General features: G+C 49.5%; 52 protein-coding genes (1 of these 52 running past the window's edge). 42 read left to right on the forward strand and 10 right to left on the reverse strand.

Features of this window, described 5'->3' with window-relative positions:
* Positions 1-192 precede the first annotated feature (192 nt).
* Positions 193-486 carry a Dabb family protein gene (locus tag WFK81_RS05695; protein ID WP_336773101.1) on the reverse strand — a complete coding sequence of 98 codons (294 nt, stop codon included), beginning with the start codon at positions 484-486 and terminating at the stop codon, positions 193-195.
* A 93-nt stretch (positions 487-579) separates the two neighbouring features.
* On the reverse strand, positions 580-1,158 hold the full coding sequence (locus tag WFK81_RS05700; protein WP_336785496.1) for a hypothetical protein: 579 nt from the start codon (positions 1,156-1,158) through the stop codon (positions 580-582).
* Between the two features lie 367 nt (positions 1,159-1,525).
* Between WFK81_RS05700 and WFK81_RS05705 the strand changes: the two genes are divergently transcribed.
* The 5 genes from WFK81_RS05705 (at position 1,526) to WFK81_RS05725 (ending at position 6,112) form a co-directional block, all read left to right on the forward strand.
* Positions 1,526-2,290: an SDR family NAD(P)-dependent oxidoreductase gene (locus WFK81_RS05705; RefSeq protein ID WP_336785497.1), complete on the forward strand. Its 765-nt coding sequence runs from the start codon at positions 1,526-1,528 to the stop codon at positions 2,288-2,290.
* 143 nt (positions 2,291-2,433) lie between these two features.
* A complete protein-coding gene (locus WFK81_RS05710) occupies positions 2,434-2,904 on the forward strand; it encodes a pentapeptide repeat-containing protein (RefSeq protein WP_336785498.1) in 471 nt (156 codons plus the stop codon).
* Positions 2,905-2,935: 31 nt separating this feature from the next.
* Positions 2,936-3,394, forward strand: coding sequence for a VOC family protein (locus tag WFK81_RS05715; RefSeq protein ID WP_336785499.1), 459 nt, complete (start codon positions 2,936-2,938; stop codon positions 3,392-3,394).
* Between the two features lie 34 nt (positions 3,395-3,428).
* The gene (locus tag WFK81_RS05720) at positions 3,429-3,776 is read left to right on the forward strand and encodes a VOC family protein (RefSeq protein WP_336785500.1); all 348 of its coding nucleotides are present in this window, start codon (positions 3,429-3,431) and stop codon (positions 3,774-3,776) included.
* Between the two features lie 221 nt (positions 3,777-3,997).
* Positions 3,998-6,112: a WG repeat-containing protein gene (locus tag WFK81_RS05725; protein ID WP_336785501.1), complete on the forward strand. Its 2,115-nt coding sequence runs from the start codon at positions 3,998-4,000 to the stop codon at positions 6,110-6,112.
* On the opposite strand, the gene WFK81_RS05730 is transcribed toward WFK81_RS05725, so the two are convergent.
* Positions 6,103-6,435: a DUF5658 family protein gene (locus WFK81_RS05730; RefSeq protein ID WP_336785502.1), complete on the reverse strand. Its 333-nt coding sequence runs from the start codon at positions 6,433-6,435 to the stop codon at positions 6,103-6,105. The two genes, WFK81_RS05725 and WFK81_RS05730, sit on opposite strands and share 10 nt — an antisense overlap.
* 207 nt (positions 6,436-6,642) lie before the next feature.
* On the opposite strand from WFK81_RS05730, the gene WFK81_RS05735 reads away from it, so the two are divergent.
* From WFK81_RS05735 to WFK81_RS05750, 4 genes are all read left to right on the forward strand, one after another.
* Entirely contained in the window at positions 6,643-11,055 is a 4,413-nt protein-coding gene (locus WFK81_RS05735; protein WP_442956042.1) for a DEAD/DEAH box helicase, read from the forward strand.
* 34 nt (positions 11,056-11,089) lie between these two features.
* The gene (locus WFK81_RS05740) at positions 11,090-12,838 is read left to right on the forward strand and encodes an ABC transporter ATP-binding protein (RefSeq protein ID WP_336785504.1); all 1,749 of its coding nucleotides are present in this window, start codon (positions 11,090-11,092) and stop codon (positions 12,836-12,838) included.
* 52 nt (positions 12,839-12,890) lie between these two features.
* On the forward strand, positions 12,891-14,687 hold the full coding sequence (locus tag WFK81_RS05745; protein ID WP_336786421.1) for an ABC transporter ATP-binding protein: 1,797 nt from the start codon (positions 12,891-12,893) through the stop codon (positions 14,685-14,687).
* A 170-nt stretch (positions 14,688-14,857) separates the two neighbouring features.
* Positions 14,858-16,171, forward strand: a complete 1,314-nt coding sequence (locus tag WFK81_RS05750) for a stalk domain-containing protein (protein ID WP_336785505.1) — start codon at positions 14,858-14,860, stop codon at positions 16,169-16,171.
* Positions 16,172-16,243: 72 nt separating this feature from the next.
* Here the strand turns inward: WFK81_RS05750 and WFK81_RS05755 are convergent, their stop codons facing one another.
* Positions 16,244-16,447, reverse strand: a complete 204-nt coding sequence (locus WFK81_RS05755; RefSeq protein ID WP_336786422.1) for a hypothetical protein — start codon at positions 16,445-16,447, stop codon at positions 16,244-16,246.
* 100 nt (positions 16,448-16,547) lie between these two features.
* Here WFK81_RS05755 and WFK81_RS05760 point away from each other — a divergent pair, with 100 nt between their 5' ends.
* Entirely contained in the window at positions 16,548-17,426 is an 879-nt protein-coding gene (locus tag WFK81_RS05760) for a radical SAM/SPASM domain-containing protein (RefSeq protein ID WP_336785506.1), read from the forward strand.
* A 125-nt stretch (positions 17,427-17,551) separates the two neighbouring features.
* Here the strand turns inward: WFK81_RS05760 and WFK81_RS05765 are convergent, their stop codons facing one another.
* Positions 17,552-18,769, reverse strand: a complete 1,218-nt coding sequence (locus tag WFK81_RS05765; protein WP_336785507.1) for a chloride channel protein — start codon at positions 18,767-18,769, stop codon at positions 17,552-17,554.
* A 146-nt stretch (positions 18,770-18,915) separates the two neighbouring features.
* Between WFK81_RS05765 and WFK81_RS05770 the strand changes: the two genes are divergently transcribed.
* The 11 genes from WFK81_RS05770 to WFK81_RS05820 all read left to right on the forward strand — a co-directional run bounded on the left by WFK81_RS05770 (position 18,916) and on the right by WFK81_RS05820 (position 30,846).
* Positions 18,916-19,473 (forward strand): GNAT family N-acetyltransferase, encoded by a 558-nt coding sequence (locus tag WFK81_RS05770; protein ID WP_336785508.1) that lies wholly within the window; start codon positions 18,916-18,918, stop codon positions 19,471-19,473.
* A 17-nt stretch (positions 19,474-19,490) separates the two neighbouring features.
* The gene (locus WFK81_RS05775; protein WP_336785509.1) at positions 19,491-20,552 is read left to right on the forward strand and encodes a M42 family metallopeptidase; all 1,062 of its coding nucleotides are present in this window, start codon (positions 19,491-19,493) and stop codon (positions 20,550-20,552) included.
* 3 nt (positions 20,553-20,555) lie between these two features.
* Entirely contained in the window at positions 20,556-21,875 is a 1,320-nt protein-coding gene (locus tag WFK81_RS05780) for a sensor histidine kinase (RefSeq protein WP_336785510.1), read from the forward strand.
* A gap of 15 nt (positions 21,876-21,890) precedes the next feature.
* The gene (locus tag WFK81_RS05785) at positions 21,891-22,520 is read left to right on the forward strand and encodes a response regulator transcription factor (protein ID WP_336785511.1); all 630 of its coding nucleotides are present in this window, start codon (positions 21,891-21,893) and stop codon (positions 22,518-22,520) included.
* 134 nt (positions 22,521-22,654) lie between these two features.
* A complete protein-coding gene (locus WFK81_RS05790; RefSeq protein WP_336785512.1) occupies positions 22,655-23,527 on the forward strand; it encodes a DoxX-like family protein in 873 nt (290 codons plus the stop codon).
* Entirely contained in the window at positions 23,524-24,198 is a 675-nt protein-coding gene (locus WFK81_RS05795; RefSeq protein ID WP_336785513.1) for a DUF4166 domain-containing protein, read from the forward strand. The genes WFK81_RS05790 and WFK81_RS05795 overlap by 4 nt, the downstream gene beginning before the upstream one ends.
* Positions 24,199-24,321: 123 nt before the next feature.
* The gene (locus WFK81_RS05800) at positions 24,322-25,368 is read left to right on the forward strand and encodes an HD-GYP domain-containing protein (RefSeq protein WP_336785514.1); all 1,047 of its coding nucleotides are present in this window, start codon (positions 24,322-24,324) and stop codon (positions 25,366-25,368) included.
* A gap of 21 nt (positions 25,369-25,389) precedes the next feature.
* On the forward strand, positions 25,390-26,286 hold the full coding sequence (locus tag WFK81_RS05805; RefSeq protein ID WP_336785515.1) for a GGDEF domain-containing response regulator: 897 nt from the start codon (positions 25,390-25,392) through the stop codon (positions 26,284-26,286).
* Positions 26,287-26,308: 22 nt separating this feature from the next.
* A complete protein-coding gene (locus WFK81_RS05810) occupies positions 26,309-28,099 on the forward strand; it encodes a GAF domain-containing sensor histidine kinase (protein ID WP_336785516.1) in 1,791 nt (596 codons plus the stop codon).
* Between the two features lie 25 nt (positions 28,100-28,124).
* Positions 28,125-29,792 carry a thiamine pyrophosphate-binding protein gene (locus WFK81_RS05815; RefSeq protein WP_336785517.1) on the forward strand — a complete coding sequence of 556 codons (1,668 nt, stop codon included), beginning with the start codon at positions 28,125-28,127 and terminating at the stop codon, positions 29,790-29,792.
* A 118-nt stretch (positions 29,793-29,910) separates the two neighbouring features.
* A complete protein-coding gene (locus WFK81_RS05820) occupies positions 29,911-30,846 on the forward strand; it encodes a glycerophosphodiester phosphodiesterase (RefSeq protein ID WP_336785518.1) in 936 nt (311 codons plus the stop codon).
* Positions 30,847-30,857: 11 nt separating this feature from the next.
* Here the strand turns inward: WFK81_RS05820 and WFK81_RS05825 are convergent, their stop codons facing one another.
* Positions 30,858-31,019, reverse strand: a complete 162-nt coding sequence (locus WFK81_RS05825) for a hypothetical protein (protein ID WP_336785519.1) — start codon at positions 31,017-31,019, stop codon at positions 30,858-30,860.
* 185 nt (positions 31,020-31,204) lie between these two features.
* On the opposite strand from WFK81_RS05825, the gene WFK81_RS05830 reads away from it, so the two are divergent.
* From WFK81_RS05830 to WFK81_RS05850, 5 genes are read left to right on the forward strand one after another with little or no spacing between them, the layout of a single operon-like run.
* Entirely contained in the window at positions 31,205-32,428 is a 1,224-nt protein-coding gene (locus tag WFK81_RS05830; protein ID WP_336785520.1) for an MFS transporter, read from the forward strand.
* Between the two features lie 27 nt (positions 32,429-32,455).
* Positions 32,456-33,901 carry a spore germination protein gene (locus WFK81_RS05835; RefSeq protein WP_336785521.1) on the forward strand — a complete coding sequence of 482 codons (1,446 nt, stop codon included), beginning with the start codon at positions 32,456-32,458 and terminating at the stop codon, positions 33,899-33,901.
* On the forward strand, positions 33,898-35,106 hold the full coding sequence (locus WFK81_RS05840) for a Ger(x)C family spore germination protein (RefSeq protein WP_336785522.1): 1,209 nt from the start codon (positions 33,898-33,900) through the stop codon (positions 35,104-35,106). Before WFK81_RS05835 ends, WFK81_RS05840 begins: the two co-directional genes overlap by 4 nt.
* A 37-nt stretch (positions 35,107-35,143) precedes the next feature.
* Entirely contained in the window at positions 35,144-35,374 is a 231-nt protein-coding gene (locus tag WFK81_RS05845) for a hypothetical protein (protein ID WP_336785523.1), read from the forward strand.
* A gap of 34 nt (positions 35,375-35,408) precedes the next feature.
* Positions 35,409-36,500, forward strand: a complete 1,092-nt coding sequence (locus tag WFK81_RS05850; RefSeq protein ID WP_336785524.1) for a GerAB/ArcD/ProY family transporter — start codon at positions 35,409-35,411, stop codon at positions 36,498-36,500.
* Here the strand turns inward: WFK81_RS05850 and WFK81_RS05855 are convergent.
* The gene (locus tag WFK81_RS05855; RefSeq protein WP_336785525.1) at positions 36,497-37,531 is read right to left on the reverse strand and encodes a ParB/RepB/Spo0J family partition protein; all 1,035 of its coding nucleotides are present in this window, start codon (positions 37,529-37,531) and stop codon (positions 36,497-36,499) included. The genes WFK81_RS05850 and WFK81_RS05855 overlap by 4 nt on opposite strands.
* A gap of 152 nt (positions 37,532-37,683) precedes the next feature.
* On the opposite strand from WFK81_RS05855, the gene WFK81_RS05860 reads away from it, so the two are divergent.
* Entirely contained in the window at positions 37,684-38,682 is a 999-nt protein-coding gene (locus tag WFK81_RS05860) for an SDR family oxidoreductase (protein WP_336785526.1), read from the forward strand.
* A gap of 49 nt (positions 38,683-38,731) precedes the next feature.
* Here WFK81_RS05860 and WFK81_RS05865 read toward each other — a convergent pair whose 3' ends face one another.
* Positions 38,732-39,562 carry a sugar phosphate isomerase/epimerase family protein gene (locus tag WFK81_RS05865; protein WP_336785527.1) on the reverse strand — a complete coding sequence of 277 codons (831 nt, stop codon included), beginning with the start codon at positions 39,560-39,562 and terminating at the stop codon, positions 38,732-38,734.
* Positions 39,563-39,728: 166 nt separating this feature from the next.
* On the opposite strand from WFK81_RS05865, the gene WFK81_RS05870 reads away from it, so the two are divergent.
* From WFK81_RS05870 to WFK81_RS05885, 4 genes are all read left to right on the forward strand, one after another.
* Entirely contained in the window at positions 39,729-41,297 is a 1,569-nt protein-coding gene (locus WFK81_RS05870) for an MDR family MFS transporter (RefSeq protein WP_336785528.1), read from the forward strand.
* A 5-nt stretch (positions 41,298-41,302) separates the two neighbouring features.
* Positions 41,303-41,920: a PadR family transcriptional regulator gene (locus tag WFK81_RS05875; protein ID WP_336785529.1), complete on the forward strand. Its 618-nt coding sequence runs from the start codon at positions 41,303-41,305 to the stop codon at positions 41,918-41,920.
* 392 nt (positions 41,921-42,312) lie between these two features.
* A complete protein-coding gene (locus WFK81_RS05880) occupies positions 42,313-43,281 on the forward strand; it encodes a glucosaminidase domain-containing protein (RefSeq protein WP_336785530.1) in 969 nt (322 codons plus the stop codon).
* Positions 43,282-43,364: 83 nt separating this feature from the next.
* Entirely contained in the window at positions 43,365-43,862 is a 498-nt protein-coding gene (locus WFK81_RS05885) for a LysM peptidoglycan-binding domain-containing protein (RefSeq protein WP_336785531.1), read from the forward strand.
* Between the two features lie 76 nt (positions 43,863-43,938).
* On the opposite strand, the gene WFK81_RS05890 is transcribed toward WFK81_RS05885, so the two are convergent.
* The gene (locus WFK81_RS05890; protein WP_336785532.1) at positions 43,939-45,063 is read right to left on the reverse strand and encodes a hypothetical protein; all 1,125 of its coding nucleotides are present in this window, start codon (positions 45,061-45,063) and stop codon (positions 43,939-43,941) included.
* Positions 45,064-45,172: 109 nt separating this feature from the next.
* Between WFK81_RS05890 and WFK81_RS05895 the strand changes: the two genes are divergently transcribed.
* Complete coding sequence (locus tag WFK81_RS05895) at positions 45,173-46,153, forward strand: VanW family protein (RefSeq protein ID WP_336785533.1); 981 nt, start codon at positions 45,173-45,175, stop codon at positions 46,151-46,153.
* Entirely contained in the window at positions 46,150-47,397 is a 1,248-nt protein-coding gene (locus tag WFK81_RS05900) for a TolB family protein (protein WP_336785534.1), read from the forward strand. The genes WFK81_RS05895 and WFK81_RS05900 overlap by 4 nt, the downstream gene beginning before the upstream one ends.
* 94 nt (positions 47,398-47,491) lie before the next feature.
* On the opposite strand, the gene WFK81_RS05905 is transcribed toward WFK81_RS05900, so the two are convergent.
* A complete protein-coding gene (locus WFK81_RS05905; protein WP_165930719.1) occupies positions 47,492-47,638 on the reverse strand; it encodes a hypothetical protein in 147 nt (48 codons plus the stop codon).
* 214 nt (positions 47,639-47,852) lie between these two features.
* Here WFK81_RS05905 and WFK81_RS05910 point away from each other — a divergent pair, with 214 nt between their 5' ends.
* The 9 genes from WFK81_RS05910 to WFK81_RS05950 all read left to right on the forward strand — a co-directional run.
* A complete protein-coding gene (locus tag WFK81_RS05910) occupies positions 47,853-48,179 on the forward strand; it encodes an L-rhamnose mutarotase (protein ID WP_336785535.1) in 327 nt (108 codons plus the stop codon).
* 171 nt (positions 48,180-48,350) lie between these two features.
* A complete protein-coding gene (locus tag WFK81_RS05915; protein WP_015844352.1) occupies positions 48,351-48,656 on the forward strand; it encodes a DivIVA domain-containing protein in 306 nt (101 codons plus the stop codon).
* Between the two features lie 165 nt (positions 48,657-48,821).
* Positions 48,822-50,561 carry a sensor histidine kinase gene (locus WFK81_RS05920; RefSeq protein WP_336785536.1) on the forward strand — a complete coding sequence of 580 codons (1,740 nt, stop codon included), beginning with the start codon at positions 48,822-48,824 and terminating at the stop codon, positions 50,559-50,561.
* Positions 50,554-51,849: a response regulator gene (locus WFK81_RS05925; RefSeq protein WP_336785537.1), complete on the forward strand. Its 1,296-nt coding sequence runs from the start codon at positions 50,554-50,556 to the stop codon at positions 51,847-51,849. Before WFK81_RS05920 ends, WFK81_RS05925 begins: the two co-directional genes overlap by 8 nt.
* Positions 51,850-51,886: 37 nt before the next feature.
* Positions 51,887-53,248 (forward strand): extracellular solute-binding protein, encoded by a 1,362-nt coding sequence (locus WFK81_RS05930; protein ID WP_336785538.1) that lies wholly within the window; start codon positions 51,887-51,889, stop codon positions 53,246-53,248.
* 258 nt (positions 53,249-53,506) lie between these two features.
* Positions 53,507-55,345: an ABC transporter substrate-binding protein gene (locus WFK81_RS05935; protein ID WP_336785539.1), complete on the forward strand. Its 1,839-nt coding sequence runs from the start codon at positions 53,507-53,509 to the stop codon at positions 55,343-55,345.
* A gap of 77 nt (positions 55,346-55,422) precedes the next feature.
* Positions 55,423-56,433: an ABC transporter permease gene (locus WFK81_RS05940; RefSeq protein WP_336785540.1), complete on the forward strand. Its 1,011-nt coding sequence runs from the start codon at positions 55,423-55,425 to the stop codon at positions 56,431-56,433.
* 1 nt (position 56,434) lies between these two features.
* Entirely contained in the window at positions 56,435-57,271 is an 837-nt protein-coding gene (locus tag WFK81_RS05945) for an ABC transporter permease (protein WP_336785541.1), read from the forward strand.
* Positions 57,272-57,275: 4 nt separating this feature from the next.
* Positions 57,276-57,671, forward strand: the 5' end (the start) of a protein-coding gene (locus WFK81_RS05950; RefSeq protein ID WP_336785542.1) for an ABC transporter ATP-binding protein. Its footprint extends 660 nt past the window's final position; only the first 396 of its 1,056 coding nucleotides appear in the window; it begins with the start codon at positions 57,276-57,278; its stop codon lies off the right edge, out of view.

Here is a 57,671-nt window from a genome sequence, read left to right on the forward strand (position 1 = left end):
TTTACTTACTCGTTATTTAGAACTTTGTTAACCATTTGGAACCGCCGTATGCGGACCCGCATGTACGGTGGTGTGAGAGGACGGGGGCTAGGCGCCCCCTCCTACTCGATTGTATGTATTAAGTTATAAATGAGAAAAGACTAATGCTAAAAAACAGCGGACGCTTTTGTCAAGCGTGCCGCTGTTTTTATGTTACACTTCAATATTGGCTGCGATGCTATCCTCACGGCCATACTCGCGGATAAGCGCTGCTACAGCTTGGTGATGTGGGTTAGGGCCATAAGCCTCCAAGGCAGCTTTATCTTCGAATCTGACGCGAAGGACCAGCTGGTAACCTTTGTTGTTATCCGAGAAATTAATGCCGGCATTTACTTCGATAACACCAGTCAAATGTTCTTTCAGCGCCTTAAATCGATCTACGATCTCTTGGAGCTGTTCGTTGGTCGTTTGCTCGCCGAATTTTACTAGAATTGTACGGTCAATCATGTTGAAACCTCTCTTTTCTTCAGAATCTCTAGCCTTATGCAATATAGCATGAAATGGGAACGTATTTCTAGTTCTTTTCATTAATGAAGTTCTTTAAGCGGCAGCCGCAGACTTTGTTTTGAGCCGGGAAGCATACTCCTTCAGGCGATCTCGCGATACCACCATCTTTTTCACGGCTGAGCGATTGGGCTTAAGTGCAACTATCGGTCCTTCGAGCTGGTCAGGAATGTAATAGACAGATCCAATTTGCGGGTGGATATCCGATATTACTTGGAGCATATAACGATATACGTCTTGATCATCCGATGTGAGGGATGAGTTGAGCTGCAGTTGCTTATTCAGATACTCCGTTATCGTTGTTAGATCTCTTGCAATAGGTACCATCAGATTTGTTCCTTCTTTCTGATCAACAAGGTAAGAATAGGCGCTAATACGGATTAAATTCTCATTAATTTGATTTAATCGTTCTTGATTTATTTCTTCAGGCGGATATTTAGCAATCTCATTATAATTAGACCATAGTTGATAGATGGCGCTGCCAAGCATACCTTGCAAGCCAGATTTCATCTGTTTGGCCCTTTGATGCTCCTGATTCCAAAGTATGAAGCCTCCGATTAGAATAACAACGGCAATAAGCAAGGTTAATTTACTCGAATTTGTAATGGTGAACACTCCTTTTACTTCCAATTCGGGTATTACATAGAGTATACCATTATAGATTGACCAAACCTAATAGACTGAAGTTTTGCGTGCATGGTTCATAGACATATGATAATCTTGTTTTTACTGGAAAAATGTTGAAGGTGAAGTTGATTATCTCCCAAAGGAGGGGGATGGGGATGAAATGGAGAGGGCTACTAAGTATCTTGTTCATGGGAGCTTTTGTAATTTCTTTAATCACGTTGCTTTACCTTATAGAGGCGGATAAGAATAATGCTTATCTTAGCGGATTAATGTTCCTGACTATTGTTTTCTGTTTTCTGGGAGTAGGCAGTATGATTACCTATTATATGATTAAACTTAGGGAACTGAAAAGGAGATGATCATCATAGGTGGTCATGTATACATCATTACGGGAGTATCCAGCGGACTGGGCGCGGAGCTGGCTAAAAGGCTTCTAGAGGAAGGGAACACGGTTATTGGCTTATCCCGAACGGATAATGAGGAAATCGTCCGAAATACGACAGACGGAAATTACTTCTTTTACCCTGTTGATCTAATTGTAACGGCGAGTCTTACAGCAGTATTACAAGATCTTATTTCATCTATTGATCAATATGGCTTGAATTCTATAACCCTAATCAATAATGCGGCTTCGGTAACTCCGTTAAAAGATATTCAATATTGCACGGATGAGGATATATCGAGAAGTATACAGCTTAACATTACAGCCCCGATGCTGCTTACCTCGGCTTTTATTCGAATGACCTCGGAATGGCATGTTGTAAGAAAGATCGTAAATATTTCATCCGGATCCGGAAAGTACCCTGCACCAAGCATGAGTCTTTATTGCTCGGCAAAAGCGGCTATGAATATGTTCTCACGTTGTATAGGAATGGAACAAGAGCAGAGACAGTCGGCTAATGAAGTACAGGTATACGCGGTTGATCCGGGGATGATGGATACATCGATGCAGCAGATTGCCCGTGAGTCGGATATGGCGTTAGCGGGTTATTTTGCGGCACAGAAGACAGAAGGAAATTTAAAGGATCCAGCTCGCGTAGCAAGTCAAATTATTAAACTAATAAGTAATTCAGTCTCCATTAATGGCAGTCTATATAAGGTATGTGAATTGGAAGAGTGATCAGATGATCATATCACAATTTAAGTAAAATACAAACACTTGTTCTCCTTTTGTTTTCGTGATATGATTTGGATAATAAAGGGAAAATTTGATCCTATATCGAATTACCTGATTAAATACCTATTATTGGAGGAGATCTGAGGATGAGCTTAAAAGTTGGACCGTATGATCTGCAGCAGTCTGATATTTCAGGATCGAAATGGCAGGAGGTGCGCGCAGAAGAACTGGTAATCGATAATGTCAGCCTTGCGAGAACTTCGATTAATAACGTAAATATGAACGCCATGAAGTTGAACGATGTAAATATGAGCGGGATTCATATTACGGATGCAAACATGTCGGGGGTAAGCATTAGGCTTGCGAATGTCAGTCATGCCAGCATCGATCATGTCTATTTGATTGGCACCGAGTTTAAAAATGTCGTTCTGCCAAAGGAAGGCGAGCCTCAATACAAAGCTGACGGTCAATATGAACCAACAACTTTTAAGAACTGCAACCTCTCTAAATCTCAATTTAACAACTGTGATTTATCCAATGTTAATATCGATAACTGCAATATTGCCGGCCTCCGAATCAACGGGATTCTGATATCGGATCTGCTTAAGCTTCAGTAAATCTATTATTCTGAACGGGAGGTCAGAAATCATGAGCGAACAAATTCTTGAAGAAGAGAAGGGCAAATCCAGAGTTAAACTCGGCAAGACCATTCAAGTTCGATTAGTATCGGATCTGGCAAAGTCGCAAGCTTATTACCGTGATTGCTTAGGGTTCTCCATTGATGATTGGGGACATGCGGAGCGTGACGATGTCTGTTTTATCCTCCAGCAGGCTGTTGCCTGCGAGGATGTTAAACCGAATGCGGTCTCTGCCAAGCGTGGCAACTATCCAACGGAATGGGACGGGCCGGATTATGGCTGGGATACCTATATTCATATTGGCTGGGAAGAATTCGACGAATATGTGGAAGAGGTGCGTGGCAGAGGCGGAATTATCGGGATAGAAGCTTTTATTGGCGAGCATGGCGGCTGGGAATTTAAGAATGCCCATATTCATGATCTTGATCAGTACAATATTGTCTTAGGTGCAATGCGAAGAAAGGCATAGTCTTTTATTCCATAATAAAGAAAGTAGGATATTGATGAATCCTATCTCTAATAAAATCAATGGTATCTTTATACCCGTAAGCAATGTTGAAAATGCCCGCGACTGGTATTGTGATATTCTAGGTCTTCCTGCAGACGGCGAGATTTATTTCGGACATATTTATGTTTTGCCGATGGAAGGACCAAACATTGTACTGGACAGCAAAATTTACTCGCGTGAAAATCTGTATAAGGCACCGGCATTTCAATTCCACACGGAAGACATTGAACAGGCCTATGCATTTATGCAGGAGAAGAAGGTTGAGCTGATTACGGGAATCGAGAATGGTCACTGGTTTAATTTCAAGGATCCGGATGGGAACATGCTAATGGTTTGCAAATGAGTCTATTTAATTAGACAAGAAAGAAAGCTGCACTTGTCACCGGCAGACAAGTAGGAAACATTGGGCATCATAAGAATCTATTGCTGATTAGGTCATTTACTCTGCTTAGCCTGTTGTCTAAACGACGTCCAAGCTCTGTTGTTAATATGTCATATTTCTCCTTATTTCCCGCATACGAATAGTGAGTTGAAGTAACGTGCTGGGAAAGGGGCCAAAAGTGAATGGACTGGATCAATGACCAGATTATCCGATTGGCACAATCTTCTCTCCCTCAAGGGGCGGAGCTCGTCATGATGGAGGATCCATCTAACGAGTATGCCATATATCCCCAGGATTTAAGCGGGGATGGTGTTCCGGAGCTGACGGTTGTGTACCGGTGGCAAGATGAGCTTTATGTCCATATTTTGCAATACCGTCATATCGGCTGGATGATCGCGGCAGCTGCGAAGGGCGAAGGCTATGGTGTTGCGGAGCTCACTGCTGCACCCGTAACAAGCCGGATGGTTAATAATCTTATTATTAACTGGCGGACTGGGGAGGAACAGACGAAACGCGCCGTCTATGAATGGAGTCCTGTTGGCTTCCGGAATATTGTACCCGATGATCGTTCTTTGGAGACTAGAGCGATCTCTCTCTATCCGGGATCCGAGAAAACAACAAGCGGAACCAGATGGGGCTATATTAACGGAATTGGCACGATGGTGATACCGCCACGCTTTGACCGTGCAGAGGATTTTCAAGCCAATGGGCTTGCTATTGTAAGCGCGGATAATGGCACAGGGCTGATCAATACAACAGGCTCCTATTTTGTCAGACCCGTTTATGAGTTTATCTCTCCTTTCTCGGAAGGAAGAGCGGTTGTCATTGACGATAAAGGTAAATACAGGCTGCTTAATGACTCGGGAGCTATTGTTACAAGCAATGGATATTCCTATATGGCAGACGTGCATGATGGAAGAGCAATGGTTAATAACCAGTTGGCTGACGGCAAAACCGTCTACGGTTACATTGACAGGTCCGGTAAGGAAGTTATACCGCTTCGTTATGAAGATGCAACCGACTTTTCAAACAGACATGCGGTTGTAAAAATTAAGGACAATGATTTTGCCTTGATCCGTCATGACGGTTCGAAGGAAGCGGAGTATCATTTTCCTTTTGTTGGAGTTCTGGGAGATGGATTATTGCCATTCCAACAAACGGCGAATGGGAAATATGGCTATATTAACGAAAAGGGCACGGTGAAAATTCAGCCCACCTATTCGATGGCGTTTCCGTTCCAGAATGGCCGGGCAATCGTTAATAACGCGGAGGATTTTGCCTCGGAATACGGCGTTATTGATACAAAAGGGAATGTGGTCATACAGACGATTTATAACGATATCATGGCAATTGGCCAGCAGCGGTATGCGGTAGGGAAAGCGATTGATCCGGATCAACCGTTCCTTGGCTCGATGTATGCGATCTTCGATTCCGATGGCAAACGACTGACGGATTTTGTTTATACCGACGTACAGCCTTATCGAAAAGGACTCGCTTCGGCCAGCAACGGCAAGACTACTTTCTTCATTAACACCAGCGGTAATCCTGCACCTGGTTATCCGCAGTTTCAGGGAAGCGGTACGTTGAAACTCGAGGATGACCTGATTCAGGTCAATATTGATCAGAGGATCAAATATGCCAACCGGAACGGACGTTTCGTTTGGGAGCCTAACACGGTTATTCCGCTTCGCCTGCCTTATCTGGTCAGGGAGCATAAGTACAAGCCAAATAAGGACTATGTCGTCTATTATCCCGCTGTGGAAGGAATCGCCGATCAAGTCGCGCAGGAGCGGTTGAACGAAACGCTTAAGGTAATGTCTCAGGTCAAGCCGATCCCAGGCGATGAGCAGCTTGGCTATACGTATAGCGGGGATTTCGAAGTTACGTTGTTCAAGAAAAATCTGCTGGAGATTGAAATGACGGGCTATAATTACCCGGCCGGCGCAGCGCATGGCATGCCAACGAAGGTCTATGCCCATATCGATGTGTCCAATGGCGATATGTATACGCTGCAGGATTTATTCAAGCCGGGCAGTGACTATGTCAAGGTACTGAGCGACATTGTAGGGGAACAGATCAAAACGGATCCTCAGTATAATTATGTTTTTCCGGATACGTATAAAGGCATTAAACCGGATCAGCCATTTTTCGTAACGCAGGATGCTCTGCATTTGTACTTTGAGCCTTATGAGATTGCGCCTTATGCTGCAGGTTTTCCCGCGTTTAGAATCCCATACTCGCAAATTATGAACATCATTGATGAGCGTGGCGATTTCTGGCGTTCATTTCATCCATGACGGGCGTTCACCAGGGCAAGAGCTACCCATAGCAAATGATACATGTTAACGAATAGGTAGAGCAGGAATAGGATGATTGCTGAATAACGGATCCATAAGCGGGCACTTAACTGAGGATAAATGAGCAAAAAGAGTACGGGAAAAATCAACTTAACGCCGTAATAGGCGATTGAATGCCAGTTATACAACCAGGATACAAACGGGTTCAGCTCGGTTATAAGCTTTAATCTGATTCCGATATCGGTAAATAATGCATCGGTTAGACTGAAAACGAGAAGCCATATCAGCAGTCCTCTTACTGGCAATCGAAGGATGACAGACATTCCAACACATCCCATCCCATTATTGGAAGAGTGTAATAAATTCATGATACATTTTGTATCTGGAATAAGCAAGCTGGCGCATGAAACACTCCTTTTCCGGAAGGGGCTTTTATGCGCTGTTTTCGTTTTGGCGCTTGCCCGGTTGTGCTGATATAATATAGTAGTAAAGGAATTATGCCCGACAATAATCAGATGGAGCTGAAGGTCATGCAGAGCTCGTCACTATCTTCTTTTCATCCATCCCTTGCGGATTGGTTTAAGGCTTCGTTCGGCGAGCCGACCGACGTGCAGCAACAAGCTTGGAAAGCGATTACAGCAGGCAATAATACGCTGATTGCCGCCCCGACGGGATCGGGCAAAACATTAGCCGCCGTCCTTCCATGTCTCGATGGGATTGCCCGGATGAAGCAGCAACAGCGTCAGGCCGGCGTGAGGCTGCTTTATATTACGCCGCTCAAGGCGCTTAATAACGATATCCACGATCATCTGGTTGCTTTTATCGAACAGATCGATAAGCTTGCCGCCTCATCGGATACCAGCTGGCCGGGACTCCGCAGCGGCGTTCGGACAGGGGATACAACCAGTTCGGTTAGATCCGCTATGTATCGGAAACCGCCGGATATTCTGGTAACTACGCCAGAATCCATGTACATTCTTCTGACCTCCGAGAAAGGGAGGGAGATGCTAAAAACAGTCTCCTTCGCTATTATTGACGAGATTCACGATCTTGCGGCGGATAAAAGAGGCTCTCATTTATCCGTATCGCTAGAACGGCTGGAAGAGTTATGCGGAAGACGGATTCAACGAATCGGCGTATCGGCTACGCAGAAGCCGCTTGCGCGCGTTGCAAGGTTTCTTGGCGGTTGGCAGGAACCGGCAGGCAATGAAGCGGATGAGAGGCAAGAGTCAGAAAACGAAGGATTCGTTCATCCGCTCGGCTTAGTGCCTCGTCCGGTAACGATTGTAGAAAGCCATATGAGCAAAAAGCTTGAAGTATCATTAACGATGCCTGATCAATCGCAGCCCATGCAGACCCGCGATGCGGTATGGCTCCCGATTCTGGACAGGCTGTTTGCGTTGATGTCGAATTGCCGTTCGGTCATTATTTTCGTAAACAGCCGGAGGTTATGCGAACGTCTATGCCTTCGGCTGAATGATCATGCCGGCTACGAGATGGCAAGAGCCCATCACGGCAGCATTGCCAAGGAGCGGCGGCTCGAGGTAGAGAGGATGCTGAAGGCAGGCGAGCTTCGCTGCATAGTGGCTACCTCCTCGCTCGAGCTTGGCATTGACGTCGGGCATATCGAGCTGGTTATCCAGCTCGATTCCCCGATTGAAGCCGCATCCGGCATTCAGCGGATCGGCCGTGCGGGCCACGCCGTCGGCAGCGCCAGCCGCGGCGCGATGGTTGCCCGGCAGCGGGGCGTGCTGCCGGAGATGGCGGTGCTCGGCAAGTTAATTGCCGAGCGCGATATCGAGCCGATCCAGATCCCGCGGGATCGGCTGGATGTCCTGTCGCAGCAGACGATATCCATTGTTGCTGCGCGGGACATGGCGGTGGGCGATCTGCACAGGCTGATCGCCCGAAGCGACAGCTACCGAAGCTTTCCTGTCGGCAAGCTTCGGGGCATGCTGCAGGTGCTGGCGGGCTTTTACCCGTTTATGCGGCCGCTCCTGTATTGGAACCGCGATACGGATCAGCTCGTAAAGCGTCGGAATACGATGATTGGGGCGTTAACCGGGGCGGGAACGATTCCTTCGAGCTCGGCGTATCCGGTCCATCATGTAGACAGCCGCGTCCATCTTGGCGAGCTCGACGAGGAATTTGTTCAGGAGAGCCGCGTAGGGGACGTATTCCAGCTTGGAATGAACGGCTGGATGATACGCCGGATCGATAAGGACCGGGTCTACGTGTCCGAGGCGGGCAACCGCTTTAGCGAAATACCGTTTTGGCGTGCTGAAGGACTTGGGCGGACTTATTCGCTAGGCAAAAAAGTTGGGGCGTTTATAGCCGAGATAGAAGAGCGTCTTCAACGGGAAGACGAGGAACGGCTGATCGGCTGGCTGTCCGGACACTATCGGATGGATGATTATACGGCACAGCAGCTGCTGTCGCTAATCGGATCCCAGCAATCCTTCTGCGCGCTCCCGACGGATAAACGCATCGTCATAGAGACCTACCGCGATCTGATGAATCAGACGCATGTCATCATGCATAATCCGTTTGGCAGACGGCTTAACCGGACTTGGCTGCTGGCGATCGAGAGGCAATTCGAGCTGCTTCTGCCATACCGTCTGTACGGCAATGCCAAAGACAACGGCATCGAATTTGTTCTGCCGGAATGGGATTCCTCCTGGCTGCAGACGATCTGGGGGGTTACGCCAGCTAATGTAGAGCCTCTGCTGACAGAAGCTATTACAGGCTCGCCGCTGCTTGCGATTGCCTTCCGTCATATTGCCGAAACTTCGCTTCTGTTATCCCGCAGCTTCGGCAGGACGCCGTTATGGCAGAAGCGGTTGAGGAGCGAGGAACTGCTTCGCTCCGCCATGCCGTATGCCGAGCATTTTCCTTATTTGACGGAGGCGATGAAGGCATGCCTGCACGAGTATTTAGCTTTGGATGACCTTCGAGCTTTGTTAACTTCCATTCAGGAGGGTGAGATTGAGGTGGTGGTTAAGGAGACGGAATATCCGTCCCCGATGGCTACCCAATTCCTGGCCGATTACGTCAATATGCGGATTTACGAAGGTGACGGGCTGGATCCGGCCATTCAAATGCAGCTGATGAATGTCAGCAAGGAAATGGCGGGCCGTTTGTTCGGCGAGCAGGCTATCCGAAGCGCAATTCCCGAGCAGATCCTGGAGGCTGAGAGGCAAAGGCTGTCGGAGCCGCAGCTAGAGCTTCGCGAACCAGGCGATGTTATTCGGCTGCTGAAGCGCCGTGGCGATCTTGCTTCGGACGAGCTCATCCAGCTGTCGGGCACAAGGGCTCTGGAATGGGCGGAGCAGCTCATGCAAACCGGAGAGCTAGCCGTCTATCAGCCATCGCAAGATACGCCGGAAGAGGAATACCGGTGGATTTGCCGTGATGAACTTGAGATATACAAAGCTTTGCCGGAGTCGGATGAGGCAGCTTCCTTTGTTATCCGCCGGTTTGCCGACAACCGGATCTCCTTCACAGAGCTTGAGCTGTGCGAGCGTTACCCGAAGCTGTCTCTAGCTGAAGCAAAGGGACTAATCGACAAACTGCGTGAGGAAGGCAGCCTCGAGCAGGCCCCATTCGCGGCTTCTCCTGAGGAGCGGATATGGTCGAGCCGGCGCGCGGCGGAGCGCATGATCCGGCTGTCGATAGGAGAAGCACGCAAGCAGGTGCAGCCTGCATCTCCCATCCGCTGGTGCGCGCAGATTGCGCTTCGCCAGCATGCGCTGCAAGGTGCTCAGCTGCGCGGAAGCGAAGGCCTCAAGCTTGTTATCGAGCGTCTGCAAGGTATTTTTCTGCCGCTATCGCATTGGGAATCGGTTATTTTTCCCTCCCGCGTGACGGATTACAGGAAGGATGAGCTAGATCTGCTGTGCGCAACGGGAGAAGTCATCTGGATCGGCAAGAAGCTACCGGAGGAAAAGGAAGGCAAAGTAGCCTTTTTCCTCGCAGGCAGCCGTTCAATCTATGAACCTTATCTGGCGGAGAGCAGAGAGAAAGACTCAGCGCATCCGGAGCTGCTCGAGCTGTTGAAGAGGAGCGGCGCCAGCTTCTTGACCCGTCTGGCGAGAGAGACAGGGAAGCTTCCGACAGAGTTATTATCGGCATTGCTGGAGCTCGCTTGGGAAGGCCATGCCTCCAACGACCAGTTTGCTCCCCTTCGGTTATTAACGCTCAAGAAGAGAAAAGACTGGGCAAAGACCGGATCGGGACTTGGGAGATGGTACTGGACCGGCAGTCTGGCAGAGACATTGCCGGCTGAAGGACAATCCGGCCATGCATCTACGGATACCGACCCTCCGGAGATGTACTGGATCCGGCATCTGCTGGATACTTACGGGATTGTTACCAAGGAACTGGCAGCTTCGGTTACGCCTTACAGCTGGGACCGCCTTCAGCCGGTTCTCCGAAAGCTCGAGGAATGGGGTAGGTTGACGCGCGGTTTGTTTATCGACGGAGCGATCACGATGCAGTTTACGACGCCGGAGATCGCCGAGCTCATTCGTAAGCCGTTCCCTTCAGGCACTCCGGCAAAAGAGACGCTTACGCTGTTGTCGGCGGTAGATCCGGCTAATCCGTTTGGCCTGCTGATGGAATGGCCTGAAGGCTATGGCTGCTCCTTCGCCAGGAAGCCGGGGCATTTCCTCGTTATACGGGGAGATCAATGGTTGTATTGGATGGAGAACAACGGCAAACGGATTCATACGATGGTACCGCAGGAATCAACCAGCCTTCCTTCGGCAGAGGAGCTCAAGCGTATATTTATGACGCTGCTGCGCCGCCTGCATCTCTCGAAGATCGTGGTGGAACGCTGGAACGGCGAGACGGTAGCGCTGACGGATGAAGGGAAGCTGCTGAAGGAGATTGGGGCGGAGAGCGATCAGAAATCGCTTGTATTATGGCAAAGCCAATTGAAATAGATGTGCTTTCGTATATAGGAAAGGGGATCGACGCGTGCAGCACATGATGAAATATGTCAGAAAATACGGCCTGCTGTTCACCTTCTGCGTCCTGCTCGTCAGCGTTGAAGCCTTGGCGGATCTGCTTCAGCCGACCATGATGTCGCATATTGTAGACGAAGGGGTTGCGACCAAAGAAATGGATAAGGTTCTCCATTTCGGCGGTTACATGCTATTGATTACGCTCGGAGGCGCTATTGCGGCATCAGGCCGCAATATTGTCTCCAGTATCGTATCCCAGCGGTTTGGCGCAGAGCTGCGTCAGGATTTATTCGAGAAGATTCAAGGGTTAAGCTTCGAAAGCGTAGACCGCTTCGACCGTGCGTCGCTGGTTACTCGGCTTACCAACGACGTGACGCAAGTCCAAAACTTCGTTAACGGAATGATGCGGATTTTTGTCAAGGCACCCATGCTTTGCATCGGAGGGTTTATTATGGCCTTCCGGTTAAATCCTTATTTATCCATCGTCCTTATGATTGTGATTCCGATCGTTGGTTTAATGATTGTGCTCAACATGAAGGTAGGTCTGCCGTTGTTCCTGAAGGTGCAGAATGCTCTGGACCGGTTAAACGGCGTTATGCGCGAATATTTGTCGGGCGTCAGAGTCGTTAAAGCCTTCAACCGGTTTGATCTCGAGGTCGATAAATTCAACGGTATTAACAAGCAATACGAGGTCCGGTCTACTTCCGCGCAGCGGGTTATGGCTGTATTCGGTCCCGCCGTTACGCTGGCGATGAATATCGGTATTGTGGCTGTTATCTGGCTTGGCGGAATCCGGGTCAACAACGGGCATACCCAGGTTGGTCATATTATCGCGTTCGTTAACTACATGACGCAAATCCTGTTCTCGCTGACGACAATGACGATGATCTTCAACATGTTCGTTCGCGCGAAGGCTTCAACGGGCCGGATTGTGCAGGTGCTTGCGGAGACCAATCCGATGACAGATCCGATCCAACCAATTGCTGCAAAAGAGCTGAAGGGCAAGGGCGCTATCGAATTTGACAATGTCAGCTTTTCCTATGAAGGTCCCCACGGCGAGCCCGTTCTCAAATCGATCAGCTTCAGCTGCCGGCCCGGGGAGACCGTAGCCATAATCGGATCAACCGGTTCGGGAAAAAGCACGCTGGTGAACTTGATCCCTCGTTTCTATGACGTTACGGAAGGGGCAGTCCGGATTAACGGCATCAATATTCGCGAGGTTGATACTCATGAGTTGAGGGAGAAGATTGCAATCGTTCCTCAGAAATCGGTGCTGTTCACAGGACCGGTAGTGGATAATATCCGGATTGGGAAGCAGGACGCATCTATGGAGGAAGTTGTGGATGCGGCCAAAATGGCTTCGGCTCATTCGTTTGTTTCGGAGCTGCCGGAGCAGTACAATACGATGATTGGCCAAGGCGGCGTGAATTTCTCCGGCGGGCAGAAGCAGCGAATTTCAATTGCGAGGGCGCTTATCCGGAAGCCGGATATTCTTATTCTTGACGACTGCACAAGCGCGCTCGACAGCGCGACGGAGGCATCCATCAAGCGCGCGATCAGCGAATACGCTAAGGATGTTACTTGTCTGCTCATTGCCCAGCGGATATCCTCCGTGAAGGATGCGAGCACCATCCTAGTGATGGACGATGGAGAAATAGTAGGCATGGGCAGCCATGACCGTTTGATGCAGGATTGCAAGGTTTATCAGGAGATCTACCGGTCGCAGATCGGCAAGGAGGTAGGTAACCATGCCTCAGCCTAACGGAACTAAACCAAATCATGACGGAACAGCGCGTTCCGAGGTTAATGTGCCCATGGGAGGCCGTCCGGGTGGCCCCGGATTTGGCGGACGCGGCGGACCGAAGCAAAAGCCGAAAAACTTTCGTGCGACTTTAATGCGCCTTTGGGGTTATTTGAGCGGCGAGCGTAAGCAGCTTGCCCTTGTATTCGGCTTTATCCTGATCGATTCCGCCATTATGCTGCTTGGACCTTATTTAATCGGAGTTGCCGTCAACGCAATGGCAGGAGGGAAAGGCGCGGTTGACTTCAGTCTGCTGCATCTCGTATTGTTTGCGCTTGTCGCTTCCTATTTGGCGGATGCCTCGCTGAGCTTCCTGCAGGGCTGGATGATGGCAGGGATCTCCCAGCGGATCGTCAGCCGGCTTCGGCGCACCTTATTCGAGAAGCTGCAGCGTTTGCCGCTTGTTTATTTCGATACCCGCAGGCATGGCGAACTGATGAGCCGACTATCGAATGATATCGACAATGTCAGCACATCCGTCTCGCAGACCTCGGCGCAGCTGATGACCGGCTCAATCGCGTTGCTCGGATCGCTGATCATGATGCTAGTGTTGAGTCCTCTATTAACGCTTGCAAGCCTGATTACGGTACCACTTGTGTTCCTGCTTGCCAGAACCATTACGAAACGAACGAGCGCGTTATTCAAAAATCAGCAAGCGCAGCTGGGACGATTAAACGGTCAAGTCGAGGAGACGATCACCGGTTTCCAGGTTGTCAAAGCCTTTAACTATGAAGCAACCTCGATTGCCGATTTCCGCAGAGACAATGACGAGTTGTGCAAAGTAAGCACCAAGGCGCAAATCTGGTCCGGTTTTATGATGCCGCTGCTCAGCGTAATTAACAATATCGGCTTTGCGGCAGTAGCGATCGTCGGCGGGATTATGGCCGTGCACGGAATGATCACGGTGGGAATTATCGCAAGCTTCTTGAGCTATTCCCGTCAATTTGTCCGGCCAATGATGGACTTGGCGAATACGTATAACGTTCTCCAGTCAGGGATTGCAGGAGCAGAGCGGGTATTCGAAGTGCTTGACGAGAAGGAAGAAGTTGAGGATGCTCCCGATGCCGTCGAGCTTGCTTCTCCCAAAGGCGAGGTTGTGTTTGAAAATGTGCAGTTCGGCTACCGCAGCGACGTGCAAATACTGAAAGGCGTCAGCTTCACGGCCGAAGCCGGCAGCAGCACGGCCTTAGTCGGACCAACCGGAGCGGGAAAGACAACCGTCATTAATCTGCTAAGCCGGTTCTATGACGTGACAGGCGGGAGGATCCTCATTGACGGGAGGGACATCCGGGATTACACGAGAGACAGCCTTCGACGGACCTTTGGCATCGTGCTCCAGGATACGTATTTATTTTCCGGCACGGTGAAGGAAAACCTGAAGTACGGCAAGCCGGAGGCAACCGACGAGGAAGTTCGGAGAGCGGCGCGTATGGCGGGAGCCGACGGATTCATCAGGCGCCTGACGCAGCAGTACGATACTCCGCTTACGGAGAATGGTGGGAACCTGAGCCAAGGGCAGCGGCAGCTGCTGGCCATCGCCAGGGCAATTCTTGCGGAGCCGTCCATTCTTATTCTGGATGAAGCGACCAGCAGCATTGATACCCGAACCGAGCTCCGGATTCAAGAAGCGATGCTTCAGATGATGGAGGGGCGCACCAGCTTTATCATCGCGCACCGGCTGTCCACGATTCAGAATGCCGATACGATTCTCGTCATCGACAAGGGAACGATTGCCGAGCAAGGCTCCCATAGCGAATTGATGGAGAAGGAAGGCATTTATTACGGCATGCACCGGAATTTAACCGTTTGAGAATAGGGGCTGACGGATTCTGCGAAAAATCCGTTCAGTCCTTTTCTATTCCCGTTACTCTCTCGTGACTATTCTATCATTTGTGCTCCCTAGTAAAAATTTGATATACTAGGGCCGTTGCTATACCGCTTCCACTTGTTGGTAGAATAAGGGTAGAGCATGGGAGGTTTATGGTGATTAATCAATGGGGAATCAAATCTGCCGCCGCCGTACTGGCACTTGCCTTGTTAACGAGTGGTATCTCCGAGGGGAAGGCCGAATCGGCAGCTGCAGTAACGGCAACGGCGACGTCTGCCGTTCCTGCCAAGACGACCATTCTATTAGATGATGTAGAGCTGCCTTTTGACAGCCCGCCAATAATCGTAAAAGGCGTTACTTTTGTTCCGTTCCGCACCATTGGCGAAGCGCTTGGACTGCAGAAGGTCGTCTGGGATGAGAAGACGCAGACGGTTACGGCGGAAGGCTCCAAGCTAGGCAAGGCGGTAAAGCTGTCCATGAAGCTTGGCAGCGATACTGCCGTTGTAAATGGAATGAACGTAAAACTGCCGGCTGCGCCTATGATGAGAAATAATCGCGTACTTATTCCATTAAGCTTTTTCAGCACCCAATTCGGCGCGCAGGTCGGCTGGAGCCAATCGACCAATACCGTAACAATCAAATCGCCGCAAAGAGCCATGCACTTGCGTACGTTCTATGCATTATCGTCCTTTTCCGAGCGTGACCTGGTAGATTCGGCGAACTCTGTGGCTTTTGGTTGGAGCAGGATTGACCGGGACGGCAACTTTACGCTCGAAGGCTCCGAATATCGAGTACCCGAGCCGAACGGCGATGTTACTCCGCAATCGCTCGTGCGCGATACGGCAGACAAGTCCATTAAGCCCTATCTGATGGTCTATTCCCTTGACGGGCAAAATGAATTGACAAAGATGATGAGCAGCGAGACTCTTCGCGCCAATTCGATCAGCGGCATTTCAAAAGCCATTTCGGATTATGGATTTGGCGGCGTGGTCTTGGACTTTGAAGGGCTTGGCTTCCAGCTTGACAAGATTGAGCAGCAGAAGCTTCTGAATGCTTATGCGAAGCAGCTAAGGAATGCACTCCCGAAAGATATAGCTTTGTCTCTTATCGTGCATGCTCCAAACAGCGCTTATCAAGGCTATGATTACAAGACTCTGGCATCCGTTGCCGACGATCTCATTCTAATGGCGTATAAATACAATCCGTCTGGCACGGCAGCTCAAGTGCCGGAGCCTAATAATAAGGTGAACGAGGCGATCCAGCAGGCTCTGAAAGCCGGCGTGCCCAAATCCAAGCTTCTGCTTGGGATTGACCTAAGAGCCGAAACGCCGCAATCGATTGATGATAAGCTTGGCCTTGCCAAACGTTATCAGTTGAAGGGTGCAGCGCTTTGGCGCTTGGGCGTGTACCGCCAATATTCGCCGGATATGATTCCAGCAATTAATAAATCCGTTATTAAAGAATAGTTAAACGCACAACAGCGGCAGAATGGGATGTTTATCCGGTTCTGCCGCTGATTTTTTTGGAATGGCGTTAAGCTAGCAAGCCGGATAAGGCAATATGTCGTTAATATCGTTAAAGCTGTAATGGAAGGTGGCGAACTGCGAGGCGTACATATATTGCATGATGTAAACCTCGCCCCCTTGCACGCTGCAGATGACCCCGGATACGCCTTGGCCGTTGCGAAGAGAAATGCCGACCGGACGTCCGATAAACATCATGGCTTTTTGCTGAACGGACATTTGTCCCTGCATGAACATAATCCAATCAACCTCCTGATTGACTTTAATGGTATAATGGTGGGTAGACGATCAGCAACGCGAGAGAATGGAGCTTTGAAGGATGAAGAGATTCAAGAAATTTTATATTGAGATTACGAGTATTTGTAACCTGGCGTGCTCCTTCTGTCCACCAACCGAACGCGCGAAAGGATTTATAAGCATAGAAGATTTCACGGAGCGGCTTGATCAGATCAAACCGTTTACGGACTATATCTATTTCCATTTGAAGGGCGAGCCGCTGCTCCATCCCAAGATTGACCAGCTGCTGGATATCAGCCACGAGAAGGGCTTTAAGGTCAATATTACGACGAACGGAACGCTGCTTCAGAAAAATAAACATAAGCTGCTGTCGAAGCCGGCGCTCCGGCAAATGAATTTCTCGCTTCACAGCTTTGACGGGCATGCCGGCTCCAAGGATAAGGAAGGTTATATCAGCGGCGTTTTATCCTTCGTCCGCGAGGCCATGGAACAGACGAACATGATTACTTCGTTCCGCTTGTGGAATTTGACGCAGGATAACATGACGAATGCAGAGAGACAGCGGAACCGCGAGATTCTATCGATGATTGAAAAAGAATTCGAGCTGGATTATCTTATCGAAGAAAAGGTTATGCCCGGAAGCGGAGTCAAAATCGCCGACCGTGTCTATTTGAATCAAGACTATGAATTCGAGTGGCCGGATCTGAAGGCGAAGGAAGATGACGGCAAAGGCTTTTGCTACGGACTGCGGAATCAGGCAGGCATACTTATTGACGGTACCGTGGTGCCGTGCTGCCTAGACGGTGAGGGTATCATTAATCTCGGCAATATGAATGAGCAGCGTTTCTCGGACATTATCGAAGGGGAGCGCGCGACAAATCTCGTTGACGGCTTTTCGAGACGGGAAGCGGTTGAGGAGCTGTGCCGCAAATGCGGCTATCGCCAGCGCTTCGGCAAGTAAAGAAATCAGTCATGCGGACAGCCGTGAACGTTATACGTTTACGGCTGTTTTTTTGGCATGCTTATCCATAAAAATCATTACAGTTTCTGCTTCTGCATCCTATGAAGGTGGATGACTAGCCGTGTCTAGTCCCATAATTCTTTGAAATAGCGCCTTGAACGCTGTGCCGAATAGATGCCCGGCGCTCCCGCGCACAGATAAGCAACCGCGCACCCTATCAGCATATACAACCAGCCAAAGCCATGGAGGCCAAACAGCTCAAGGCCAAGAATAAAGCTGGCAAGCGGCGTATTGGTAGCTCCGCTGAAGATCGAGATTAAGCCGATTCCGGCAAGCAAGGGAACGGATACGGCAAGCAGGTTGGCAAGGGCACTGCCAAGCGTTGAGCCGATCACAAATAACGGCGTAACCTCGCCGCCCTGGAATCCGGATCCAAGAGTAATGGAAGTGAAGATTGTTTTCCACAGGAAGGCCAACGGAGATGCGGCTTCCTCAAACGAATGCTGCAACAACGGAAGGCCAAGGCCTAAGTAATTCCTTGAGCCGATGAGATAGACCAGCGCGATAATAATAAGGCCGCCAATAAAGCTTTTGATCATCGGATTAGGCAGCAGCTTCGCAAACCAGGCTTTTAACCGATGGGTGAGCGTAACGAACAACAGCGCTGCAAGCCCGAATAGCACGGAAGCCGCGGCAATTTTGACCAACAGCATTACGCTAAGCGGAGGGACCGGGCCTAGCGAATAATGAAGATGGTGCACGCCCCAGGCCAGTGTCGTATAATGGCCAACGTAGCTGGCGAGAAAAATCGGAAGAATCGACTCCAGGGAAATCATGCCAAGCGCGGCAACTTCAAGGGCAAAAACCGCACCGGCGGCAGGTGTGCCAAAGACCGAGCCAAATCCGCTGCTGATCCCGCATAGCAGGATGATTTTGCTTTCAGCTCCGCTAAGCTTGAAGCGCTTGCCGATCACCTCAGCCAAGCTGCCGCCCATTTGAACGGCTGTACCTTCCCGCCCTGCGGAGCCGCTGAATAAATGAGTAATAATCGTACCAAACAGAACAAGCGGCGCCATGCGCAGAGGAACAGCGGTCTCTCCGCCATAGATCCGGTCAAGCAGCAGATTGTTGCCTTTTGCCGCATCTTTCCCGTATTGCATATAAAGCCAGCTGACCAGCGCTCCGCCAAGGGGGAGCAGCCACAGCAGCCAAGCGTGCGACATGGACATTTCCGTTGCCCATTCCAAGCTTGTCAGGAAGAGAGCGGACGCCGATCCGGTACAAATGCCGACGACAGCCGCAACGGTCAGCCGCAACAAGGATGTTTTCATAACGTTAGCCATAAACCCGATAAGCTCCTAACTGAAGGGGAATTCACGTAAACAACTATTTATTTACTATCGTACATTTTGAAAATAACGTCAATAACCGGCAGAAGTGGTACACTAGAATCCAGATGAGTTTATGCGTAAAGGAGTCAGCTTAACGGATGATGTTTACGACCTTGAATGAACTCGATAACACCTTGTGGCCGCTAGCGAAGAAGCTGTACGAACAGTCCTTTCCGAAGGAAGGGCGAAAGCCCGATGCGATCATTAACGGGATGTTCCGGAAAATGCCTTGTTTCTTCCATACTCTCTCCGAAGACGGCACTGTAGATGCGATGGCTCTGTCCGGACTGACAGGCGGAGGCAAGATACTGCTTATCGATTATATCGCGGTATCCGAGCAGAGGAGGGGAGAGGGGATCGGCTCCCAACTGATTCAAGCCATTACGGAATGGGCGCAAAAAGTCATGTTTCTAGACGGACTGCTTATTGAAGTGGAATCGGAGCCTACGCCAACGAACGAGCAGCGTGTCCGATTCTGGGAGCGGAACGGGTTCACGATTACCGATTACGAGCATCCTTATATTTGGGTACCCGAGCCATACCGGGCCATGTACAAACAGCTGAATCAGGAAACCGCCTGGCTTGGTGACGGAAGCGGGAAGAAGCTGTTCCGTTACATAACTTCCTTTCATGAAAAGGCGTATTCTAAGAAATAAGCAGGAGGAGATTACAGATGGAAAATCCGTTAAACAAAACATTAAACCGGACATATATTTTAAGCTTTCTGGAGGAGCTTCTTCAGATTCCAAGTCCCAGCGGCTATTGCATGAACATTATGAAACGGCTCGAGGAAGAGGCGCAAAAGCTTGGTTTTACGATGGAGCGTACCCCGAAAGGGAACGGGATGATTACGATTGCGGGCAGCGGCAATTCGGACGAAGCGATTGCCTATACCGCCCATGTCGATACGCTTGGCGCCATGGTTCGGTCCATTAAACCAAACGGGATGCTGCGTATTACTCCCATTGGCGGTTATAACATGGAGACGATTGAAGGAGAGTATTGCCTCATTCACACCAGGGACGGAAGGCAGTACGAGGGAACGGTCTTGTCTACCAAAACCTCCGTTCATGTCTATCCGGACGCAAGGGAATGGAAGCGGGACGAAGCCAACATGGAGATCCGAATCGACGAGAATACGTCCAGCAAGGCGGAAACGGAGTCTCTCGGCATTGCGGTAGGCGACATCGTGTCTTGGGATCCGAGAGTGCGGATTACGCCGCAGGGCTGGGTGAAATCCCGGCATCTGGACGATAAGGCCAGCGTTGCGGCGTTGTTTGGCCTACTGGAATGGTTGAAGCGGGTCGATAAGAAGCCGGAGCGTACGCTTAAGCTTATTTTCTCCACTTACGAAGAGGTTGGTCACGGCAATTCTTATATGCCAGCCGACATTACGGAGTTAATCGCGGTGGACATGGGGGCGATTGGCGACGATTTGTCCACGACGGAGCGGGATGTATCGATCTGCGCCAAGGATTCCTCCGGACCGTACGATTACGAGATGACTTCGAGACTGATCGAGCTTGCGAAGCAGCATCAGCTGCCTTATGCCGTCGATATTTATCCGCATTACGGCTCCGACGCTTCTGCTGCGCTGCGGGGAGGAAGCAACATTCGCGCAGCATTAATCGGACCGGGCGTGCATGCTTCGCACGCGATGGAACGGACTCACGCCGATGCGATCGTAAATACCGCAGCTCTGCTGCTTGCGTACCTGGGATTATCCGCTGCCTAACGGATGATTTATTACTTCTTCGCGCTGCTGACAGCCGCGGTCGTCTTGCTGGTGAACAATCCCCGCAGCGAGATGAACCGCTGGGCGGCATTTTTCCTCGGCGCAGCCGCGATAGGCGGCTTGACGGATGTATTAATCCTGTACGGCTATAACGAATGGGCAAGCATTGAGCAGCTGCTGAACCATACGTTATCTCCTTACGGCATTCTTGTATTTAGCTTGGTTTATTCCGAGCTGGTACCCGTAAAAAGAGTGAGACTTTATTTGAAGCTGGCTTTGCTTGTTCTTCCTGCATGGATGATGACGACTACGCCGCTAATACCCGAAATCCAACTGGATTACCGTTTCCTGCTAGGCTGGGCAGCCCCTTATTACATTGCTGCCTGCCTCTTGCTTATCGTCTCCTTATGGAAGGAGACGAACCGCCGCAAGCGAAGGAACCGTTTCATAGCAACCATTATAATTGTTCCGACTATTCTGGCGGTGCTGCTCTTCATTAACGTAGCGGCTGTTGCGGCTCCTGATCTGGATACTTTCCGCTATGTGTCCTTGTTCATTATTTATTCGTTATCCGTTGCTCTGATTTGCACGTTTATTTACGGCGTGCTGGGCGTAAGACTTCGCTTTGAGAAGGACCCGCTCGAAGGAACGATGAAGGCGGTCAGCTCAGGAGCGGTGCAGCTTAATCATTCCATCAAAAACGAAATCGGCAAAATTGCCATCAGCTCCGATAATCTGAAGCGGGAGTTGGCGGACCAATCGCCCGACTCTTTATCTCATCTCGCTATCATTACGTCAGCTTCGGAGCACATGCTTGGCATGGTGAACCGGATTCACAGCCAGATGCGGGACATCGTTCTTGTAGAGAAGCCATTCAGGCTGGATCAGCTGGTGCATAGCTGTTTGGCTGCGCATAAAGGGATGTTTGAGCAGAAGGAAATCCATGTACAGGACGAATATGCCTGCCGGCCAATTCTGATTGGCGATCCCGTTCACTTATCCGAAGCAATCGGCAACGTATTGATAAACGCGGTTGAAGCGATGGAGACCGGAGGGGGATTAACCATTCGTCTGGAACGGGAAAAGAAGTCCGTGCAGTTAACGATTAATGACGATGGGAGAGGGATTCCGGACAATCAGCTGGAGCGGGTATTTGAACCGTTCTTCAGCACGAAGAACCGCTCAAGCAACTTTGGTCTAGGCCTTTCTTACGTGTACAATGTGATGAAGAAGAGCGGAGGTTCTGTTGACGTCATCAGTAAGGTAAATGATGGGACAACCGTTATTTTTCATTTTGCCGCTAAAAACATCCGCCTCGGCTGACAGGAGGATCATGCCATGTCAACGATTAAAATCTTTCTTGTCGAAGATGATCCGGACTGGATCCGGGCAATGACCGCCTATTTGAACAGCGAGTCTGATCTGGAGGTCACAGGCTTCGCCACCTCTTCTCGCGAAGCGATTGAGAAGGCAAGGCAGCTCGACTTCGATGTTGTTCTGCTCGATATTCAGCTGACGGACTACGAGGAGGAAGGCATCCATACCGCTATTGAGATGAACGATATTCATCCGGCAAAGATCATTATGCTGACGTCGATGAAGGACGAATCCGTCATTATGCAGGCTTTTACAGCAGGGGCGGTTAATTACGTGGAGAAGACCCATTACAAGGAGCTCCCCCATGTGATTAGGACCGCGTTTCAGCACCCCCGCGCGATGGATGCCTTGCTCAAGGATTACGCCAGGCTGAAGCGGGAGGAGCAGCTCAAGCAGCTGACGGCCGCCGAGCGGGAAGTGTTTGAACTGATCGAGCAGGGCTACACGCAGCCGCAGATGGAGAAGAAGCTGTACAAGACGGAAAGCACGTTGAAGAATCAGGTGAACAAAATGCTCAAAAAGCTGGGGGTAACAAGCCGTAAGGAAGCCGTGGAAAAGGTGCGGCGAAAAGGCTTGCTCCCGCCTAAATAACGACATTTATGCATGGACGCTGCTTTCAAGAGGCAGCGTCCTTTTTTCTGCATAGGGAAGGGTTCTAAAAAAGTTAGAACTGCCGGCATCCGGCCTCCCGTCCTACAATGTAGGGGAAGGGAGCTGAATTGCCAATGAAACGGAGACCGATTTATGTGGAATTGAACATTCATGCCGATATGGAAAAGCTGTGGACCTATACCCAGACCGCCGAACTGCATGAGCAGTGGGATTTGCGGTTTTCAAGCATCACTTATCTGCCCCGCAACGCAGAGAGAAATACGCAGGCTTTTCTCTATGAGACGCGTATTGGATTCGAAGGGACGGGGGCCAGGCTGTCTACCCTTGCATTCGGCTCGGAGCAGAAGATTTCCTTAATCCGTCATGGAGCGGGATATTGGCAGTACCGCCAGAATGCGGACTCGATTACCTTTCTTACGAGATACGATTATGCCACCCGGTTCGGCCGGCTGGGCCAATGGTTCGACAGCCTTTTGTTCCGGCCTTTATTCGGCTGGGCGACCGCTCTCAGCTTTGATGTTTTGCGGCTATGGCTGGAGAAGCAGATCCCGCCGGCAGTAAGCCTGCAGCGAACGTTGATTCATTATTTGTGCACGGGACTGTTAAGTCTGCTATGGCTGTATGAGGGTCTTATACCGAAGTGGATATACCCGGAAGCTGGGGAACTAAGCATGATGCAAAGCACGCATATGTTCCCGGGAATGGAACTGCAAGCTCTCAAATGGCTTGGAGCCGCGGAGATTCTGCTAGGATTGATGCTTCTGCCGTATCACCGGGCGAAATGGATTTACCAGCTGCAGTCAGCCGGATTATTGGCTCTTGCAGGAGGAGCCTTGGCTTGTACGCCTTCGCTTCTAACTCAGCCGTTTAATCCATTTGTTATAAGCGCGGCTATGTTAGGTCTATGCTTGACGGGCATGTGGACTTCCCGGGACTTGCCTAACGCAGTCAATTGCATTCGCAAGAAAGGGGAAGGGAAGAAATGACCAGATCCATCTATGAACAAGCATTGGGAGCGCAATTCGGCAATCTCCATCCTCGCATTCAGGAGAGATTCGGTTTCAGCAGCAAAGATCAGGTTGCTTCAATCGGGCAAGGCGTGATGGACCGGATCTGGTTTAACAAGTGGGCGACATTGCCGCTTGCAATAGGGTCTGCGCGCCACATTATGTTCCCTGAGGGAGGGAGCGGCATCCCATTTACGATTGAAAATTATGCCTATCAGGACGGGTATGGCCGCGAAACGGTAACCTGGATCCGCAAATTTCAATTCAAGCGGGCCATTCGGCATTTTGACGCAACGATGATTTACAGCTCCGAGAGAAAGAGAATCGTGGACTACTTGGGCAATAAGCAGCATTTGGCCGTAGACCTGGACATTACGGCTGCAAGCAACGGAGGAATACGGATCCGCTCGGGAGCTCAGCGGTTCTATGAAGGATGGATTCAGTTTACCTGGCCGGCACAGCTTACCGGAACGGCCGATGTAACCGAATGGTATGACGATAACCGGCAAAAATACCGGATTAGCGTCAACGTAAGCAGTCCCGTATTGGGCACGGTTTTTCATTACGAGGGAAGCTTTGACGCGGAATTGATCCCTTTGAAGCTCATTCCGGCCGATGCGAAGCCGCTTCGGGAAGAAGCGAGAGAGTAATGCCATATATTAGCTTTGCGTGAAACGACAAATTTTTCTAAACAGAGGAAGGAAAAAAAGACTATATGTCGAATGAAATAAGGATTAAAGCTTCATGTATTCATGAGAAATAGAGGTTGAAGCATGCATAATTCGGTGTTTTTCAAGAGCGTCATTAACTCAAACTCCATATTTGATTCAATGGGGCTTCTTGGCCATTTTTTGAAAGAGACGATCGGCTGCGAGCATATTTGTTTATTTCTGATGGAAGATACACAGCGTCAGGAGCCTACTGCATATTCGTACAACATGCTGCAGGCGGATTCCAGCCAGCTTCAGCAGCTTGCCGTGCAGGCTGATTTTTTCGAACGTATTCCTGATGGAAGACCACTGCGACCAGATGATACGATAGACGGAATCTCCCTTTCGGATACGTCTTTCCACACGATATATCCCTTCCATATAAAACGTAATACAACGCGCGGCACTCTCCTGCTCTGTTTTCAATCTCAGCGATCCTTAACACCCGAAGAGCTTCAAATTTGCCGAATTAATAAGCTGCATATGGACCAGCTCATTGATAAGATCTATTTCCGCAAGCAATTCTTGAAGGAACAGTCTTACGAAAGCTTGTTCAATACGCTGCGGATGAAAGACAGCTTCACCGTGGACCATTGTTATAACGTCGCCTTTTATTCCTCATTGCTTGGAGAAAAGCTAGGCCTTTGCCGGGCTGAGCTTGAGCTGCTGAAGCTGGCCGCTCTTCTGCACGATATAGGCAAGCTGGCTATTCCGGATCATATCCTGATGAAACCCGGCAGGCTTACCGATGAGGAATTTGACGTGATCCGCCAGCATCCGGCGATCGGATACCAGCTGCTGAAGGACCTGCCGGAAGTACAGGACATCCTGCCTATAGTCAGGTGGCATCATGAGCGTATTGACGGGAGAGGTTATCCGGATGGCCTCAAGGGAGATGAAATTCCGCTGCTTGTCCGGATCGTCAGCCTGGCGGATGCTTTCGACGCGATGACTTCAACCCGGGTATATCGCAGCTCCCTTCATGTGGAGGAAGTCCGAAAGCAGTTAATTACGAATGTTAATTCGCAGTTTGACGAACAGCTCGTCACGCTGTTCCTAGAGATCATCGATGAGCAAATGACGATGAGAACCTTACCTACTGGGGAATGAAATCGGAAAGAGAGTTGGAGTATGTCATTGCGTGAAAAGATACTCATCGTAGACGATGAACCGCATAATGTACAAATTCTTCGTATATTTTTGAACTCCTTAAATTACAGCATACATACGGCGGAGTGCGGCTCTGAGGCATTGCGGTTGTACGATGAGATTCGTCCGGATCTTATACTACTGGACGTGATGATGCCTGACATGTCGGGTTTTGACGTCTGCAGGCAGTGGATGAGCCGGGAAGAATTTGATACCCCCGTTATCTTTTTGTCTGCCAACGTGCAGAAGAAGGATATTTTGCAGGGCCTTCAGCTTGGTGCCTTTGATTATTTGACTAAGCCTTATGACCTTGATCTGCTCGAAATGAAGGTCAGCTATGCCTTGGGACAAAAGCAAAAGCTGGAGCGCTTGATGAGCGACAAGGAAAAGCTTTCCGAAAGGGCAAACACGGATGCTCTGACCGGACTCTACAACCGGATGTATCTGAATGAAGTACTGTTGGAATCATCGGTTAGCCTAGCCGATTACGGCGCCATGCTCATGATTGACATGGACAATTTCAAATTCATTAACGATACGTATGGTCATCTTGTAGGGGATCAGGTGCTGAGAGAGATTGCTTACATTATTCAGAAGACGATCTCGTCGGAGAATGATCTTGCCTTCCGTTTTGGAGGGGACGAGTTTCTTGTACTGTTGCGGCAGGAAGAGGGGGCGATGGAGACAGCGCAGGAAATTATCCGCACGGTAAATGAACTTGCAATTGGCTCGCTGGTGGAACAGGGAACGACAGCTTCAGTCAGCATCGGAATTACGAAGAGCTCTGACCATTATTCCTTTGAACAGATAATAGGCTTTGCCGATCGAGCCTTGCTGCGGTCCAAAAAAAGCGGCAAAAACCAGATCACGATCTATTAAACGGATGGATAGGTGAATATTGATGATGGAATTAAAGAGCTTCAAGAAATTGTTTCTGATGACGAAAGTGATCAATTCGCAGTTTGAGCTGTCCGATATTTTGCAAGTATTCGTTGATGCCATTGCCAGCGAAATTACGCAGGCGGATTTGGTCGGATTTTTCCTTAAGCAGCCAGACGGAACTTTTATCGGTTACAAGGGAAATAAGATGTCCATCGATATTACGGAGCTCTTGATTGACCCGCAGAAAGACCGCTTTGTTTGCGATATTTTGGAGAGAAGAGCAAGCGACTACATCGACGACACCAACGTTGACCCGCGGATTGACGATGATAAGAAGCTGCTGATGAAAATTAAATCTATTTTAGGCATTCCCGTTATTGTGAACGATTCGGTATTTGGCGTTGTATTTGTCCATGATTTCGGGAAACCGATGAATCTGACCCGCGAGCAGATCGAAGTGACGGAAGCGTTCGTCAATATGGTCAGCGTTGCCATTCATAATATTCAGATGTTCGAAAATACGAAAAATCTCGTGGATAAGCAGCAGCTTCTTCTCGATGCCACAAAAGCGTTGTCCAAGTCGTTGTCCGTCCGCGAAGTCCTTAAAACCTGCTTCCATTACATGAAACGGGCAACGGGCTCCGACGAAGTGGGCATTCACCTATATAACGAGAAGGATCGTACGATCGAGCCTTATCATATTTCCTCGGTGAGCGTTACGGAAGAGGAATGGAAGAATAGACACCGCGAAGACATCAAGCTGAGCATCGATAAGGACAAGCTGTTCTACGAGGTTGTAACGGAGAAAAAAGCGATAGCCATTTCGGACGTGTATGCGGACACGCGTCCGGACCACCGGGCTTGCGAAATGTTCGGGATTAAGAGTCTGCTGCTGATCCCGCTTGTTGCAAAAGACCGCGTGTTTGGCGATGTGGTTATCCCGACGATGCACAAAAGCCGCGAATACGAGCAAGGCGAAATCGAGTTCTGCCAATCTATTGCGGATGTGACCGCAACCGCGCTTGCCAACGCGATCCATACCGAGCATCTGGATTATTCCGTCAATGTGCGCTCCATGGAGCTGCAGCAGGCCAACTTTAAGCTCGAAGGGTTGGTCAAGGAGCTCGAGTACTTAAACGAGCTGAAGAGCGACTTCATCGCAACGCTATCCCATGAGCTCCGTACGCCAATTACGGCAGTAAAGGGTACAGTCGATATATTGCGCAAGGAAGTACTAGGCAAGCTGAACGACTCCCAACTGGATCTGCTGGAGACGGCGGGGAAATCGATCGAGCGTCTGCTTAATCAGGTGAATGAGCTGCTTGATTTCGCAAAGCTTGAGAACGGGAAATTTGAATTGATGTATTCGGAGTTTGATTTCGAAGAATTGATCCGTGAAGCCACCCATATCGTAGATTCGCTTATCAACAAGAAGAAGCTCGACCTTAAAGTAGAGATTCATGCGGGCGAGAATAGAACGATGCGGGCGGACCGCGAGCGGATTTTGCAGATTTTGCTGAATCTTCTCTCGAACTCCATTAAGTTTACTCCTCCAAGAGGTAAAATTACGATCAAGGCTTACATGAAGGACAATGAAATGACGATCGAAGTAATTGATACCGGTATAGGAATACCGGTGGAGAAGCAGAAAAACATCTTCACGAAGTTTTATCAGGTGAACAATCAAATTAACGGTACAGGCCTTGGCCTTGCGATTTCCAGGCAGCTGATTGAAATGCACGGGGGCAATATTTCGTTCGAATCGACGGAAGGTGAAGGCTCCGTATTCAAATTTACCGTTATGAAATAAGAGAAGAGAGAAAAAGGAGAATAAGATGAGAGCAATCGAAGCTGGATTAAGATTTTTGGTTAGCCAAGGGGTCAAGTACATTTTCGGGGTCCCGGCGGGCTCTATCAATGCTTTGTATGATTGCTTGCATGAACTTCCAGAATTAACATCCATTGTAGCCAAGCATGAATCAAGTTCAGGTTATATGGCAGCTGCCTATACACGAATTACAGGTATTCCAAGCGTTTGTGTCGGTTCCAGCGGTCCCGGCGCAACGAATCTGGTAACGCCTGCCGCAAATGCATGGCGCGAGAAGCTCCCGGTTATTTTTCTGACTGGCGCAATTCCTACCACAAAATTCGGAAAAGGCGGGGGCCAGGAGCTGAATGCGGATCCGATCTTCGCTTCCGTCACCAAGCTGAGCAAGACCGTTACCGATCCCGAAGATCTGCCGCGTGTCCTGGCCGAAGCTTACAACACCGCAATTAGCGGAATTCCCGGACCGGTACATATTACGATTCCGATCAACATGCAAATGACGGAGATTGGCGAGCCGGAACAATTGACGGCGGTTCAAACACAGTCCGTTCAGCCAGACGCGGATGAGATTGAAGCTGCGGCCGCTGCGATTAAGAGAGCTGGGCGCCGCGGCGCGTTGATGCTTGGGCACGGCTCCAAGGAATTTAAAGATACGATTCAGCGTTTCGCCGAGCTAACCGGCTGGCATGTTGCGACTACGCCTCGCGGCAAAGGCGCATTCCCCGAGAATCATCCGCTTGCCCTTGGCGTCTATGGACTGGCGAGCAATGATTCGGCGGTAGACTATCTGCGCGGCGATAACCATGATCTGTTAATGATCGTTGGTTCCGCGTTAGGCGAGTCGGCAACAAGCAGCTGGGATGAACGTCTCGTAAATGGCAAACAGATTATCCATATCGACCATGATAAACGGGAGCTGGGTAAAAACTTCGATACGGATTATCCGGTACACGGAGATATCGAGCTTGCGGTATGGCAATTGATCGACCGTCTTACCGCAGGCATGAAGGAAGAACAGCTACAGGAGATTTCCAGCGCCTACAAGCAAGCGGCTGCCACTTTGGAAGCAGCCGGTCCGGGGACCGAGGATTGGAATACAAAATCCGCTATCCGCCAGCTTAATCTTCTTGCGCCATACAATGCGCGGTACTACGTGGATATCGGCGAATTCATGACGTACTCGATTCAAAATCTCGTTATCCGCGAGAATCAAGCGTTCGACATCAACATTAACTTTGGCGGTATGGGCTCGGGGATCAGCGGCGCATTGGGTGCCCAGCTTGCTGAGCCCGATCGTCCGATCATCAGTATTACCGGCGATGGCTGCTTCTTTATGCATGGCATGGAAGTGTTGACAGCCAAGGAATACAATCTCCCGATTGTGTTTGTCGTCATAAACAATGCACGCCTTGGCATGGTTTACCACGGGCATATGCTGCAGTACAGACGTTGCCTGGAGGACTTCTCCCAGCAGCGGACAAGCATCGCTGATGTTGCCAAAGCGCTTGGCGTCCGTTACGCGCAAGCCGAATCCTTGGACGAGCTCCGGCCTGAGCTTGCGCAGGACTGGTTCGACCAATCGAAAGGGCCTATCGTAATTGAGATCAATGTCGAGGGGAACGAGATTCCTCCGATGGGCGAGCGCGTTAAGTTTTTGCAGGGCGCGACTTATTAAGGAATAAACGAAAAGCTGCTTCCGTTTAAATACGGGCAGCTTTTTTCTATTATCCGTAGATCGCATAAAAAGGGAATTGACGTGAGACGTTAAGGGCAATAGAAGGGAGGCGTCAGCAATGCGAAGGAAAGAAATACCGTCCTTTTATTTCTATATGCTGCATGGCTTGCTTGTTTCCGTTGTGCTTGTCCTTATCTTGTCCTTAGCTGAGCATCCCGCAGTGTCTGCCGGCCAGCGGTTCGCGAAGCACGCCGCTGTTATCGCCCATCGCGGTGCATCCGGCTATGCCCCGGAGCATACCCTTGCTGCTTTCCGCGGCGCCATTGAAGCGGGGGCGGATTATATCGAGATCGATCTTCAGCTTACTAAGGACGGTCAAATAATCGCTATGCATGACAATACGGTAAACCGCACGACGAATGCAAAAGGCAAGATAGCGTCCATGACTCTTGATGACATTAAGCAGCTCGATGCAGGCTCCTGGTTCAATAGACATCATCCGATGTATGCCAGAGAAGAATTTACGGAGCAGCAGGTGCCTTCGCTTTCCGATATATTCGTTGCCTTTGGCCGAGGGACGCGTTATATACTGGAAATTAAAGATACGCAGAACAACCCGGGAATCGAAGAAAAGCTGCTGGCCACCATCCGCCAATTCCAGCTCGAGGACCAAGTGATTATCCAGTCCTTTGATGCCAAGAGCTTAAAGAAGATTCACAGGATGGACGACAAGATCGAATTGCTTCAACTGATGTGGTACAACACGTCGGCTAGGATTAGCAGCGCTTCCTTGGATAAGATCAAAAAATACGCTACGGGCATCAGTCCTAACTTCCCTAAAATCAATGCTGCTTATGTGCATAAGGTTCAAAAATCCGGTCTTCGCATCTACCCCTATACCGTTAATTACCAATTAAACATGGATCGGGCATTGAGCTGGGGGGTTGACGGAATATATACGGATTATCCGGACCGGTTTCGCGAAGTGCTGCAGCGAAACAGCAGCTATGTGTATTTGCTGCGATATACGCTTTCCCAGTGGCTAAACAGCTGAACCCGTAATCGCTATCGGCCATTGCGAAGCTTCAACGTTCGCCGGATCAGCATGGGCAAAGTCATGCTTCCGGCTGTCGCCGCTATAAACGAGTGAAAGGGGATAAACAGACCATAGTAGGCGGCAGTGCTAATTACGATATCAATAATAATGAACTTTCTAACCTCCGACATTGGTATAACCACTATCACAAAAGATTGTTTATTTCCCATACGCCTTCCCCCAGCTCCAATAATCTCTATCTCCCATCCTATTTCGGATTATCTTTGTCCCATTCGGTTTATCTGTTACATAATGGCAATCATTCAAGGGCACATTGTAAATAACAATTATGCGAAGAATGGGGGCGGGCTCGAGAATGAGTGAGGCTGCAGCATTATGGCGTACATCCAAAAACAGGAATTTGTTGTTAAGCGCCGGATTCAGCTGGCTGTTCGACGCCATGGATGTAGGACTTGTGTCGTTTATCGCAGCGGCTTTAAGCGTCGATTGGAATCTTAATGCCGAGCAGATTGGTCTTCTAGCCGCGATAAACTCTACCGGAATGGCGTTTGGCGCAGCAGTATCCGGATCGCTTGCTGACCGCTATGGGCGCAAAGCCGTCCTGCTATGGACTTTGCTTCTATTTTCCGTAGCCAGCGGATTGTCTGCCCTTGCGCCTAATTTATTGGTTCTGGCTGTATTGCGTTTCGTTGCGGGGTTTGGTCTAGGCGGAGAGCTTCCGGTTGCTTCGACGCTAGTGTCGGAATCGGTGCCTGTTGAGGTTAGAGGCAGAGCGATTGTTCTGCTTGAGAGCTTCTGGGCGGGCGGCTGGATTCTTGCTGCTCTCATCTCCTATTTCTTTATCCCGCATTACGGATGGAGAATGGCGCTCGTTATCGGCGCGATCCCCGCGGTCTATGCTTTGTTCCTAAGACGGGCAATCGAAGATTCCCCTCGCTATAGGGAGCAGGCCGACAGGAGAAAGCTCAGCTTTCGCGAACGCATGGCCTCCTTATGGTCCGGGCCTTATCAACGGGCCACCATCACGTTGTGGATTCTATGGTTTACCGTCGTCTTCTCTTATTACGGGATGTTCCTGTGGCTGCCAACCGTTATGGTGTTGAAAGGCTTTACGCTCGTCAAGAGCTTTCAATACGTTCTTATCATTACTTTAGCTCAATTGCCGGGCTATTTTACGGCAGCTTATTTGATTGAACGTGTCGGAAGAAAAGCGGTGCTTGGCATTTATCTGCTAATGACCGCAGTATGCGCAATCTGGTTTGGGAATGCCAGTACAGCCGGCGTGCTGCTCACCGCGGGCATTTTCTTGTCCTTCTTCAACTTGGGGGCATGGGGAGCCATGTATGCTTACACGCCGGAGCTGTATCCTACAAGCGTCCGCTCGACTGGAGTAGGCTTTGCCGCCGCCTTCGGGAGAATTGGGGGGATTATCGGGCCATATCTGGTAGGCTTGCTAATTGACAAAGGCACAACCATTACTGCCGTATTTGTTGTTTTCTTTGTTGCGATTGTCATTGGAGCGTTAACGGTCATGTTGTTTGGCCGGGAGACTAAAGGGATTGATCCTGACCGCGCGTGACGCGGTAAGGAGGCAGGAGGTGTGAGGATGAGAGAGGATGGTTTCTCTCCATCGCTGCATGCCAATATCGAGAGAATGAAGCTGGTGATGGGGTATAGCTCGGATTTTATCGTTCGCGAGCTGATCCTTCCGGGCGATAAGAAGATGGTCATCTTCTATCTCGACGGCATGGTTGACAAGAAGGAGCTTCAGGACAGCGTCATCTCTGCTTTGCTGGACCGGACACCGGTAGAGCCCGTTACGCTTCTGGAACTAAAAAATCATGTTCTGGATGCAGGCGATGTATGCGTTATTCGTACGTTAGAGGCTGCATTGGAGCACATTTTTTCCGGCAGCTTATTTATCATGATGGATGGCGTCGTAGACGGGTTAAGCGTTGCTTTGCCTGGCTGGAGCGACCGCGCCATTACGGAATCCAAGACCCAATCGGTTGTACGCGGTCCCCAGGACTCCTTCACGGAGACACTGCGTACGAACACAACCCTGGTCAGACGCAGAATTAAGGATACAAGAATACGGATTGTCTCGCTCAAGGTCGGCAAAATGACCAAAACCGATGTAGCGGTTATGTATATGGACGGTCTTGCGGATGAAAAACAATTGCAGACGCTAATCGGACGATTGAAGTCTTGCAAACAAGACCGGATTCTCGAAGGGGAATACCTGGAAGAGTTTTTGCATGAAAAGAAGCAACTGACCATTTTTCCTACTATGTACAATACGGACCGTCCCGATACGATTGCCGCAGGCATTATGGAAGGCAAGATTGCCATATTCGTAGACGGAACACCGTTCGTGATGCTAACCCCTGCATTGTTCGTTGATTTCATCCAGTCCGCAGAGGATTATTACCAACGTCCGCTCTATAGCAATTTGATCCGTTTGCTCCGTTATGTGGCGCTCGGAATCTGTCTTCTTGCCCCATCGGTCTATATTGCCTTGACCACCTTTCATCAGGATATGCTGCCGACTCAGTTGCTCTTAAGTTTGGCAGCGCAGCGGGAAGGCGTACCTCTGCCCGCCTTTATTGAAGCGCTCCTGATGGAAGGGACGTTCGAGATATTGCGGGAGGCGGGAATACGGATGCCGCGTACGATTGGCCAAGCGGTATCCATTGTGGGTACGATCGTTATCGGTCAGGCTGCAGTGGAAGCCAGCATTGTCTCCGCGGCGATGGTTATTATCGTTTCCATAACGGCGATATCAAGCTTTGTTATTCCGGCCTATGCGATGTCGATTCCAATCCGCATCCTCCGGTTTGTGTTTATGGCGCTGTCCGCCTCCTTTGGCGTATATGGCCTGACCATCGGAATTATCCTCCTGGTTGTGCATCTGTGCCATTTGCGTTCCTTTGGCATACCCTGCTTAAGCCCAAGCGCTCCGTTTCATGCCAGCCAGCAAAGCGATGCGATCTTTCGCATGCCCTATTGGAAATCGACGAAAGGGCAAACCAAGCAGGGGAGAACCTCATGAACGTGCGCAAAAAAATGGGACTGGCTTTTACATCCTTTATAATGATGGCATCGCTCCTGTCGGGATGCTGGAACCGGCAAGAGCTTAACGCGATATCGGTTGTTATGGCTATGGGCATTGATTTATTGGAAGGTCAATATCAATTGACTGTGCAGGTCTCGGATCCGTCCCAGATGTCGGTGAACCGTTCCAAGGGGGAGCGTTCGCCGGCCGTCATTTTTTCCGAGCGTGCTCCAACCCTCTTTGAAGCACTGCGTAAAATTACGACCAAGGCATCACGAAGAATGTATTTATCGCATATGCGGATCGTCATTATTAATGAAAAGGTTGCGGAGCGGGGAATACGGAATCCTCTTGATTTTCTGTTCCGGGATCATGAGGTCCGGCCGGATTTTTACATGGCTGTCGCCAAGGACTGCGATGCCAAGGATATCTTGTCATTCGTTACTCCAATGGAAGTGCTGCCGGCCATCGACTTATACAAATCGCTTAAAGTGTCCGAGAGTGCATGGGCTCCTACATCAGCCGTCAATGTGGTTGATATGATGCAGAAGGTGACAAAGGACGGCGTTGAACCCGTACTGACGGGAATTACTCTGATTGGCAACCGGGATAAAGGAATGAAGATGGAAAACGTTAAGCAGCCCAAATCTTATGCCGAGTACAAGTATACGGGAATTGGAGTGCTTCTGGATGACCGTATTGTGGGATGGCTTGGCGAATCCGACAGCAAAGGCTATAGCTATTTAACTAATAATGTACATAGTACGGTGGGACATGTAAAATGCCCGGAAGGCAAGAACAATTTCGTTATGGAGATCTATAAATCACATGCCCAGGTCATTCCTTCCATAAAGGACGGCAAGCCTCATGCGAAGATTAAAATGAAGAGCGAAGCTAATATCGGAGAATACCATTGCAGTGCGGATCTTGGCGATGAGAAGGTATTCAAACAATTGCAGCAAACGGCTAGGGATGAACAGAAATTTATGCTTGAGCACAGTGTTCGCTATGTTCAGAAGAAATACGGCGCCGATATTTACGGCTTTGGCGAAGCTTTCCACCGGAAATACCCGAAGCAATGGAGCAAATGGAAGAAGCAATGGCCGGAAATATTCAAAAATGATCTACAGATTGAAGTTGTAATCACAACCGAGCTGCACAAAACAGGCAAAATCGTTAATACGATTAGCAAGCAGCCATAGCAGCCTTGGTAGGCTATTCTTAGGGGGGGCGGCTTTAGTGGATAACATGGTTATCTTGCTTATATTCCTGACAGGAGCTTATCTTCAGTATCGCGTCTTGTGGAAGAAGCAGGAAATTCGCGATATTGCAGTCAGCACATGCTTTCTTGCCGTAGGGGTTGTGCTGGTGCTGCTCCAGCAGTTGCAAGTGAAGCTGCCAAGTCCAATAATGGGGATCAACGCCCTATTCCAACCTATAGATCTGTTTGTGTCCAAGCTGCTGCAATAACCATGAAATCGATGGAAGGGAAAGGAGGCAAAGCATGGCGAATGAAAAGCTCACGATCCGGCAGATGACGATGTGGTTTATCCTGTATCAGCTGGGCAGCGCATTTCTTGTTCTGCCTTCCAATCTTGCTTCCATTGCCAAGCAGGATGCCTGGATTGCTCTTTGCATAGTGTTGGTTGTTCAGTTGGGGATGGTTATGCTGTACGGAGGGATTGCCAAACAACTAAACGGTCTTCCGTTCGAACAATATTTGCAGACACTATTCGGCCTAAGGTTCGGCAAGCTGTTTCTGCTGCTCTTTACGCTAATGTATCCGTTACTTATCTTAAGCCTGGTTCTGCGTGATCTGGCGGATTACATAACGACGGTGATTTTGCCGGAAACGCCAATGCCGGTCATATTTGTTCTCATGCTTGGCGCGGTCATATACGTGGTTTACTGCGGGGTAAGCACCATCGGCCGTGCGGCTGAAGTGCTGTTTTTTCTGGTTATGGGGCTGTTAGCGTTAGGTTATGTTCCTTTGATACCGAAGATGAGCGTTAACAATTTGCTCCCGGCGTTTGAGTTTGGCTGGAAGCCGATCGTTCATGCTTCTTTTACGACTATAGCTTTTCCCTATATCGAAAGCGTCTTATTTCTGTATTTCGTTGCACAAATGCAAAAGCCGGAAAAGTGGAAGCGGGTAGTCATTAAGAGTTCGATGATCTCGGGGTTCTTGTTTATGTGCGTCACGGTTATTGTTATTGCCGTTCTTAGTCAGGGGGTTGTATCGACTTTAAACTTCTCGAGTTATTTTGCCGTACGGACGATCAGCTTCAGCGATTTCTTCGAAAGGTTTGAGGTTGGCGTCTCGGTCATCTGGTTTATCGCGATATTTTTCAGAATGTCCTTGCTCATGCACGTAAGCGCGATAGGCCTCTCAACCGTATTTCAATTGAAGGATTACCGGTCTTTGTTAATACCGATTGGCCTTATCACCTATGTGATGGCCGGAATCGTATGGCCAAACACGGCTGTCTTGTTTACGACCTTCCGTATTTGGCCATTCTATGCGATGATCTTTGGGATCATCTGTCCGATCCTGATTTGGATAGCGGGACACATCAAGCAGAGCGTATCGAATTAATTGGCGGCTGCGATTTTTTTCAGCTTGTCCCATTCCTCGGTATGGCTTCGCAGTTGCTCTAACAAGGCTTCCATCCGCCTGATAAGATCCGTTCTCTCCTCGGCATCGAGCTCCTGCAAAGATAAAGCCGCTTCATTGGGCAGCGGGGTGAAGGAGGGCAGAGCAGCCAGCAGCTGATTAAGCTTCTTGTCCATTGCCTCGTAGAGACTGGTCTGAGTAGGCACTGCTTCGACTACTGCTGTTGTTTCTGTCTCAGCTACCACGGCAGATTTATTCTTTTCCGGCTTAGGTGCTTTTGGCTCGGCAGGTTTCGCCTTCTCCGCCTTGTTATGCTGCTGTATAGACCAGGTTTCCAGCAATCCAGGGCCTGATTTGTACAGGAGCTTGTCCTTTGTCGCAGCGGAGATCTCCTTATCTTTGAACAGCTTTGCAATCTTCTTCACGTCTGTCGGCGGCATTTCGTCTCTTGCCATAATAAGAGCCAGCGGATCGCGGTGCTCCATCGGCAAATCCTTGAGCGGCAGCAGCTGGTCTTCCGTTAAGCGGTCCTTGCGGATTTCGGTGCCGCCAATGATAAGTTTCCGAACCGAAGCGCCAAACTTCAGCAGCTCGCATTTGTTCTTTATGTACGATTCCGGTTTACCGAATTTGCTGGCCAGGAATTTGACGGAGCGGTTAAATTTCGGATCGGTCATCAGCTTGTTGAAGGCTTCGGCCTCTTCAATCGGAGAGAAGCCTTGACGCGTCAGGTTCTCGGCGATTTGCTCCAAATAAATTTCCTGCTCATCGGTCATATTCGTCACGATACAGGGGATTGTGGCGAGACCAAGGCGTTTGCAAGCCTTATAACGCCGGTTGCCGTAAATAATTTTATATCTTCCGCCATCAATCGTTCTTACTTTAATGGGGGAGAGAAGCCCGATTTCTTCGATATTGCGCATCAGCTCGACCAAAGCTTCTTCGTCGAACTGGTAGCGGGGCTGGTCCGTATCTTCGTCAATTTGGGTTAATGGGAGTTGTACAATATCCATCATTTATCTCCTATTCTATTGTTCTATCTTTCTATTATACCTTAAACATTGCTCCCGTTGCTTTTAAGCTTTAAACTGTAACTGAGTTCATGTTGATGAAGCAGAAATGACCATAGGTTTGAATTCAGAGCGGGACGGAGGAGCGATTGCGGATGAATGTATTGTTTATCGGCGGTACCGGCTTGATCAGCCAGGCCGTATCCAAGCTTGCTGTACGGAAAGGAATCAATCTCTTCTTATTCAACCGGGGGAACCGGGATGGCTTTGTACCCGAAGGAGCGCGGATTATTACCGGTGACATCCGGGATCCCAAGTCTGCCGAGGCAGCGCTGGAAGGCTATCAATTTGATGTCGTCGTAGATTGGATCGCTTTTACGCCGGAGCATGTTCAGACGGACATTAATTTGTTCCGGGGGCGTACGAAGCAATATATCTTTATCAGCTCGGCCTCTGCCTATCAGAAGCCGCTGCAGCATTATATCATAACGGAGCATGCAACGCCGCTTGAAAATCCTTATTGGCAATATTCGAGAGATAAAATAGCATGCGAACAGCTTCTTATGAAGGAACATGCCGCATCCGGCTTCCCGGTTACGATTGTCCGTCCTTCCTTCACGTACGGAGATACGATGATCCCGGCATCGCTTAACAGCTGGCCGCATCCTTGGTCGCTTGTTGCGCGTATGCGCAAGGGCAAGCCGATAATTGTTCACGGCGACGGCACATCCCTATGGACAATGACACATAATTCGGACTTTGCGAAAGGTTTTGTGGGGTTGCTTGGCGAGCAGACTGCGATTGGGGAGGCGTACCATATTACATCCGATGAAGTACTCACCTGGAATCAGATCTATGAACAGATTGGTGCTGCTGCCGGTGTGAAGCCGAACCTGATACATATCTCATCGGACTTTCTGATCTCCCATGATCCGGATTTGGAAGGCGGCCTGCTTGGCGATAAAGCGGTTAGCGCGGTATTTGACAACAGCAAAATCAAGAAGCTTGTACCGGACTTTGAGGCCACCGTGCCATTTGCGGAAGGGATTAAACGGACCGTTGAATGGTTTGAAGCTCATCCGGAGAAGTGTACGGAGGACGAAGCCTGGAACGAGCAGATGGACCGCATCATTGCGGCGCATAAGAAGGAATAACAAAAGATAACGGCGCAGAGATAAATCTTCTGCGCCGTTATTTTCATTTTTAAACGAGGTAAGGAGAGACGATCGTTTTCACGCGCTCCATGCCTTCCCACATATCGCCCGGACCGTCGTAGATCAATACATAAGCCCCGTTAAATCCGGCGGAGGCGACGGTGTCCAGACAGCGGCGAAGCTCGGCTTCATCCGGAATGCCGTCGGGATCGTATTGCGGTTTGACATGGACCGATACGCTAAGCGGAGTCGTAAGGGCAATCTCTTCATATTTCAATTGGCCTTTAAAGTTGCCGAAATCCGTAATCGTTTCAGCATATTCGCCCCATTGATCAAGCAGCTTCTTGGAGCTGTCTCCAGTGGAGGTGAGTGACTTGAAGTTTTCAGTGATGACCTTGACGCCTAGAGTGCGGCCATATGCACTAAGCTCGGCTAACCTAGCTGCGGACAGCGAAATAGCCTCGTCATCGGTAGGAGGAGCTTCGCCTGCCACAATCCGGATCTGCTTCGCTCCGCTTAAGGAAGCAATCTCAATCCATTGTCGGATATAGGCTAGATCAGCTTCTACGCGCGCTGGATTGGAGGATGTGATATCGCCGTAGTCCAGGAGCAAGGTATCAAAGGACAAGCCAGCTGACGCAAAGGCTTGCTTCACCTGCGCGAGATAGTCCGGTTCGGTGGACGGGAAATGGAAGTGGCAGATTTCAACGGCTTGATAACCGCGTTTGGCGGCTTCCGCGGGAAGCTCGAGCAAAGTATGCAATAACGGCTGTTCCTGAATGGCGGTATCGAGAGTGCCGGTTTCTTCATTCCATACGGTCCAGCGGAGCGGTCCGAGATTGCGGTGCAGGCTCCAGGTACTTAACGATAAATATGACATATGTACAAATCCCACCTTATCGATAGTTTTCTCTCTGCCATTATACACCAGATTCCTTAACAATTAATTTATTCATTTTAGGATTGAACATCACTCAAATTTGAGTATAATAAGCTAGGGTATTCAAATTTGAGTACGGACAAATGACTACAGAAGGGAAGTACTTATGGACGCGAAAAAAAGTAGTGTCAAATTAGTAATCGCGGGCCTTTTGCTTGGCCTGTTTATGTCGGCGCTCGATCAGACGATCGTATCGACGGCGATGGCCAAAATCATCGAGAAGCTGGGGGGCATGGATAAATTCGTATGGGTTTATTCCGCCTATATGATCGCGATGGTGGTTGCAACGCCAATCTTCGGCAAGCTGTCCGACATGTACGGACGGAAGCGGTTCTTTATTTCAGGCCTGATCTTTTTCCTGATCGGTTCCATTCTGTGCGGCACGGCAACGGACATGAATCAATTAATTATCTATCGTGCCATTCAAGGTATCGGCGGCGGCGCGATTATGCCGATTGTCTTCACCATTATATTTGACCTGTTCCCGCCCGAGAAGCGCGGCAAAATGATGGGCTTGTTCGGCGCCGTGTTTGGCATCTCGAGCGTATTCGGTCCCATAATGGGCGGTGCCATTACCGATAACATCAGCTGGCGCTGGATCTTCTACATCAACGTTCCGATTGGCATCTTGTCATTGATCTTTATTATGAGAGGTTATCAGGAATCGAAAAACCACCGGAAGCAAGTGATCGACTGGGCCGGTGCGATTATTCTGATGGCGGCTGTCCTTCTTCTGATGTTTGGTCTCGAGCTTGGCGGTACCGACGGATGGGCATGGGATTCGTTCAAAACAATCTCGCTTCTAGCCGGCGCAGGCATTCTGGCTGTCGTCTTCCTGTTTGTTGAGAAAATGGCGAAGGATCCGATCATTCCGCTGACCTTGTTCAAGAAGCAGCTGTTCACCAGCAGCATGATGATCAGCCTTCTGTACGGCGGGATTATGATTGCTGTCGCTACTTATATTCCGCTGTTCATGCAAGGCGTCTTCCATCTGTCGGCAACAAGCACGAGTACGGTTCTGACTCCCATGATGCTTGGCGTTGTAGTCAGTGCGCAGATCGGCGGCCGGATTGCGAACAAATTCCGTTTCCGCGACGTGATGATTATTTCTTCGATCGTATTGATGGTGGGCACCTACCTTCTTGGTTACGTGATGGACGCATCATCAAGCCGCGCTTTGATTACCGTATTTATGGTTATCGTAGGTCTTGGTATCGGCGTGTCCTTCTCTTTGCTGAATATTTCGACGTTGAACTCCGTTCCTCCGCAATACAAAGGTTCGGCGTCGTCCTTGATCACGTTCTTCCGCACAATCGGTTCCGCGCTTGGCATTACGGTGTTTGGCGCGATGCAGAAGTCGCATTTCCAAAACTCGCTGCAAGACGTGCAAGGCATCAAGCCGGAAATGGCTGCACAGATCAAAGGCGGTCAAGCGCTGCTTGATCCGACGGTTCAAGCTAAAATGGGCCTGCCCGCTGACTTCGTAACCCTTCTGCTGGGCAAGCTGTCCGATTCCATTCTGTTTATTTTCCAATGGAATGTTATTTTGCCGGTATTGGCGTTTGTATTCGCGATTCTGATGGGACGCGCACGTCTTGAGCTTCCGCCGAAATCGAATCAGGCTCCAGCCAAAGATGAAGCTGGCAAGCCGGAGCCATCGTTCTCGGGGAGATAAGGATCATGTCAATGAAGCTGTTAATATTGGGGCTTCTAATGGAACGAGACAGACATCCTTATGATATCCGGCAAACGATTAAGCAACGGAATTGGAATGAATCGTTTAGGCTGCGTGACGGCTCCTTGTATTATGCGGTAGATCAGCTGAGGGATCACGGGCTGATTGAAGCGGCGGAGATTGTGGCCGTTCCAGGCGATAATCGTCCTGACAAAACGATTTACAGGATTACGGAGGAAGGGAAAGCCGCTTTCCATAAGCTGCTGTACGATCAGCTCAGCCAGGTATCCTATCCGCAGCATCCATTATTCCTCGCGCTGCCCTTCGTCCGTTACGGCGACGAGGAGCAGATTGAACAGCTGCTCCTCAAGCAGCTGGCAGCCTGCGAAGAGCGCATTAAACGAATGGAAGCCGTTTTGGAATTAAAGGGGATTTATCTCCCGACGGGCTCCCAAATGATGATCAAAGGATTCAAAAAGTTTGGTGAGACGGAGAGAGAGTGGCTGCTTGAGCTGCTCGAGCAAGCAAGGAGCGGCAGCTTGCTGCAAGGTCCAACCTGGACGCTAGAGCAGATAGAGCAGTATCTAAAGTCCCATTCCGAGCATCATATGTCGGAAGAATAGTACAAATAAAGCTAGAGAACCGCACCCGGGTGCGGTTCTTTTGTTTTTATTTTACTAATTTTCACGGATAGGGTCAGATGAGTGCGACTTTTTCGTGCGTTTTGTGGTCAAAGCGATTCGAATGGACGGCATCTGTTCAAAATCCGCTTTTTCGGTCAAAGTTTGGCATGACGCTCCGACAAAGAAACAAGCGAGGCGCGCAGGATATTTGACACGTTTTTCAAATCCTCCTATGTACAATCTAACCTATACCACAGCAGGTATGTCTGATTTACAAAAACGAGGGAAGAGGTGTAACGATGCGTACAAAAATCAATTCTAAAGTGCTCGTATATTTACTTTGTATAGCTTTGTTCATGACCTTGAGCACGCGTTTTTTACCTTCAAATAAAGTGTCTGCTGAAGTAACGCATGAATTCTCACCTGCTCATTTATCCATCGCTGACGGCAATATCGTGGTAAGCGACGCTTTACAGCTGTTCACGCCGCAACTGCCGGAAGCCGCTGAAATAAAGCCTGTAGAAAGGCAAGAAGCAGCGCTGCCTGAGCCTGAGCCGAGTATAATCCCCGAAATACATAGCGCAGCCGCGCAACCCACTGTGCAAGAACCGCCCATTCTTACATACGCAGTAACCGCGTTTTATCTCAACGTCCGCGAGAAGCCGGATGCAGACTCCAATATTATTCAAGTGCTTAAGCAGGGGGACACCATCGAGGTGGACCATACAACGGATAACGGGTGGCTGGCTCTGAAGGATCAAGGCTTTGTCCATGGACGTTACGCCCAGCAGATTGAAGTCAAAGCTGCTCCGGCTGCCGAAAAGGAACTTGAGGTCAAAGTTCTGGCGAAAGCGAATACAATTGCGGAACCGCCGCTTAACGATACGTTGGAGATCAAGCCCGTTATTGCATGGCCTTCCGATCCCGAGAAGCCTACACCGGTAGTGGAATCGGACTCGGGACTGACGGAAGAGCATATTGCGAAGCTGTTTGAGAAAACGGCTCTTGCGGATCACGGCTTGGAGCAAGCCGTGCTTGAAATCGAAGAGGAATACGGCATTAACGCGTACTTCACGATTGCCGTGATGAAGCTGGAAAGCGGCAATGGCAAGAGCACGCTTGCCAAGAAGAAAAACAATTTGTTTGGCCTTAATGCATTAGACAGCGACAAATACAATAAAGCATTTTCCTTCGATACGAAGGGAGACAGCGTCCGCAAGTTTGGCCAGCTGCTGGCAAAAAATTATATTGATAAAGGCTACACTACGATTGACAAAGTAGCGAGTAAGTATTGCCCGGCCAATCCGAAATGGGCAAGTCTGGTCATGAATATTATGAAACGCGACTATAAGAAGCTTTAAGAACTTCATTGGGCACAGGAACCTTTCAGCCCAAGAATCAATACGTTATATAGTCGAATGACTATATAACGGAGGTATCAGCAATGGATAATCGTGGTTTTGTTCCTGGAGGCGGTTTCGGAGGCGGCTTTGGAGGCGGATTCCGTCCACCGTTCAGGCCTTTCCCGCATCCGTTTTTCCCGGGTCGGTTCCTGTTCCCGTTCTTCTTCTTCTCGCCGTTCTTCTTCCCATTCTTCCGGGAGGACGACCGCAACTACTACTACGCTCATCACCAAGTGCAGGCTGGAGATACGATGGAGCAAATCGCCCATGCGTACAATATTCCTAACACGCTGCTGGAGGAAGCCAATCTTCATCTTGCGGATCCAAAATCACTCAAGCATGGTGAGACTGTTGTCATTCCGCGAATCTCCAATATGTATTGCCATAAAACATACATGGATCTTCCGGCAACGCAATCGCTTGGACAACAAAGTAATACCCAGCCAAACGTTCAGCCAAACATGGTAAGCCCAAACATGGTAAGCCCGAATATGGCTAATCCTCATATCCACGGGACATCCGTTAATGGCCCATATTAAACCAGACATTATAACGTCCGCTCCTTTCTTAAAAAGGAAGCGGACGTTATTTGTTTCTAAGAAAGGATTAATTCTTTCATTTCCCAAGGACTAATCGGGCTTGTGCGTACGAACCGGGTATGGAATTGCACAAGCTTTTTCCCCGTGTTGCGTGTAGAGTCTCTGTCTGCAGCTGTACTTCCGATAACCAGGATTCCTCCTGAGGGAGCTCACGGCCGTCCTTCCTACGGATAGAACGCCAGTTCTGCTGCTGCGAAAGCAGCGTCTCCAACTGTTCTTTGGGAAGCCCTTCCGTAAGAAGCCGGATCATCTCTTGCTCTTCATGGTGAAGGGCTTCAACCAAGCTTTGTCCAAGGAGAAACGGGCTTGAGGCGGCAAAATAATTTCTAAGCTTTCCCGCAGCCTTGTAAACCATCAGCTGATGGGGCAAATCCGGATTTTCGGATTTATGGGTGGAGCTGTTCAGGAAATGCACGCAAAAATGCCCCGAAAAGCCATTCTCCGGTATTCCGTCTCCGCCGTGAGGCATCCCGTTCATGGAGGCCGCAATTTGCCGCCCGTCCTTTTCCGCGATAATCGCCTTTCTATCCCAGGTCCAGCCTTTGCTATAAATTTGCTTCATAATTTCCGTGTCCGCTTTGGTAACGGGCTGAACATCCGCATGATCATGCCCGGCTCTGCGCTGTACGCGAAACGATAACCCGGTATCCATATCCTTGATAACAAAGTAAGCTTTCCGGGAAAAGAGCTTCTCCGCTTCCTCCCAATCCATTAATTGCCCATAATGTTTTGCACGCAATTCATCGGCAGCCTTATTCAGCTTTGTTAACGCTTTGTCCGGAAGCACAAGCATTTTTGACTGCGTCTCATCCCATAGCCTTCCGCCAACATCTACGCGCAAAAGCTGCGCAGCGTTACCTTCCCGGGAAATATAGAGATCGGTGAAGCGCGGGATTTCATTGGATGCCTGCCATGCTGGAGATTGAACGGCTTTTATTAAATCGGCGTCCTTGATCATGTCATAATCCTCGAAGGTTGAGGAAGGGCTTGATTTGACGGCTAACCGCAGAGCGGATTGACCGTTGATTTCCTCATATACAGCAGACCTTGCATGGAGATTATTTTCCGGGAACCATGCAAGGGCCAATACAAGCACGATTATTCTGTAAGCCCTAATACGCTTAAATCGTTGAAAAAGCATATTTTCCTCCTGTTTCTAAATAATTGAAGCTTCTGTGAACCATACTATCCCTTGTCCATTATTATTCTCGGCTGAATAAGCGCTTATGTGACGATAGGAGAAATGACGAATGGGATTAAACGGAATCTGGATAGCGGGACTTGCTATCTTGCTGCAGCAGCCTACGCAACCTGTACAGCCTCAGCAGCCTTATATTGTACCTGAACAATTAACCATTGAATTTCGCGGACAACCGCTTGCAAAGATCAAGCGGGAGGAGTACGGACTTCCTGGAACGTCCTTTCTGGATATCGGAAAATTCGATAAATTGCAGTCCAAACTGGAAAAAAGGATTAATGTACCGCCCGTCAACGCTTATATCGGGGAGATGGGGAACATTATACAGGAGCAATCCGGCTATAAGCTGGACCGTGATCGATTTGCCGAGCAATTCTACGGCTATTTCTTTAATAACGAGCCGTCAACCATAGATATCCCTTTGACCCATGTGTACGCGAAGGTGGACAGCGAATTGCTTGCCAGCATAAAGGAAAAAGCGATTGGCCACTATGTCACGTATTACAATAGCAATAATAAAAACCGTTCCCATAATATTTCCTTGGCGGCAAAAGCGATTTCCAATATCGTTGTTTTTCCCGGCGAGACGTTCTCGTTTAACCGCACAGTGGGACCAAGAACCGCCGAGAAGGGATATAGGAGTGCTCCGATTATTGTCCGGGGCGAATTGTCCGAAGGAGTAGGGGGAGGGATTTGTCAGGTATCTTCCACTTTATTTAATGCCATCGACAGTGCAGGGCTCAAAATCATTCAGCGGTACTCGCACAGCCGTCATGTGCCCTATGTAATGCCTGGCCGCGATGCGACGGTCAGCTGGGACGGACCGGATTTCGTATTCAAGAATCAATACAATCAGCCTATTCTGATCCGCGCTTTCGCCGGCAGCGGGCGTGTCTTTGTGTCCGTTTACTCGTCTGAGTTGATTGAGTACAAGCATCGTGATATTCCGAGCATGTCGAAGAAGCTTCCGGAGGAAGTCGCGTTCAAATCCCAGCGACATGACGTTAATGAAGGGACGGAGTTGCTTCCGTGATTAGAAAGTTAACAGCATTAATTATCTCGGTTGTTGTCAGTTCGTCCTTGCTGGCTGTGACGAGCGCGGCGGCTGAAGGGGAACGGGAAGCGCTTCAGGCTGCTTTTATCCGGGGCAACAATTTATGGCTGGCCATCGAAGAGATTCAGAAGCCGCTGACTAAGGAAGAATATATCCGGAGTCCTCAGTGGTCGAGTGACGGAAGATGGATGACCTTCCTCCGGGATGAGAACCGTCCTGAAGTATGGACCTATGAAGCCGCAACCGGCGGCATGCGCAGGCTGGGAGAAGGAACGAATGCCAAATGGGCTCCCAATGACTATCGATTGGCCATATTGTCGGGGAGAACGCTCAGCGTTATGTCTGCCGACAGGCCAAGCGACCATGCACAGAACCATGTTATGGAGAATGCAGGGGAGTTCTCGTGGCTGCCGGACGGCAGCGGACTGCTTGTATCGACGGCGGCGGAGCTGCGTCCGGAAGGAGGCTGGTCTCCAATTGAGCTGTATGTATTAAAGCCTAACGGTGCGGAAGGGGCATGGTCGAAGCAGTTGTTTTACCGGTTGCCACCCCAATCGGATGATTTTTTCGCGATTCAGACAAGCCCGTTTAAATGGTCACCGGACGGAAGATGGATTGCGTTTATTGCGAAGCCAACCGCTTCCTTTTCTGCGGATGCCAACACGTTAATCCTGCTGTCTTCGAATGGCCAAAGCTTTGTGAAAGCAGGTCAAATGTTAGGCTATAAGGATTGGTTTCAATGGGCGCCTTCAAACGGCCAGTTAGCCTTCATTGAAGGTACGGGCAGAGAAGCAACAACGAATAAGAAACTGACCATATTGGACGATATTCCATCGCTCAAGAAGCGTGTACTTACGCCTAACGGATATGCCGATAACGACTTTACTTGGGACCGCGAGGAAGCGATTATTGTATCCCGAAGGAAGGAAGCGGCCTGGTCGGGCGATGAAGAGGACAGATCACTGCCTCTGCTTGCCAAGGTCAATCTTCGTACCGGCCAGAGTAAAAATTTGACGCGAAGCATTAACGGCTATGGCGATTATGCGCCAACAATCATGAATAACGGAATGGTAGCTTTTGTACAGTCCGGTCAGGGCTCCGCGGAAGTAAAGCTGATCAAACCGGGTTCAAGACGGTCCTTGTCCTGGATCACGAAGCTGACCGTTGCCGAAGATTATTACGGCAGGGCCAACTGGGGCGAGATGATTGACTATTCGAAATAGAAATTGGCATGAGCGTAGATGCACAAGTGAACGAAAGGAGCTCCAATGACGGAGCTCTTCGTTCCTTGCTTCAACCATGGGCTTAACGGAATACCTAGCCAGTCGAAGGGCTGTTCGGAACATGGCCTTTTTGGTTGCGGTTCCGGTCCGTTGAGCCCGCCACATTATTTTCAGCTTCCAGCGAGTTGAACTGCAGTGCATGCATTTTACCTTGGAAAGAGCGTCGTTTATTATGCGACATATTTGTTATTCCTCCCTGCGATAGAATGGCGCCTACATCCTGTGGCCAAATTAGATTGCCCGCAGGCCGCGCCGAATATCGCTCGAAAAATCTTCTCTTTACACCATGACATGGATAGCCTATATTGAACCTGTCAGCATTTTTGTAAACGTCTTCATGGTTAAGGGCAAGATGGGCGTTTCGGCAATGAAGGATTGAGAAGGAGAGGTAGCAAATGGAGAACAGCAATAAATTCGCTTGGACCTGGAAAATCAAGGAGGAAATGCTTGAGGAATACGTAGCCATGCATTTGGCTCCTTGGCCTGAAATTATGGAAGAGCATTCGCGCGCGGGCATTCGGAATTATTCGATCTTCCAAAATGGCAACCAGTTTTTCTACTGCTTCGAATGCGATGATGTCGAGAGGGCGTTCGGCATTATAGCCGAAAGCGAGCCTTGCAACCGTTGGAACGCCATCACCTCGCAAATGGTGGAGGGTTCATTCGATTTCCGGGAAGCGGAACCGATCCGTCCGTTAAGAGAAGTCTTTTACCTGAAATAATCAAAATTAATCTGAAATAATGAATTGAACTTATCCGTGACTGCTTGACGCGATCTGGCGTTAAGCGGTCCTTTTTTGTTTCTGGAAGAGAGCGGCTTTGCAGAAAGTCGAAAATCGTCGTATTATAGATGAGGTGTCATTTTTATCGAGTTCGAGAGGAGCAGTTATACCATGAGCGAGTTGAGTCAATACGGTATTCAATTAACAGCACAAATCATACATGCTAAGCAATTCGAGAAAAAGATGAGGGGCTACAGCCAAGAGCAGGTGGATGAATTCCTCGACGAGATTATCAAGGATTACAGCCGCATGCAGGAGCTGATCGTAAAGTTTGAAGCTGATTTGGCGAACATACATAAAGAATTGATGAAGGATAAGGAAGCCTTCGATTACTTTATGATCAAACGCCGCTTGGAAGACCTCGAGCAGCGCGTATTCGGGGAAAAGAGAGAAACGCTTCGCCCGCGCGTATTCTAAATTGCATGGTGAACATTAAAAGCCGCTTCGCTCTAATTCGGTTAGAGCTTAAGCGGCTTTTTGTCTCTTTATTTTTTTATAAATTTAGGATACAACACAGGAGGTTGGAAGCCTCCCGGCGAATTGATCAATCATCAGACCTATTTGGGTGGTGATCGATCCCGCGTGGTTGCAAAACGTTTTATTAGCCTCCGTTCCAAGGTTCTTCTCTTCTCTATCGTGCTCACGGTGCTGCCCATCATTATCGTCAGCGGCTTCATGTATTATGAATCAGCCAAGGTGATCCGCAGCCAGGTGATTGCCATGAATCTGACCAACGCGAAACAAATATCGGAGACCCTGCATTTCATTATGAACGATGTCAACACCGTCTCGCTTAACCTCATCCAGAATCAAACGATTGCCTCCTACTTGAATACGGAGGACGCAAGAAAAAGGGAGCTTCTCTCGAAGCTGCTCGCGCTGCTGAATGAGCAGATGTTCAACAAGCCCTATATGTTCTCAATCTATTTGGAGGACCTCTCCGGCGATGGCGTCGATAATCGGGGAGCTATAAATGTGGTGACGGAAGCGATGTCCAAGAAAACGAAAGCGCTTGCAGGAAAAGAAAGCTGGTATTACGATACGTTAAACGTGCAGAACAAGCCGGTTAAGGTCATCTCTATGGTGAGGCAGCTAAGAGATATGAATCAGATAAGCCGACAGACCGGACTGGTCAAGATCAATATTCTAGAGAGCAGCATCAGGAGTTTATATAAGACGAAGCTTCAGCCTGGCAGCCTCTTCTATCTGCTCGACGAGAACGGGGTTATCCTTTCTGCATTAAACGATGAAGACATCGGGACCGAGCTGGACTCCGGACAATTCAAGCTTGCTTCAAAGCGGAACAATGAAGGCTACTATAATACTAATGTCGGTGGCGAGTCTTATCTTGCGATTTATTACAGGCTTGAGGATTGGGACTGGGAGATCGTCGAGCTGACCCCAAATGCCTGGATTGCCAAGCCAGGCAATGTCATCAAGTGGGTGACGGTTTACTCCATCCTGATCGGACTTCTCATATGCGGCGTGTTTATTGCCCTGTTTGCCTCGCGCGTGCTAAAGCCTCTCAAGCAGATCAAAGGATTAATGAAGCAGGTAGAGCGGGAAAATTTCAATCTGGAAATGAAAGTGACCGGCAATGACGAAATCGCCTCCTTGGCCCGCAGCTTCAACCAAATGTCTCATAGGCTCAACGAGCTGATCAATGAAGTGCATGTGTCCAACATCAAGCAGAAGGAAGCGGAGCTGAAGGTGCTGGAGGAGCAGATTAATCCGCATTTTCTATACAATACGCTGGATTTGATCTATTGGATGAGCAGGATGGAGCAGGCGTTCGAGACCTCCACTATGATTAACTCGCTGTCCCAGCTATTCCGCATCGGGCTTAATCGCGGCAGCAGATATACGACTGTAGCCAAAGAGGTTGAACATATCCGCCATTATATCCAGATTCAGCAGAAGCGTTACGAGGAGACTATTACCTTTACAATAGAAGTTGCTGACGACACACTGGCTTGCCCTGTAACCAAAATGGTTCTTCAACCGATTGTGGAAAATGCGATTCGGCATGGCATTGAAGCACAAGGCGGAAACGGGCGGGTCGCCATCGTGATCGACCATGAGGGTGATGAGTTGATCTATCGGGTAAGCGATGATGGCGCGGGAACGGATGAGACGATTATTCAAGCCCGTCTCCGTGATGCCGTCTCGGAGGAAACGGGACTTGGCCTTCGTAACATTCATGACCGGATCCGACTCAATTACGGCAGCCGCTTTGGTGTCGAATTTCACAGCGAGCTGCACCGCGGAACGACTGTAACGGTACGGCAACCTTACGAGAAAGGGATGGCTCAGGATGCTTAAGGTGATGCTGGTCGACGATGATCGAATTGTCCGCAAGGGGATTATGACGTCCATTTCGTGGGAGGAGCATGGTATTGCGTTCACCTTGGAAGCCAGGAATGGCCAAGAGGCATGGAATATGCTGCAGGAGCATCGAGTTGACCTAATCTTGAGCGACATTAAGATGCCTGTCATGTCCGGTATCGAATTAGCCAGACGGGTTAGAAACGAACGGCCGGACGTTGAAATGGTGCTGCTTAGCGGCTATGAGGATTTTCAATATGCGAAAGAGGCGATGGCAATCGGTGTCAGGCATTATCTGCTCAAGCCGGTTTTGGCAGAGAAGCTCGTCTTGACGTTGACGGAAATACGCGAGCAGCAGCACTGCAAAAGAATAGCCGAACAGGGCGAGCGGTACCGGAACATGTTGATCAATGAGCATAAGCCGCAGATGCGCTCCAAATTGATGTATGAACTAATCGGAGGAAAGACAGTCGGCGATGAGCTGCTTCAGAAAGCGACGGCCTTGCAGATTCCTTTAAGAGGGCCCCGTTATCAATTGGCCGTAATTGAATTGGATGCTGTGGATGATGCCGCGGTACCTGCGGCGGCAGAGATGGAGGAACGCAAATTTTTTGCGTGCTTAAATATTGCCGAGGAAACGATGATTGACTGGTTCCCAGGTTTTCTTAGCTTGCATAAGTCGGGGAGAATGGTCCTTCTAGCCAATATTTCCGGGGCCGATACGGTGCTTGATGCTTGTAAAGCGATTCAAGCTAATCTAAAGCGCTTCTTAAAATTATCCGTATCTGTCGGGATTGGCGAACCGGTTGATAGCTTAGAGAGCATCGCATGCAGCTATCAATCGGCGTGCCGCGCTTTATCCCGGAAGAGCCTTCAAGGGAAAAACGAAGTGATCGACTGGACTGAGCCCATATGGGAGGCTTCAACTAAAAAACATGCCATGCAAATCGAGCCTGCGCTTACCGGTCATTCGCCCAAAATCGTAAAAGAAGCAATTCTCTATATGACCAAGAATTACGGCCAGCCGATTGGATTAAACGAGGTAGCGTCTCAAGTCTGCGTCACGCCTGCCCATCTGAGCAAAGTATTCAAGGAGGAGATGGGGGTTAATTTCATCAAATGGCTGAACCATCTGCGTATGGAGGAAGCGAAGAAGCTGCTGCGCCATACTTGGATGAAGACGTATGAGGTTGCCGACCGGGTAGGCTATCCGGATTACAAATATTTTTCCATGATGTTCAAACGGCATACCGGCTTGTCGCCAAGAGACTACCGGAATCAATAGTAATTCCCATTCTTCTTCCGCGAAAAGAGGGATTGACGTGTTCCGAGCTTCGCAGCTAGCCCCGATCATTTGCTGCATAAGCCTGTTTCTAGGAGGCTGTGCCGGCTTACCTTATTCGTTTGAATCCGATAGCGATACTCTGGCATCATTCGATCAGAACCCAAATATCACTTTAACGCTGGCGCATTCATGGACGGCAACCTCCACAACCGCAGTCGATATGGTTCACCGATCTCTCGTCGAGCGTTTTATTCAGGATAACCCTTCGATTACGCTAAACGAGGATATTCTCGACAATGCATCGCTCAAGGTGAAGATAAAAACGCTTGCCGCGGCCAATGCGCTTCCGGATGTGTTCATGATGCTTGGCTCCGATGCAAAAATGCTGCTGGACAACCGTCTGATCATGCCGGTCGATCAGCTGCTGGAGCAGGATCCCGAATGGAATAAAGGCTTTCGGCCGGATTCGTTCGACGATTTCCGATTCGGCGGGATCACTGCCGGAATACCGATGCAAATGACGCTGACGTCGGTCATTTACTATAATGCGGATATTTTTAAGCGGGCAGGCTATTCGTCTTTCCCATCAACTTGGGAGGATTTCATGGATGCCATCCCTCGGATCCGGGCACTTGGCATTATCCCGATTTCGATGGGAAACAAGGATCAATGGGTGGCAGGCTCTTGTCTGCTTAGTGCGCTTGGCGACCGGTTTACAGGCACACCATGGTTTGACAGCATTGCGAACCGTACGGGTGCTTCGTTCACAGACGCGTCATTCGTTCGTGCGTTAGAAGCGGTCAAGCAGCTTTCGAAGGCAGGAGCCTTCAATGAAGACATGAATCGGCTCGATAATTTTCAGCAGCGCGAGGCCTATTACAAAGGCAAGGCCGCAATGTTCATGGAAGGAGGCTGGGCGGTTTCTTCCGTTATTACAGATGCGCCCCCGTCCATTCTGGAACAGACGCATTTGGCTGTTCTGCCGCAGGTTCCTGGAGGACTAGGCGAAGCGATGTCTTCGTCCGGCGGCTCCGGCTGGGCATTTGCTCTGAATGCCAATCTGAAAGGGGAAAAGCTGCAGGCGGCCGTTAAGCTGGTAAAGGAGCTGACTGGCGATACCGCGGCGAATGAGATGGCAGCGAAAGGGGATATCTCTGGCTCCTATGCGACCATCCGCGATCAAACCGAACCGTCCTTATTCAGCGAGTACCTCGTCTTGCTGGACGGCGTCCAGCTTACGCCGGTATACGATGTGAGGCTGCCGCCTGAAGTCGTTCAGGAATTGAATAATGAACTTCAACAGCTGATACGGCCGGGTTCTACGCTTTCTCCCTATGAAGCCGCAAGCAAGATTGAAGCCGCATACCGTTACGACCGTTATTCGCCGGAAGGCGAATAACTTTTTTTTTTTTTGACGGCGATAGCCTTTTCACCTTGTATCCTGCTTATGTGCATGGTGCAGAGGAACACGAAAAACTAGATATAATCACAAAAATATAGGGATTATCGCTCCCTCGAGCGGCCTTTATAGTTATAAATGTAAGCGATTACTTTTCATGAAAAATAAAGCGGAAAGGGGTATGGGGGAGCAAAAGGAAAGACGGCTTGACAGGTTCTGAACGAGGGATGATCATCATTCAACGATTGGAGAGGTCCTATGAAAAAGAGAGCGATAACCGCTGCGCTGTTAGCCTTGCTGATGTCAGTCTCGATGCTTGCCGCATGTACCAATTCCCAAAATTCACCGCCTAAGGAAACAACACAGAACAAGCCTACGGATAAGCCTGCAGATAAGCCGACGGCAACTCCCGAAGGACAGAAGGAAGACGATTCCGCGTCTAATAATGCCAAGGAGACCCCGCGGAACGAGACGCTTTATATCAGCGGCCTGCAGTGGGGGGCGCCAACGAACTTCAACCTGCTTAGCGGCAACCCGGCGTTCCCGATCAACTACGGGAACTCGCGCGAGCTGGTTTACGAAACGTTGTTCATGATTAACATGAACGACGGCAAGCTGGAGCCGCTGCTCGGTTCCAACTATTCCTGGACGGACGATAAAACGCTGCGCATCGAGCTGAATAAGGATGCCAAATGGAGCGATGGAACACCTTTCACTTCAGATGACGTCGTGTACACGTATAAGCTTGGCCAGAAGTACAAAATCAACTGGAGCAGCTATTGGGACTATATTCAGGATGTAACGGCCGATGGACCAAACGCGGTCAATATCGTACTGAATCCGGCCAACCCGAATAAGCTGACCGTTACCGAAAGTATCGAGATGATCCCGATGCTTCCGAAGCATGTATGGGAAGCGATTGAATCCAAAGCGAATAACGATCTGGCAGAAATCCGCAAGGAATTCAACGAAAACCCGATCGGCAGCGGACCGTACAAATTGTATTTCTATAACGATCAAAAAATTACAGTCGTACGCGATGACAACTATTGGGGCAAAGCATTGTTCGGCAAGCTGCCGGCGCCTAAATATATCACTCACGTCATTTATAAAGATAATGCCGCAGGCGATCTTGCCTTCAAGAATGGCCAAGTAGACGTCTCGCAGCAGTTCACGCCTCAAGTGTGGAAAATGTGGGAGGGCGGCGCACCGGTCAAAACCTATCTGAAGGACGCGCCGTATTATCTGCCGGGCTCCATGCCTTCGATCTTCTTTAACATTTCGAAAAAGGGACTCGACCAGGCTGATGTTCGCAAAGCGATTGCTATGGCCATCGACTACAAAAAAATATCGCAGCTGGCCATGAGCGGCTATTCGGCCGATATGAAGCCGTCGCTAACGCTCGATACACCGGCTGAATCGCAGATGGTCGATCAGGACGCGATCAAGTCGCTCCAATGGACGACTGATATCGATGCTGCCAATAAGCTGCTCGACAGTATCGGCGCGAAGAAAGGCAAGGACGGTATCCGCGTATTAAACGGCGTTCGTCTTGGACCTTTCGACGTGGAATGCCCGTATGGCTGGTCGGACTGGAACGCGGCGCTTGAGATCGTAGCGCAAAGCGCGAAAGCAATCGGGATCGAGATCCGGACCAAATTCCCTGAAGCGCCGGTATGGACGAATGATCTGCAGACCGGCAAGTTTGACATCATTATGAATACGCCTTCCGGCAACGTAACGCCAAGCAACCCTTGGAACCGCGCTAGAACGATCATGTACTCCAAAGGCGTGGCGCCGGTCGGAGAGATGGCATTCTGGAACTGGGGCCGCTACAAAAACGACAGAGCCGATCAAATCATCGATAAAATTCCGACGGTAGACGGCGCCGAAGCGAAGTCCCTGTACACGGAGCTGACTCAAATTTGGCTGAAAGACGTACCGTCTATTCCGCTTATGTATCGTCCTTGGGTGTTCTATACCGTCAATGAGTCCGTGTGGAAGGGCTTCCCTGTAGACGGGGACGGCAGCAACATTCCTCCGCAAATCGCGATGGACGGGGCAGGCATTCGAGCCTTGTATCAAATTACGAATTAATCCCGTCTGGGCCTGTATTGGGGTATCCCCGGTATAGGCCCTCATTGACAAAATCCTTTTACGGAGGTGAGTTCCGTTTGAATGCTTATACCCGATATTTCGTGAAAAAATCCGGCTGGTATCTTCTGACGCTGCTCATTGCGCTTATCTTGAATTTCATGCTTCCTAGATTAATAGAAGGCAATCCCGTCAGTACGATAGCTTCGCAAGTATCGCAAGGGATGACGGACAGCGATTCCATCAAAAAGGTTTACGACAATTTCATGAAGGAATTTGGCGTTGATAAGCCCATCATCGTTCAGTTCGGCATCTATTTGAAGAAATTGTTCATGGGCGATCTTGGTACATCATTCGGATTGTATCCGCGGAAAGTGTCAAACATCCTGGCTTCCGCCGTGCCTTGGACGGTTGGTCTGCAGCTTCCGGCTATTCTGGTCGGCTGGATTCTGGGTAATGTGCTCGGCGCGGTAGCGGCATACCGGAAAGGGGTATTTGATCGAGCGCTGTTCCCGGTGGCCTTGTTCGTCAACTCAATCCCCTTTTTCACGCTCGCCATCATCATGCTCTACTTATTCGGCATTACGCTGAAATGGTTCCCGCTGTCGGGAGGCTATGATTTTCAGATGGTACCGCATCTAAGCTGGGACTTCTTCTTGTCGGTCGTCCGTCATCATACTCTTCCTTTCCTATCGATCGTGCTTGTGACGATTGGGGGACAAGCGATCGGAATGCGGGAGATGTCCATCTACGAGCTGAATTCCGATTATGTGCTCTACAGCAAGCTGCTCGGAATACGGGATTCACGTGTCGCACGTTATGTATTCAAGAATGCGATGCTGCCGCAAATTACGGGCCTCGCTCTGTCAATCGGGACAATGGTCGGCGGATCCCTGATCTGCGAGATCGTCTTCAGCTATCCGGGTATCGGAACATGGCTGTTTACCGCAATCCGTCAGCTGGATTATCCGCTGATCTCCGGATGCACACTGCTCATTGCCATAACCGTATTGCTTGCGAATTTTACGATCGAAATCATTTACGGTATCGTAGATCCGCGCATTAAAGCAGCACAGATGGAGGAGAACTGATATGGCGCATTCGATGGGCATTCTAATGCGATCCCCGAAGTTTTTGCTGGGCGCGATCACAACCGCATTAATGATTCTACTGGTGATTGTTTATCCCATGATTAATCGGAGCGACCCGCTGGCCATGATGGCGCTTGCTTTCCAGCCGCCGGGCAACGGCTTATTGCTGGGATCGGATAATTTCGGAAGAGATTTGTTTCTGGAGCTTGTCTATGGCATTCGCACGTCCATCATGGTGGGATTGGTAGCCGGGATTGTGGCTACGGTGATCGGACTCTTCTTCGGATTGGCATCCGGCTATATCGGCGGCCTGATCGATAATATTCTTACAGCTGTGACCAATATGTTCATCGTTATTCCTTCATTTATCATTCTTATTCTCATATCCGTCAGCCTGAACTCCCGCAGCTCGCTCATCGTGGCGCTGATTATCGGCTTAACAAGCTGGCCGTGGACAGCTCGGGCCGTCAGGGCGCAGACAACCTCGCTTCGCAACCGGGACCATGTCAATATTGCGAAAATATCCGGACACAGCACACCCCGGATCATTCTGTTTGAAATATTGCCGTATATTGCTTCTTATGTCGTTATGGCATTTATTTTGCAGGTCGCGTCCGGGATTCTGGCGGAAGCTTCCATCTCGATGCTTGGACTTGGGCCGTACAATACGATTTCGCTTGGCATTATTATGAACTGGGCGCTTGTGTTCGAGGCTCCGGTAGCCGGTGCCTGGTGGGCGTTTATCCCGGCTGCGTTTGCCATTGCGATTATTACGTTTTCCTTATACATGATGAATACGGGCATGGACGAAATCTTCAATCCCAAAATAAGGAGCTAGTCCTATGAGCGAACATGCACGCAAATTCGAAGCTGCGCAAGAGTCGGTGACGAAGCGGAATATTTTGGAAGTGCAGGAGCTGAAGACGTATTATAAAACAAGGCTTAAAGAAAACGTATATGCCGTGGATGGCGTAACCTTTGCCATTGAAGAGGGCAAGACGCTAGGCATTGCCGGTGAATCAGGCTGCGGCAAGTCGACGCTGGCGTTAAGCTTGATGGGATTTTATTTTCCCCCGCTTCATTATGGCAGCGGTTCAATCAAGGTGAATGACATCGATATTATGAAGCTGAGCAAAGACCAGCTGAGAAAAATGATTTTGGGCCGGGAAATTGCCTATATTCCGCAGGCTGCCATGAATGCGCTCAATCCGACTCTAAAGATCATTCATTTCATTGAG

The sequence above is a fragment of the Paenibacillus sp. MMO-177 genome (assembly GCF_037147795.1).
GTDB lineage: Bacteria > Bacillota > Bacilli > Paenibacillales > Paenibacillaceae > Pristimantibacillus.

Bases quoted from the DNA above. Each gene is read 5' to 3' on its own strand.
- WFK81_RS05765 (WP_336785507.1), bottom strand. From the start codon at position 18,769: ATGGCTAACGTTATGAAAACATCCTTGTTGCGGCTGACCGTTGCGGCT.
- WFK81_RS05770 (WP_336785508.1), top strand. From the start codon at position 18,916: ATGATGTTTACGACCTTGAATGAACTCGATAACACCTTGTGGCCGCTA.
- WFK81_RS05870 (WP_336785528.1), top strand. From the start codon at position 39,729: ATGGACGCGAAAAAAAGTAGTGTCAAATTAGTAATCGCGGGCCTTTTG.
- WFK81_RS05865 (WP_336785527.1), bottom strand. From the start codon at position 39,562: ATGTCATATTTATCGTTAAGTACCTGGAGCCTGCACCGCAATCTCGGA.
- WFK81_RS05855 (WP_336785525.1), bottom strand. From the start codon at position 37,531: ATGGATATTGTACAACTCCCATTAACCCAAATTGACGAAGATACGGAC.
- WFK81_RS05915 (WP_015844352.1), top strand. From the start codon at position 48,351: ATGAGCGAGTTGAGTCAATACGGTATTCAATTAACAGCACAAATCATA.
- WFK81_RS05810 (WP_336785516.1), top strand. From the start codon at position 26,309: ATGATGGAATTAAAGAGCTTCAAGAAATTGTTTCTGATGACGAAAGTG.
- WFK81_RS05840 (WP_336785522.1), top strand. From the start codon at position 33,898: ATGAACGTGCGCAAAAAAATGGGACTGGCTTTTACATCCTTTATAATG.
- WFK81_RS05885 (WP_336785531.1), top strand. From the start codon at position 43,365: ATGGATAATCGTGGTTTTGTTCCTGGAGGCGGTTTCGGAGGCGGCTTT.
- WFK81_RS05815 (WP_336785517.1), top strand. From the start codon at position 28,125: ATGAGAGCAATCGAAGCTGGATTAAGATTTTTGGTTAGCCAAGGGGTC.
- WFK81_RS05695 (WP_336773101.1), bottom strand. From the start codon at position 486: ATGATTGACCGTACAATTCTAGTAAAATTCGGCGAGCAAACGACCAAC.
- WFK81_RS05910 (WP_336785535.1), top strand. From the start codon at position 47,853: ATGGAGAACAGCAATAAATTCGCTTGGACCTGGAAAATCAAGGAGGAA.
- WFK81_RS05875 (WP_336785529.1), top strand. From the start codon at position 41,303: ATGTCAATGAAGCTGTTAATATTGGGGCTTCTAATGGAACGAGACAGA.
- WFK81_RS05775 (WP_336785509.1), top strand. From the start codon at position 19,491: ATGGAAAATCCGTTAAACAAAACATTAAACCGGACATATATTTTAAGC.
- WFK81_RS05720 (WP_336785500.1), top strand. From the start codon at position 3,429: ATGAATCCTATCTCTAATAAAATCAATGGTATCTTTATACCCGTAAGC.
- WFK81_RS05715 (WP_336785499.1), top strand. From the start codon at position 2,936: ATGAGCGAACAAATTCTTGAAGAAGAGAAGGGCAAATCCAGAGTTAAA.
- WFK81_RS05860 (WP_336785526.1), top strand. From the start codon at position 37,684: ATGAATGTATTGTTTATCGGCGGTACCGGCTTGATCAGCCAGGCCGTA.
- WFK81_RS05800 (WP_336785514.1), top strand. From the start codon at position 24,322: ATGCATAATTCGGTGTTTTTCAAGAGCGTCATTAACTCAAACTCCATA.
- WFK81_RS05825 (WP_336785519.1), bottom strand. From the start codon at position 31,019: ATGTCGGAGGTTAGAAAGTTCATTATTATTGATATCGTAATTAGCACT.
- WFK81_RS05705 (WP_336785497.1), top strand. From the start codon at position 1,526: ATGATCATCATAGGTGGTCATGTATACATCATTACGGGAGTATCCAGC.
- WFK81_RS05730 (WP_336785502.1), bottom strand. From the start codon at position 6,435: ATGTCTGTCATCCTTCGATTGCCAGTAAGAGGACTGCTGATATGGCTT.
- WFK81_RS05790 (WP_336785512.1), top strand. From the start codon at position 22,655: ATGAAACGGAGACCGATTTATGTGGAATTGAACATTCATGCCGATATG.
- WFK81_RS05890 (WP_336785532.1), bottom strand. From the start codon at position 45,063: ATGCTTTTTCAACGATTTAAGCGTATTAGGGCTTACAGAATAATCGTG.
- WFK81_RS05820 (WP_336785518.1), top strand. From the start codon at position 29,911: ATGCGAAGGAAAGAAATACCGTCCTTTTATTTCTATATGCTGCATGGC.
- WFK81_RS05780 (WP_336785510.1), top strand. From the start codon at position 20,556: ATGATTTATTACTTCTTCGCGCTGCTGACAGCCGCGGTCGTCTTGCTG.
- WFK81_RS05945 (WP_336785541.1), top strand. From the start codon at position 56,435: ATGGCGCATTCGATGGGCATTCTAATGCGATCCCCGAAGTTTTTGCTG.
- WFK81_RS05725 (WP_336785501.1), top strand. From the start codon at position 3,998: ATGGACTGGATCAATGACCAGATTATCCGATTGGCACAATCTTCTCTC.
- WFK81_RS05805 (WP_336785515.1), top strand. From the start codon at position 25,390: ATGTCATTGCGTGAAAAGATACTCATCGTAGACGATGAACCGCATAAT.
- WFK81_RS05785 (WP_336785511.1), top strand. From the start codon at position 21,891: ATGTCAACGATTAAAATCTTTCTTGTCGAAGATGATCCGGACTGGATC.
- WFK81_RS05795 (WP_336785513.1), top strand. From the start codon at position 23,524: ATGACCAGATCCATCTATGAACAAGCATTGGGAGCGCAATTCGGCAAT.
- WFK81_RS05710 (WP_336785498.1), top strand. From the start codon at position 2,434: ATGAGCTTAAAAGTTGGACCGTATGATCTGCAGCAGTCTGATATTTCA.
- WFK81_RS05830 (WP_336785520.1), top strand. From the start codon at position 31,205: ATGAGTGAGGCTGCAGCATTATGGCGTACATCCAAAAACAGGAATTTG.
- WFK81_RS05735 (WP_442956042.1), top strand. From the start codon at position 6,643: ATGCAGAGCTCGTCACTATCTTCTTTTCATCCATCCCTTGCGGATTGG.
- WFK81_RS05925 (WP_336785537.1), top strand. From the start codon at position 50,554: ATGCTTAAGGTGATGCTGGTCGACGATGATCGAATTGTCCGCAAGGGG.
- WFK81_RS05835 (WP_336785521.1), top strand. From the start codon at position 32,456: ATGAGAGAGGATGGTTTCTCTCCATCGCTGCATGCCAATATCGAGAGA.
- WFK81_RS05895 (WP_336785533.1), top strand. From the start codon at position 45,173: ATGGGATTAAACGGAATCTGGATAGCGGGACTTGCTATCTTGCTGCAG.
- WFK81_RS05755 (WP_336786422.1), bottom strand. From the start codon at position 16,447: ATGTCCGTTCAGCAAAAAGCCATGATGTTTATCGGACGTCCGGTCGGC.
- WFK81_RS05905 (WP_165930719.1), bottom strand. From the start codon at position 47,638: ATGTCGCATAATAAACGACGCTCTTTCCAAGGTAAAATGCATGCACTG.
- WFK81_RS05850 (WP_336785524.1), top strand. From the start codon at position 35,409: ATGGCGAATGAAAAGCTCACGATCCGGCAGATGACGATGTGGTTTATC.
- WFK81_RS05745 (WP_336786421.1), top strand. From the start codon at position 12,891: ATGGGAGGCCGTCCGGGTGGCCCCGGATTTGGCGGACGCGGCGGACCG.
- WFK81_RS05935 (WP_336785539.1), top strand. From the start codon at position 53,507: ATGAAAAAGAGAGCGATAACCGCTGCGCTGTTAGCCTTGCTGATGTCA.
- WFK81_RS05750 (WP_336785505.1), top strand. From the start codon at position 14,858: ATGGTGATTAATCAATGGGGAATCAAATCTGCCGCCGCCGTACTGGCA.
- WFK81_RS05760 (WP_336785506.1), top strand. From the start codon at position 16,548: ATGAAGAGATTCAAGAAATTTTATATTGAGATTACGAGTATTTGTAAC.